Consider the following 56,598-nt stretch of genomic DNA (forward strand, 5'->3'; position numbering starts at 1 on the left):
CGGTTACATTCCGAACCCGGTAGCTAAGCCCTCCAGCGCCGATGGTACTGCACTCGGGAGGGTGTGGGAGAGTAGGACGCCGCCGGACTCAACTTACAGAAAAGGCCCACCCCGGGAACGGGGTGGGCCTTTTCTTTTTATGCTTTTAAGTTCGTTCGCCGGTGATGTAATCGGCGAGGGTGGTGCGTTCGGTCTCCAGCTCGTCGATCCGGTTCTTCACGACGTCGCCGATACTGACGACGCCGACGAGGCGACCATCGACGACGACCGGTACGTGACGGAACCGCCGCTCGGTCATGAGTCGTTCCACGTCTTCCAGTTGCGCGTCCGGCGTGACCGTCCGCACCTGCGTCGTCTGGATGGTGCTCACCGGCTCAGCGAGCACAGCCGGCCCACGCTCGGCCAGCGCCCGGACCACGTCCCGTTCACTGACGATCCCGTCCACCGCGGTCCCGTCCCGGGACACCACCGCGGCGCCGATCCGGTGCCGGGCCAACTCCGCGACCAGCCCCTCCACCGGTGTGTCCGGCGGAACCGTCACCACGCTCTCACCCTTGACCCGAAGAATGTCCCTGATCCGCATCGCCCCTCCTGTGTACCGTCCGGCCCCCGTCTCTCCGCTATCCCTCTGCACCTTCTATGCCGAAAACCACCCGCAAAAGTCAAGCTCCTTCGATGAACGCCAAATCAGGGACGTCTGGTCGCTGCGGGGGACACCCAGTCGGCGATGAAGGTCGTTCGGCCGGACGGGCCGGGTCCGCCGGGTTGGCGGGGCGTCAGTGTGGCCACTGAGGCCGGATGACGACGTTCAGCCGCGGCGCGGCCGGTCGGGCTGGGCCTGAGCGTCATGACGGGCACCGGATCACCACGTCGAGGGCCGGCTCGGCCGGTCGGGCTGGGCCTGAGCGTCGTGACGGGCACCGGATCACCACGTCGAGGGCCGGCTCGGCCGGTCGGGCTGGGCCGCGGGGTAGCGTCGCGTGGGTGGTGGACGGGGCGGGGGGACTTCAGGTGGACGGGGTGGCTGGGCGGCAGCTTGACGCGATCAGGGAAGTGGTTGCGCTGGCGGAACGGCTCCGTGCCGGAGTGTGGTTGCGTGGAGGCTGGGGGATGGACTTCTTCCTCGGGGAGGTGACCCGGTCACACGTCGACGTGGACTGGTTCTGCTGGAGTGAAGACGGGCCACTACTGGTCGCTGCACTGGTCGCTCGTGGGTGGAGGCTGTTGCCCGAGCCGCCCCACGATCGGCAGATGGATCTGATCAAGGGGGATGTCGAGCAGAGTCTGACGCTAGTGGGGCGTGACGAGACGGGGCGACCGGTGGTTCCGGCTGGGCCGTGGGCGGGTGCGCCGTAGCCGGCGGCCATGCTGGACGGTCAGGTCGGCTCTGTGAACGGCGTCGAGTGCCCGATTGTCGCGCCGGAGGCTCAGATCGAGATCAAGCGGATGATGCCGGTCTGGAATCCGGCTCTGTCTCGCCGGCCCAAGGACGCTGACGACCTCGTTCGACTCGAAGCCGCGCTGGGCAGACAGCGACGGTGACGGCGGTGCCGACGCGCGAAAGGGGCGCTGCCGCTTGGAGTTGGCGCCGCCGCGTGGACGAGGCGCTGCCGCGTGGAAGGGGCGCCGCTGTGCGGGAGGGACGCTGCCAGTTGGGGCGCTGCCGCTTCGAGTTGGCGCTGCCGCGTGGACGAGGCGCTGCCGCGTGGAAGGGGCGCCGCTCTGCGGGAGGCGCTGCCAGCTGGGGTGCTGCCGCGTGGAAGGGGCGCTGCCAGTTGGGGGGCTCTGTCGCTTGGAGGCGCGCCGCCGTGTGGAAAGGACGCCGCTGGGCAGGACGGCTCCGCTGGGCGGAAGGGACGCCGCCGCCTGGAGGGGGCGGCGGCGTCGGTTCGGTTGGGGGTGGGGTCAGCGGCGGCGGAGGCGGGCGAAGCGGCTGGGGGCCGGCTTGGTGTTGCGTTTGCGGAGCAGTAACAGGACGGCGGTGGCGGCACCGGTCAGGGCCAGGAGCCCGACGCCGACCGGTTTGCGGTGGGTGGAGACCGCTTGGGCTGGGCGGGACGTACGGACCGTGGTCACGGCCTGCCGCAGCCGGGAGGGCGACTCCAGGTCGGTGGTGCGAACCTTGTCGGGCGCGTTCGTGGTCATCGCTCGGCCTCTCCGATCAGGGGATGGCTCCATTCTTTCTGTGACCGAACATAGTCGGAGAGTTACGTCAGGGTTGTCCCCAAACCGACAAACCCGACACGCTTAGAAAGGGCCTCGTCGGGGAGGGGCCACACCGCGGGGATGCGTTCGAGGACTCCGCCGGCGAAGACGTCACGAAGACCGAGCGGCTTCAGGTGGACGTAGCCGATGTGACAGTCACAGATGCTGTTCACGCAGGGCCGGGGTTGCAGTGCTGCTCGCCACGAACCGTCGTACAGGCTGCCGATCTTTTCTTTGATGAAGTGGCATCGACGGACGGTGCCGTCGCCGTCGACCGAGATCGCGGTCTCGCCGGCATGGCACGGGCGGTCGAGCGAGACGTGCGGGCGCACGCTGTAGCCGAAGAGCGGGTCGAGCGTCGTCCATTCCGATTCCTCCGATGGGGTGTAACGCTTTCCCTCGGCGGCGTTGACCCAGAGGTACACGGACGGGGGAAGGGCGTCGCGCAGGGCGCGGGCCTCGGCCAGGTGCTCGGGGAAGCCGACGACGCCGACCGAGAAGCGCACGCCCGTTCGCAGCAGGGTGTCGCAGCGGGCCAGGAAACGTTCCCGGGTGACCTGGCCGGGGTGATACGTGGCCCAGAGCGCCGCCGACGTGAGGTCCGCCTCGGCGAGCCAGTCGACGCGGGCGGCCAGGTTCGTCTGGATCGCGACGCGGTCGACGTGCGGCAGGTGGGACAGGGTCACGACGGCGTCCCGGTACCAGCCGCGGGTCAGGCCCTCGCCCCACGGGGTGAACAGGATCGACAGGTTCACGTCGGTGGTGTCGGCGGCCCAGGTGGTGAAGCGTTCCAGCGCGGCACGGTCCTCCCGGAGCAGGTCGGGTGGATCGTGGCGCTTGGCGAAAGGGCAGTACGGACAGTCGTAGTTGCAACTGGCGAGCGGCCCGCGATAGAGGACGGAGAGGTTCATCGTGCGCGGTATCCGGCCATTGCCGCGCGGACCGGCTCGGACGTCAGCCACGGGCCGATCGCGTCGGATCGTTCCAGCCCGGCCGGGGTGAGGCGCAGGCCGCCGGGCTCGGCGAGACCGTGCTCGATCAGGGCCGAGAGCTGCGGGAAGTCGGACGCGGCGTCGGTGCCGAAGCGCTTCCGGTACGCCGACGGGTCGAGCCCGTCCGCCCGCAGCAGCGACTTGATCAGCCAGCGCTGGCGTTGCTCGACGTCGTCCAGGCGGAACCCGACCTCGGCGTACGCGAAATCGGTCGAGGGTCGTGAGAGGTAGTCGTCGAGCACCGCCCGGACTTCGCTGACTCCGACGGCATAGTCGAACGAGTAGTGCAGGTCGCGGGTGTACGACCGGGCGCCGCACCCCAGCCCGATCATGCCGTCGTCCTGACACGAGTAGTCGGGGGCCTCGTCCCGTACGTGGGAAAGCTTGAACTGTCGCATCGACTCCTGCCGGTAGCCGGCGGCGAGCAGCGTCTCCCGGCCCTGGCGGTAGAGCGCGAGCCGCTGCGTGTCCCAGTCGTCGCGGCTGACCGCGCGGCGGCCCAGGCCGGTGAGCGGGCGCACGTAGAGCGGGTAGAGAAAGATCTCCTCAGGCTGCCAGGCGAGCGCCGCGTCGAGGCTGAGCTGCCAGGACTCGGCGGTCTGGCCGTCGATGCCGTAGATCAGGTCGAGGTTGAGCACCGGCACGCGCGCGTCCCGGATCGCGCCGAGCGCCCGTTCGACGTCGGCGCGGCGCTGCGGGCGGCCGGCGGCGTGCGCCTCGGTGTCGAGGAAACTCTGCACGCCGATGCTGACCCGGGTCGTCCCGTAGGCCCGGAGCACCTCCAGCCGGTCGGGTGTCGCGGTGGCCGGCGACGTCTCGACCGACAGCGGGATGCCGGGCATGCGGGCGCCCATCACCGTGGTGCCGATGTCGAAGAGTTCCTCCAGCTCAGCGGCCTCCAGATAGGTGGGTGTGCCACCGCCGAAGGCCGCCTGGGCGAAACGGGCATCCGGCTGAGCGACCCGGGAAGCCTGCTCGCGGAGCTGCCGCAGATAGGCCGTGACCTGCTCGGCGGGTGCGTTCGCGCGGGTGAACAGGTTGCAGAAGCCGCAGCGCATCTCGCAGAACGGGATGTGCACGTAGAGGAAGAGCGCGTCCCTCGGCTCGTCGCGCCAGACGTCGGCGAGGGCCGGGCGCGGGTCGAGCGGACGGTACGACGTCTTGTGCGGATACGCATACAGATAGCCCTGGTAGGGCGAGCCGTCGATCATGACGCGACCAGGGTGAACTCGGCGTAGGGCACCGTCCACACCACCTCGTGACCGATGCGGTGACCGGTGTGACCGTCCTCCCCGTAGGCCGTGCCGTGATCCGCGCACATGATCACGAAGACCGGCCGCCCACGGCCGGTGATCAGCTCGAACAGGCGTGGCATCAGCCCGTCGACGTATTCGAGGGCGGCCGCGTGGCTTGCCCGGTCGTCCTCGGCGGCGGACAGGTAGTGCCGGTTCGGCTGGTGCATCGCGGCCACGTTGAGGAACGTGAACACCGGCTGACCGGCCGGGACGGCGGCCAGCGACGTCGCCAACCGGTCGAGCTGGGCGCCGAGACAATCCGGCGCGGTCACCCCGAACGACGGCTCCCAGTGCGCCTCGGTGAACAGGCCGGGCAGCACCTCGCCCAGCGCCGTCCGCCGGTTGAAGAAGCCGACACCACCCAGGCAGAGCGTGTGATAACCCTCCTTGGCCAGCGCGGACGGCAGATCCGGCGCGTCGAACACCCACGTCCGCGGCCCGGAGGTCTCGCTGCCCGGGAACGCCGCGGCGAACAGCCGGTCGTGCGCGCCGGGCCCGTCGGGTGTGGGCAGGAAACCGGCGAAGAACGCGTGATGGGCCGCATAGGTGAAACTGGCCGGCGAGTGCCGCCGCTCCCAGACGCCGCCGGGCAGGACTGCGGCCAGGTGCGGCGTGCGCCCGGCCGCGGCCAGCTCGGCGGCCACGTCGAACCGCAGCGTGTCGAGCGTGACCATGACGATGTCGTGGGTGCCGATCAGCGAACGCATGTCACTCCGCGACCGCGACGTAGCGATCGTCCTCGTCGGCGCCCTGCGGCTCGCTGACATCCACCCGGGTCCCGGGCAGCGCGGCGACCACCGCGGCGGCCGTCTCCTCGGACAGGTAGTGGTGGGCCAGGTGCAGCTCGCGCAGGTGGGTGAGGGGCTGACCGGCCAGCAGCGCGTGCGCGCCGCGGTCGCTGAGCACGCCCATCGACAGGTCGAGCGACTCCAGCCGGGCGACGATCGGGGCGTGCGCGATCGCGGCGGCGAGCTCGTCGGCGATCTCCGCGTTGCGCAGGCCGAGCCGCCGCAGGCCCGGGAAGAGTGTGCCGCCGAGCAGCGGGCTCAGGTCGGCGACGGTCGTGTCGCCACCGTAATCCGGGGTGCCGAGCCACAACTCCAACTCGGTCAGCTGCGGAAACGTCGAGCCGAGGACCGCCGCGGTGAACGACCGGGGCAGGCCGCCGCTCTGCACCACCAGCCGGCGCAGGCTGTCACTGGCGACCGGCGCGAAGCCGAACTGCTCCCCACCGCGCACCTGCAACGTCTCCAGCAGCGGAAACGAGGTGATCAGCGGGCTGACGTCGCCCACCTTCATCCAGGAGATCTCGCACTCGTCGAACGTGATGTCGCCGAGGAACAGTGAGCGCAGCCCGGGCAGGCGCGGCGCCGCCTCCTGCAGCTGGGTCAACGGCGCGTGGTCGAACGCGGCATAACCCCACGGGCCGATGACCAGAGACTCCGTCGTCGCGCCGTGAGCACTCAGGAACGTCTCGAACTTCGCCCGGAAACCGGGTGAGACCGCCTCCTCGGAGGTGTCCTCCTCGTCATACGACACGCGCCAGGCGACCGGGCCGGCCACCGACTCGGCCGGGAACTCGGTCACCGGCAGACCGGCGAAGGTCTCGTCGTGTTGATGGAAGGTCATCGGCTGCCCCTGTCTGGAGTTCGAACCAGCGGCGCGACCGTAGCAGGAGCCGCCGACAAAAATCAGCGGACCAGCGTGAGCCCGGCCCGGCCCGGCCGCTTCAACGCCCGCCCGGCGAGCGCGCCGAGCAGCACCGTGACGGCGTAGACGACGGGCGTGCCCAGAAGGCCGAGCGCCGGGACCCCGGAAGCGACGGCGAACAACACCAGAAACACGATCCCGGAGACGGCCGCGGCCCCGGCGACTCGGCCCAGACGAACCCGCTGTGACCGGAAACGATTGCCGTGTCCCTGCCACCATCCGGGCGCCCACCGCTCCACGAGCACCGCGAACAGCAGCGCCGGGGCGGTGATCACGACGGCCAGGGCGAACCCGCCGAGCATCGACCCGCCGTCCGCGACCGCCGCCGCCACAGTGACTGTGACCAGCGCGATCACGTCGAATCGCCGCAGACCCCAGTAGCCCTGGGCCAGCATCCAGATCGCGGCCACCACCGGCGGGAGGATCAGGTAGACGTCGGCCACCCAGGAGACGAGCAGGTAGACGGCCGCGAACGCGGTGGTCCGGGCGGCGTAGCGGGCGACGGTCATGGCTCGACCATCGGCTGCGGGCAAGCCCGATTTAGATCAAAAGCCTCAGGTCCCCTCTCCGCTGTGGTCCTTCTCCGCCGCTCCCGCGGGGACCCTTCCGGGCCGAGCAGGGCGCGGGGCGCCCAGAACGCTCAACCCTGCAGGGCGACGTCCGCGGGTGGGCACGGTCGGACCGCAAAACCCGGGGATGGTTCCTGAGTCCGCGGACCTCGCGCGCCCGGCGGTGCTGACTGCTCGTGTCAGCGGAGGACGGGGGTGGACGGGTCGGTGTTGTCGAGGACGTGGGTGGCTCGGTGGGCGGGGGAGCAGGCGGCGAAGTACAGGCGCTGGCCCTCGACGTAGCGGCGCATTCGAGGGGCGGCCGGGTCCGCGGGAGTGCCGTCGCGGATGGCCATGCGGCGGGCGGTCTCGGCGAACGGCACGTCCAGGAACAGGGAGAAGTCCCAGCTGTTCACGAGCTCGTCGCGGTGCAGGAAGATGCCGTCGACGATCAGGGTGGCGCCGGGCGGGGCCTGCCGTGGCTCCGGCTCGAGCAGCTCATCGGTGGTCACGTCGTGGGCGACCGGGCGGTAGTGGCCGGATCCGCCCGGGGCGAACGGGTCCAGCACGTCGGCGCGGAAGCGGGCATAGTCGTAGGAGTCGAGCCAGAAACCCTCGGGGGAGTCACGGCCCCGGCGGTGGCGGACCGCCCGCACATGGTGGAAGTCGTCGATCGAGACCCGGATCACCTCACGGCCGCGTTCGCGCAGGATCGTGGCCAGTTCGTCGGCGAGGATCGTCTTTCCCGAGCCGTCCGGGCCGTCCACGCCGACCCGGACGAAGTTTGGCCGGCCCGGGCCGCCGGCAGCGGCGACCGGAGTGGGGACGGCGTCGGCGAGGCGGTGGAGGATCACGGCGCGGGCGGTCGGCAGCACCCGACCAGGATGCCAGCGGGCGGTTTGCGTTCTGCCCTCACCGTCCACGGGTCGGGTTTGTGGTCTGACCCGGCTATCCGAGGGTGGGGAACAGCTAGAACCCGTCGTTGGGTCTTCTGCTCTGACCGTGCCCACCCACGGACGTCGCCCTGGAGGGCTGAGCGTTCTGGGCGCCCCGCGCCCTGCTCGGCCCGGAAGGGTCCCCGCGGGAGCGACGATCCGGACCACAGCGGAGAGGGGCAAGGAAGCCCTTGAATTTGATCTTGATGTTCCGCCGGAGGCCGGGCCGCCGGTGACGGAAACGGTCAGCACTCGGCCTTGCCGAGGCGCCAGTAGCCCATGAAGGCGACCGCGCGCCGGTCGACGCCGCAGGTGCCGACCAGGTGGCGGCGCAGCGTCTTGATCACGGCGGCCTCGCCGGCGAGCCAGGCGTAGAAGCCGTCGGTGGCCTCGGTGCCGTCCGGCACCTCCCAGAGCAGCTCCTCGTCGACGTCGACATCCTCGAGGTCGGCGGTGGTGACGCCGGCCGCGTCGCCGAGCAGGTGGGCGGCGGCGGCCTGGACGGCCGGGGTGAGCTTGACGCCGTGGTCGGCGCCGTCGCGCGGGATGAACGTCACCCGGATGCCCGCGGGCGCGTCGATCAGCAGCTCGTCGCCGCTCTCCGGAACCTCGAGCAGAGCCTCGCCGCACATGTCGGCGGGCAGGCGGGACAGGATCGAGGCGATCGCGGGGGTGGCGGTCTCGTCGCCGACGAGCAGGACGCGGTTGGTGCCGACCGGCGGGTGGAAGTCGACGCCGCCGGAGTTGCCGGTGAACTCCGCGTTCGGCCCGAGCAGGCAGGCGATCGAGCCGGGGCGCGCGGCGACGGCCCAGCGGGAGGCGGGGCCGGAGACGCCGTGCAGCACCATGTCGACGTCGACCTCGCGCAGGTGGGCGCGGACGTTGCGCACCGTGTACGTCCGGATCGGGTTCTGCCGGTCGGCGGGGAGGGCGCGCCACTCGCTGTACCAGTTGTCACCGGTCGGCAGGTGGTCCAGGCCCGATTCGGCGAGCGGCAGGAGCAGCTTGATCCGCTGGTCGAAGCCGTTGTCGGCGAACTTGTCGAGGTCGTCGCCGGTGAACGTGACGCGCACGAAGCTCGGGCTGAGCCGGGTGATCCGGGCCACCTCGACCGGGAAGAAGCGGAACGGGACCGTCTCGGTCGACGGAACAACGGTCGCGGTCACAGCGCCTCCCAGCGGCTCGGGTTTAGGTAACCCTAACCTAAGCCGCCGGGGGCGTGGCAACCCGCTTGCACCGGGAAGATTCCTGCAGACCCACGAGGACCGGACGATCACACGGGTCCCACCGCAGAAGGAGCCGGAGATGCCCCAGTCCTCGACCACCGCCCTGACGTTCAGCGACGCCGGAGCGGGCCTGAGCTGGCCGATGGACGACTGGTCGGCCGCGCTGGAGCCGCCGACCGTGCTGATCGCCGACGACGACGAGGACATCCGGGACCTGGTCGGCACCAGACTGCGGGCGGCCGGGTACCGGACGCTGACCGCCTCCGACGGGCGCACGGCGATGGCGCTCGCGGTGGGGGAACGGCCGTCGCTGGTGCTGCTCGACGTGTGCATGCCGGGGCTGGACGGGCTCGGCTTCTGCTACGAACTGCACTCGTCGCCGGAGACCGCGAACATCCCGGTGATCTTCATCAGCGGGCGGGGCGAACCGGCCGACATGGACCTGGCGCGGGTGGTCGGGGCCGAGGACTACCTGATCAAGCCGCTCGACCCGGCCGAACTGCTGCGCCGCGTGCAACTGCTGCTCGGCCACTGACCGGCTAGACGCGGAAGCGCGCCACCACGTCCCGCAGCTCACCGGCGATCTGGGTCAGCTCGGACATCGAGGCGTCGGCTTCCCCGAGCGCGGACGTGGTGGCATGCGCGGCGCTGGCCACGGCGTTGATGTTGCCGGCGATGTTCGTGCTGCCACTGGCCGCCTCGCCGATGCTGCGACTCATCTCGTTGGTGGTGGCGGTCTGCTCCTCGACCGCCGACGCGATCGTCACCTGGTAGTCGTTGATCTCCGAGATGATCCGGGAGATCTCCTGGATCGCGGTGACCGCGTTCTCGGTGTCGGCCTGGATCGCCTGCACCCGCTGGGAGATGTCCTCGGTGGCCTTCGCGGTCTCCTGTGCCAGGTCCTTGACCTCGGTCGCGACCACGGCGAAGCCCTTGCCGGCCTCGCCCGCGCGGGCCGCCTCGATCGTCGCGTTGAGGGCCAGCAGGTTCGTCTGCTCGGCGATCGAGGTGATCGTCTTGACGACGTCGCCGATCTCCGCCGACGAGGCGCCCAGCTTGGCGACCGTGTCGTTGGTGGCCTGCGCGACCCCGACCGCGCGCGCCGCGACCTGCGCGGCGCTGCTCGCGTTCTCCGAGATCTCCCGGATCGACGCGCCCATCTCGTCGCTGCCCGCCGCGACCGACTGCACGCTCGCGGACACGTCGCCCGCCGTGCCGGCCACCATCCCGGCCTGCTCGGCGGCCTCCCGCGACTGGGTGTCGAGGCGAGTGGTGATGCCGCTGAGCCGTTCGGTGACCGCGCCGAGCGTGCCGGCGTCGTGGGTGAGCTGCCGGACCGTGGTCTGCAGACCCTCGCGGGCGCGGTTCACCGCCTGCGCCATCTGGCCCAGCTCGTCGCGGGAACGGACCTCGGCGGGCACGGTCAGATCGCCGTCGGCGACCGCGCGCAGCGCCGACGAGACGGTCTCCAGCTGCCGCCGGATCAGCCGGGTCACGCCGAACCCGACGAACGCGGCCACCACGAAACCGATCACCAGGCCGGACAGGGTGATCCAGCGGGAATGCTGGTATGCCCGGTTACCCTCCGCGGTCATCGCGTCCGCGTCCGACTCCTCGGCCTTCTGCAGCTCGCTCATCGAGGTGTTGATGCCCGTCTCGGCGTCGGTGAAGGCCGGCAGGATCTTGTCGGTGGCCGGCATCTGGAAGCCGGCGGGTGGCGCCTTGCCGAAGATGATCACGTCGCGCAGCGCCCGGTAGCCGGCCATCGCGGTGGCGAACGAGTCCAGCCGGGCCAGCCGGTCCTGTGCGCCGGACTCGGTGGCGATCGCGCGATAGGCCGCCACCGACTCGTCGACCTCCTTGTCGGCGTCGGCCGCACCGTTCAGTCCCAGCTGGTAGAGCTGATTGGTCTTGTCCCCCTGCGCGGAGGAGACGAGCAGCATGCCGCGGAACATGTTCGTCAGGCCCTCACGCATGTTCGCGACCTGCTCCATGCTGTCCACGTGATGGCGCTTCATGACTCCCAGGTCGTCGCTGAGCTGCGCCATCCGGGTGAGCGACACCACCGTCACCAGCAGGGCGACCACGGCGACGCAGGCCGCGGTGATCGTGCTCTTGACCAGCAGACTACGGTCGCCGAGCACCCGCTCCAGCGCGCCGCGTGAGGCCGTGGTCTCCGGCTGCATCTTGTCCTCCCTGGTGGCAGGACCCACTCTAGAAGCCGTCTCACGTCTTTTCGGCGGTATCGCCCAAGTCGTGCTGGGAGATGGTCCCGCCGGGCCGGTAGGCTGCGGAGATGGCCGACGAGGAGGTGGTCCGCGAGCTGCTCGCCGCCGTGCCCGCCGGGTGCTCCTGGCTGGTTCCGATCACCGGTGACGACGGGCGGATCGCCGACTTCCGGGTCGCCGCGACCAGCGACCAGATCCGGGACATCTACGGCCGGGGCGCGCAACGCGTCGACAGCAGCCTCCGCGAGCTCTATCCGTCCCTGGTGGACGGGCCGCTCTGGCGGCTCTACGTCGAGGTGATGACCACCGGCCGGCCCGGCCGGACCGACGAGTTCCGCTACGACGGCTCGCACTTCGAGATCAGCGTCCACCGTGTGCTCGGCGGCCTGCTCGTCTGGTGGACCCGGGTCGACGAGCACCGCCGCCGGATGGACCGCACCGAGCTTCTCGGCAGCCTCGGCTGGGCGGAATACGAGCTGGTCAGCGGCCAGTCCGAGTGGTCACCGGGAATGTATCGGATCTTCGCGCGCGACCCCGCCGCCGGCCCGCTGTCCCGCGCCGACCAGGCCGCCGGCATCCTGCCCGAGGACCGGGGCATCACCGAGGCCGCCTGGCAGACCCTCGACGTCGGCGCCACCTCCGACGTGACCGTCCGGTTCCTGATCGACGGCCAGGTCAAACATCTGCGGATCCTCTCCGACCTGTCCCGCGACGCGACCGGGCGGCCGGTGAAGATCTACGCCGTGGTGCAGGACGTGACCGCCCGGATCGCCACCCGGTCCGAGATCGAACGGCTCAGCGACCAGGTCCGGCTCGGCGAACTCACCGCACTCGCCGAGCACCGTCTCGCCCGTCAGCTCCAGCAGATGATCCAGCCCGTCCCGGCCGGGTCGTTCGAGTTGGACGGGCTGCAGGCGATGGTCAGTTACCTGCCGGCCGAGAGCGCCCTGCAGGTCGGCGGCGACTGGTATCACGCGCAGACCCTCCCCGACGGCCGCGTCGTCCTCGCCGTCGGCGACGTCGCCGGCCACGGCATGGAAGCCGCCAACGGCATGGCCCACCTCCGGTTCGCCCTGGTCGCCTGGCTCTCCGCCGGCATCCGCGACCCCGGCCTGCTCCTCCAGCACCTCAACCGCCTCTGCGCCCAGCTCGGCATCACGGCGACCGCGGTCGTCGGCGTCTACGACCCCGAAACCCGTCAACTGCCCTGGGCCCGCGCCGGCCACATGGCTCCGATGCTCGGCCGCTCCGGCCGCAGCATCGACCTCGACCGGCCCCCCGGCCTGCTCCTCGGCGCCGAACCCGAAGCCGACTTCCCCGTCGCCCAGGCCCGCCTGCACCGCGGCGACCTGGTCCTCTTCTACACCGACGGCCTGGTCGAACGCCGCGGCGACGTCTCCCGCCGGGCCGCCGAGGTCCGCGACCACCTCAGCGCGATCTCCGCCGCGCCCGGGCCGGACCCGCTGCCGGCCATCCACCGGCTGTTGCACGCGCCCAGCCCGGACGACGACACCTGCACCCTCGCGGTCCACGTCAAAAGCTGAAGATCATTTTTCCGGTCTCCGCCGTGGTCGCCGATCGTCGCTCCCGCGGGGGGCCTTGCGGGCTTCGCAGGCCGTGGCCGGCCAGAACGCAAAGCCCTCCAGGGCGGCCTCCGTGGGGGGTTGCGCTCACCCCGCAAACCCGCTCCGCGCCGACCTTCCTGGCGAGACGACCGCATCCGACGGGTGTCGGCGGTGTGCTGCGCCGGCGAGGGGCCACCTGCGGCGCGGATGGCCGGGCGCGGCGGGTGGTCAGAGGTCGAGGCAGATGCGGACGAGGGTGCCGCCGGGCACCGTGCTCGTGTAGACCGCGTCGCACACCCGCTCCACGATGGCCAGCCCTCGCCCCCGGATCGCTTCCGCCGACGGCATCGCCCGCCCGAACGGTCGCAGCCCCCCGCCGTCGACCACGTCGCAGACGAGTCGGCCGTCCTCGGCCCACACCCGGATGTGCCCGCCGCCACCGGTGTGCTGCAGCGTGTTCGTCGTCAGTTCGCTGACGGCGAGGGTGAGCAGGTCCACCCGGGAGGCCGACAACCCGAGCGCCAGAGCGCGTTCGCTGACGAAGCTGCGGACGGTGCGCAGGTCGTCGGGCTCGGTGTACGACATCCCGTCGGTGTCGGTCGGCTGCTCAGGCATGGCGGCGCTCTTCCGACGGGGCCTGCAGCAACGTGGCCAGCCCGGTCAGGTCGAGGACGGCGGCGACCGGGCCGGTGGCGTTGCGCACGTACAGCCGGCCGCCTCGGCCGCGGGCTGCGTGGTGGGCGGTGACCAGAGCGTGCACGCCGGTGGAGTCGAGGAAGCCGACCGCGGCGACGTCGACGAACACGGCGGTGGAGCGGCTCACCGCGTCGAGCAGGGCTGCGGTCAACCGGTCGCGGACGGTGAGGTCACAGTCACCGCTCAGGAACACGGTGACACGGCCGGGCTCAGCGGCTGTCCTCGCCTCGAAGCTCGCCATCGACCGCCGTACCTTTCCCTGCCGCGGGGAAGTCCGCCCGGCCCATCATGACACCGGACAGCGCGAAACGCGCCTACCGGAGTGATCCCGGACCGCAAAGGAATACGCGCGGGCACCGGACCGGCCGGTGCCCGCGCACAGTTTCCTACAGGACTCAGGCCTGGGCCAGAGCCTCACAGCAGGTGCTGATCAGCAGGCGGGTGACGACGTAGGGGTCGACGTTCGCGTTCGGGCGGCGGTCCTCGATGTAACCCTTGCCGTCCTTCTCGACCTGCCACGGGATGCGCACCGACGCGCCGCGGTCCGACACGCCGTAGCTGTACTCGGTCCACGGGGCGGTCTCGTGCAGCCCGGTGAGACGCTGGTCGATGCCGGCGCCGTAACCGTCGACGTGCTCCTGGCGCTTCTTGCCCAGCGACTCGGCGGCCGTGATGATCGCGTCGTAGCTCTCGCGCATCGCCTTGGTGGAGAAGTTGGTGTGCGCGCCGGCGCCGTTCCAGTCGCCCTTGACCGGCTTCGGGTCGAGGGTGGCGGACACGCCGTAGTCCTCGGCGATGCGGTAGAGCAGCCAGCGGGCCACCCACAGCTCGTCGGCCACCTGCGGTGCGGCGACCGGGCCGATCTGGAACTCCCACTGACCGGGCATGACCTCGGCGTTGATGCCGGACAGGTGCAGACCGGCCTCGAGGCACGCGTCCATGTGGGCCTCGACGATCTCACGGCCGAAGACCTCGTCCGAGCCGACGCCGCAGTAGTAGCCGCCCTGCGGGGCCGGGTATCCGCCACCGACCGGGAAGCCGAGCGGGCGGCCGTCCTTGAAGAACGTGTACTCCTGCTCGATGCCGAAGATCGCCTCCTGGTCGGCGTACTTCTCGGCGACCGCGCGCAGCGGGGCACGGGTGTTGGTGGGGTGCGGGGTACCGTCGATCAGCTCGACCTCGCACAGCACGAGGATGCTGTCGCCGCCGCGGATCGGGTCCGGACAGGTGAAGACCGGCCGCAGCACGCAGTCCGACTTGTCACCGGGCGCCTGGTTGGTGCTGGACCCGTCGAAACCCCAGATCGGCGGCTGCTCGCCGGCGGCCAGGATCTTGGTCTTCGACCGGAGCTTCGCGGTCGGCTGGGTTCCGTCGACCCACAGGTACTCGGCCTTGACAGCCATTCAGATCTCCTCAAACACGATGACGGCGCCGGATGGCGATGCCGGACGTCCCTGGCGCGGCGCGAGGAGGCTAACGGCCGAAGATCAAATCCATGTTTCCGATCCCGAACAGCGGACGAGTGATCCTGGTAACCAATAGGTCACCATTGTTTGCCACTGAGGAGCAGAGCCGCCCGTGCCGCGGCGATGTGCGGGGCGTGTGCCGGCCGCGCGCGTGGCGAGATACAGCGTGTCGATCGGCGGGCCGGCGGCCGGCACGAACTCCTCTTCTAGAAGCAGGGTGGTGTGGTGGCCGCCGTCTGCCATGGGCCGGCCGCGCTGATCGGGCTGACCCGCTCCGGCGGTACGCCGCCGGCCGCCGGCAAGCGGGTCGCCGGGTTCACCGACGGCGAGGAGGCCGCGGCCGGGCTGACCGAGGTGGTGCCGTTCCTGCTGCAGAGCACGCTGGAGAAGCGGGGCGGTGAGCACTCCGGCGCACCCGGCCGGCAGCCCGACGTGGTCGCGGACGGACGCTTGGGGACCGGGCAGAACCCGGCGTCGTCGGCCGGTGTGGCGGAGGAAGTGCTGAAGGTGCTGTCCACATCGAAGCGATAGGCCCATAATGTGACGGGCCCCACACCCTTGCCCGGGGCGGCCCCACCAATGACGATCGGGGGAAGCCGGGCAGAGGAGGCAGCGCCGTGCACACCCAGAAGATCGTCGTCGGATACGACGGCTCGCTCGAAGCACGCAAGGCGGCGCGCTGGGCGCTCGATGAGGCGGAGCGCAGCGGCATGCCGGTCGAGCTGGTCTACGCGTACGAGTGGCCCAGTTACGTCCCGGCCGCCGCGATGATGCCGGCCGCCGCGGTCTACCCCGACCTCGACACCGACCTGGCCGTCGCCGACATGCTCGGCCGGGCCGTGGACACCGCGACGTGCACCCACCCCGGCGTGCGCGTGTCGGCGCGGGTCGAGCACTCCACCGCCGCGGTCGCGCTGATCCAGCGGGCCGCCGACGCCGCCCTGGTGGTGCTCGGCGGCCGCCGCCCGACCGGGGTGCGGGCCTGGCTCGGCTCGACCAGCGGTTCGGTCAGCGCGCACGCGCGCTGCCCGGTCGTGGTCGTCCGGGGCGAGCCGCGGGTCACCGACCCGGTGGTGGCCGGGGTGGACGAGTCGGAGTCGGCCGGGCTGGTGCTGGGTTTCGCGTTCGAGCAGGCCGCGGTCCGGGGCGTCGCGGTCCGGGCGGTGCACGGCTGGTCGCCGCCGGACGGGCGGGACATGCTCTGCGACGCGAACCTGCGCGCGGTCGCCGAGGAGCGCGGCCGGCTCGAGGCGATGGTCGGGTGCTGGCGGCGCCGGTTCCCCGGGGTGGCGGTCAGCGCCGAGGTGGTGGTCGGCTCCCCGGGCGAGGTGCTGGCCCAGGCCGCCGCCGGGTCGCAGCTCGTGGTGGCGGGCGCCCGGTCGCGCCGCGCTCTGCGGGCGGTCCTGCGGCCCTCGGTCGGCCGTCACCTGTTGCACCGGGCGCGCTGCACGGTCGCCCTGGTCACCCGCACCCGTACCGCGATCCGCTTCTGACCCGGCCGGGGTCAGATGCGGCCGGCGTCGAGGTCCTCGAGGATGCGTTCCAGGAACTTCGGGGTCTCGGCCGGCGGCTGCGCCTCGATGAACAGCCGGCCGATCGCCGCCGCGTACTGGTCGACCTCCTCGCGCTTCTCCAGGTAGAGCGCGCTGGTCAGGTGCTCGAGGTAGACCACGTCGGGCAGTTCCTCGTGCGGGAACCGCAGGATGCTGAACGCGCCGCCGGCCGCCGCGTGCCCGCCGGACTCGAACGGGACGACCTGCAGCCTGATGTTGGGCGACTCGCACGCGCGGATCAGCGCGTGGATCTGCTCGCGCAGCACTTCCCGCCCGCCGATCGGCCGGCGCAGCGCCGCCTCGTCGAGCACCGCCCAGAGCCGGGGCGCGTCCGGACCCTGCAGGACTTTCTGCCGTTCCATCCGCAGGCTGGCCCGCCGGTCGACCTGCGCGGCGTCGCCGTTGCCGAGGCGGATGACCGCGCGGGCGTACGCGTCGGTCTGCAGCAGGCCGGGAACGAACTGGACCTCGTACGTCCGGATCAGTTCCGCGGCCTGCTCCAGGTCCAGATAATTCTGGAACCAGCTGCTCAGCACGTCGCCGTAGGAGTGCCACCAGCTCGGCGCGTTCGCCTCCCGGGTGAGCGTGCGCATCCGGTCGACCTCGGCCCGGTCGGTGACGCCGTAGAGCTTGAGCAGGTCGACGATGTCACGTTCCTTGAAGCCGACCCGGCCCAGCTCCATCCGGCTGATCTTGGACTCGGAGGCCCGGATCTCATACCCCGCCTGCTCGCGGGAGAGTCCCTTCGCCCGGCGCAGCGCACGAAGGTGCGCGCCGACCTGGAGCCGGCGAACGGTCGAGCCACCTGTGTCGTGTTCCTCCGCCAAGGAAACCTCCTCGGTGGCAGCCTAGACAGTCGACTAAGGAGATGCGATCAGGGCTTGCGACCCACCGCGCAGAACTGGCTGATCTCGGGCGCGTCCGACTCCGGGCGCCACTGGGTCACCGACACCACGCCGGGCTCGACCAGCTCCAGGCCGTCGAAGAGCGACTCGATCCGGGCCGGGGTACGCAGGTGGTACTTCGGGTTCGCCGAGATGTTCCAGATCCGGGTGGCCTCGCGGACCTCCGGGTCGGTGTCGCTGCCGTCGTACATCGCGAAGTAGCTGCCGGACGGGAGCCGGGACAGGATCGAGTCGATGATCTTCTTGGCCTCGTCGTCGGACTCGATGTGACCGAGAATGCCCATCAGCATCAGCGCGACCGGCTGGTCCAGGTCGAGCGTCTCGGCGGCCTGCTGCAGGATCCGCTCCGGGTCGCGCAGGTCGGCGTCGATGTAGGCCGTCTTGCCCTCCGGGGTGCTGGTCAGCAGCGCACGGGCGTGGGCGAGCACCAGCGGGTCGTTGTCGACATAGACGATTTTCGCGTACGGGTTCGTCGCCTGAGCCACCTCGTGCGTGTTGTCCGCGGTGGGCAGCCCGGTGCCGATGTCCAGGAACTGGGTCACCTTGGCCTCACCGGCCAGGTAGCGCACGGCACGGACCAGGTACTGCCGGGAGAGCCGGGCGTGGGTCGCGAAGTGCGGCAGGGAGGCGACGATCTGGTCACCGACCGCGCGGTCCACCTCGAAGTTGTCCTTGCCGCCGAGCAGATAGTTCCAGATCCGGGCGGTCTGCGGAACGCTGGTGTCGAGCTTGGGGGTGGCGTCCTCGGTCACGCGCGCACGTCCTCGGGGCAGGGCGGACCCGATGTCCTATGTGGATCCGCAGGCGTTCGGTTCGGCGCCAGCATACCCATCGACGGGCGGCAAGTGGTCAGGTGCCGAGGGACTGGGCCACGCGGCGAAGGAATTCCAGGTTGGAACCGGTGGTCCGCAACTGGGTCAGCAGTTGCTGCATGCCCTCGCGCCGGTCCTGGCCACCCAGGGCGCGGCGCACCTGACCGAGCACGGCCAGTTCGGCCGGGCCCAGCAGCAGCTCGTCGTGCCGGGTGCCGCTGGTGCTCAGGTCGATCGCCGGGAAGACTCGCGACTCGGCCAGCGAACGGTCCAGCTTGAGCTCGGCGTTGCCAGTGCTCTTGTACTCCTCGAAGATCAGGGTGTCGAGCGCCGACCCGTTCTCCACCAGGGCGGTCGCGATGATCGTCAGCGAGCCGCCGTGCTCGAGGTTCCGGGCCGCGCCGAGCAGCCGCTTCGGCGGTTGCAGGGCGGTGCTGTCCAGCCCGCCGGAGAGCGTGCGGCCCTTGCCGGCCGGGGCGGTCAAGTTGTACGCGCGGCCCAGGCGCGTGATCGAGTCGAGCAGCACCACCACGTCCTCGCCCAGCTCGGCCAGGCGTTTCGCCCGCTCGACGGCCAGCTCGGCGACCGCGGTGTGCTCGTGCGGCGGACGGTCGAACGTGGCCGCGCAGATCTCCGCCTTCGTGGTGCGCTGCCAGTCGGTGACCTCCTCGGGACGCTCGTCGACCAGCACCGCCATCAGGTGACACTCGGGGTGGTTGCGGGTGATCGCGTCGGCGATCCGGTGCAAAACCGTCGTCTTGCCAGCCTTCGGTGGGGCGACGATCAGGGCGCGCTGGCCCTTCCCGATCGGCATGGCCAGGTCCAGCACGCGGGTGGTCAGCACCTCACGGTCGGTCTCCAGGCGCAGGCGCTCCTGGGGGTAGAGGGCAGTGGCGGCGTAGAAGTCGGGGCGCGGGCCGGGGGCACGGCCGTTGACCGCGGTGACCTCCAGATGCACGGGTCTGCCGGAGCGGGGGACACGGGCGAGACCGGTCACGCGGTCGCCGCGACGCAGAGCCAGGCGGCGCACCTCGCTCATCGTGAGCGCCAGGTCGTCGCGGCCCGGCAAGTAACCGTCGGCGCGCAGCCAGGCGCGGTCGTCGACGACGTCCAGAATCGCGTCGACGGCGACCGTTTCTTCGGGTTGCGGCGGTTTCGACGTACGCAAATCGGGGTTTTTGTCGTGAATGTGAACAGCAGTCATGGAGAACTCTCCTGGAAGGAGGCAGACAGTGATGACAGCGCACGGGAGGCGTGTCGATGAGGAGGTGGAACGGCCCGGGCGGGGAATGCCACCGGCATCCGGGATGAGGCCACCGTAGCACTGTTCGCGGATTCGGCCCAGTAGGGCAGGATGGACGTCACAGCTCGCGGGGAGGGGACGGCATGCCACTGTTGCGCCGGGTCATCGGGTCGGTGCTGCGCCGGGTGCGCCAGCGCCAGGGGCGGACGTTGAAAGAGGTCGCCGGGGCGGCCGGCGTGTCGTTGCCCTACCTGTCAGAGGTGGAGCGCGGGACGAAGGAAGCCTCGTCGGAGGTTCTCGCCGCGATCTGCCGGGCGCTCAAGCTGCCCATGCCCGACCTGCTCGACCTGGTCCGCGAGGAGATGCTGCGGGAGGCCGCGCCGATCGTCGCCGCGCGTCGCCCGGTTCCCGTCGCGCGGATCAGCGCGCCGGTTCCGTCGCGGACACCGGGCGCGACCTGCTCGGTGCTGCGGCTGCGGTCGGCCGCGGGTCGTCCTCGCACGCGCCTGACCTGCGCGCGCCGCCTCGCCCACCTCACCGTGACGGCCTGACCTCTACGCCAGGACGGTCAGCGGCGTCCCGGCTCCCACCTCGGCGACCAGCTTCTCCTGGGCGGGGCCGGGCATCCGCAGGCACCCGTTCGACACGCTCTGCCCGAAAACGCTGCTCTTGTACCAGGCGTGGATGCCGGTGTGCGCGAGCTGGAACGCCTCCGACATCTTCTCCGGCTCCTCCGGGATCGAGCCGAGCACCAGCGCGTCCAGGTTCAGATAGATGTCGCCGTGCATCCGGGTCGTGCCCATCACATAGGTCCGGCCGGTCGGCGTCGGAGTCGCCTTCGAGCCGATCGCGACCGTCCAGCGCTGCTGCTCCTGGCCGTCCCGCAGCCAGATCAGCGTGTGCTTCGACAGCTCGGCGATCAACTGATCGCGCAGCGCCTCGGTCGTGTACCCGCCCGGCGGCACCCAGCCGATCCGCCGATTCACCGACGGCACCAGCACGGCGACCCAGCCGTCGCGCTCCTCGACGATCGGCACGATCGTGCGCAGGCCGCTGATCGTCGACGGCAGGAACGCGCGCGGCTTCCCGCCCGGCGCGTCGTAGAGTGCCACCCTCGTCGTCGGGTGCAGGCCCTGAGCGGCCGCGACGGTCGATGTGGGCTGTGGGTCGGCGGGCAGGCCGCTGGGGCCGGACGCGTACTTGATCACGGGCAGGCCGGCGGGCGGTTTCGCCGCGGGTGGGGTGGTCGCCGCGGCGCTGGGTGACGGCGCGGCGGCCGACGACGCGACCGGGGCGATCCACTCGGCAGCGGCGGGACCGGCGTCGAAGTCGTGGACGAGCGTGACGCCGCTGACGGCGAGCACCGCCACGGAGGCCGCGGCCGTCAGGTAGACACGGGTCCGGGGGCGTGACATCGGCCCAGACTAACCACCCTCGCGAAAAGATGAAGGATCTTGTAAACAGAGAGTGGTTCACATCTCCGGGATAGGGTGCTGGCATGCTGCGCAAGCTGGGATTTCTCACCATCGGCCTGTTCGACGAGGCGGATCCGCGCCGCGGGCACGAGTCCACCCTCGAGATCATCGAGCTGGGTGAACGGCTCGGCTTCGACAGCGCCTGGCTGCGCCACCGGCACCTGCAGTTCGGCATCTCCTCGCCGGTCGCCGTGCTCGCCGCCGCCTCCCAGCGGACCAGCCGCATCGAGCTCGGCACCGCGGTCATCCCGCTCGGCTGGGAGAACCCGCTGCGCCTGGCCGAGGACCTCGCCACCGTCGACCTGCTCAGCGGCGGGCGGCTCAACCCCGGCCTCAGCGTCGGCCCGCCGATGAACTACGACCGCGTCAAAGACGCGATCTATCCCGGCACCGGCGATGCGGAGGACTTCAGCTACGCCCGGGTCGAGCGTCTCCTGGCTTGCGTACGCGGTGAGCCCGTCACCGACTTCGCCGGCGCGATCGGCTTCGAGCAGTTCTCCGACCGGGTCCAGCCGCACTCGCCCGGTCTCGCCTCGCGCCTCTGGTACGGCGGCGGTTCCCTGCGTTCCGCCCAGTGGGCCGGGGAGCACGGGATGAACTTCCTGACCAGCAGTGTCGTGAAAGCCGAGGAGTCGGAGGACTTCGCCGAGATCCAGCTCTCCCACATCCGGGCGTTCCGGGCCGCGCACCCGCTCGGCGACCGTGCCCGCGTCTCCCAGGGTCTCGTCGTGATCCCGACCGACTCGGCGTCCCCGGAACAGCGGGCGAAATATGCGGCGTACGCCGAGCAGCGCACCCCGCGCACGCTGACTCCGCAGGGTCCGGCCCGGATGATGTTCGCCCCGGACATCGTCGGCACGTCCGAGGAGATCGCTGCGCGTCTGTCGGAGCACGTGGCGTTCCGGGAGATCGACGAGGTGGCGTTCGCGCTGCCGTTCACCTTCGACCACGAGGACTACGTCCAGATCCTCACCGACATGGCCACCCACCTGGGACCTGCCCTCGGCTGGAAACCCGCCGTCACGTCCTGACGACGTTCCGGAGGGAATGCCGCCCGACTGTCCGATCCGTGACGGCGGCCGGGCCGTGCGCCGATACGCTGGCGCGCGGAGGTTCCGCGTGCAGATCCGGCTGCTCGGCGAGTTCGGCGTGGACCGGGACGGCACACCCGTCCAGGCCGGACAGTGGCGTCTGCGCAAAGCCCGCACGCTGGTCAAACTGCTGGCCCTGGCACCCGGCCAGCGGATGCACCGGGACGTGCTGCTGGAGACGCTGTGGCCGGGCCGGCCGGTGGCGTCCGCGACCAACAACCTGTACCAGGCGCTGCACGTGGCGCGGCGTGTACTCGGCGCTGCGCCGGGGCTGCTGACGCTGCGCGAGGACGTCGTGCTGCTGCAGGCGGACGCCGTGGTGGACGTGGACGTCGGGCGGTTCGAGCGGCTGGCGCGGACGGCGCGGGCCGGTGGGGATCTGGCCGGGATGCGGGACGCCGTGGCGGCGTACGCGGGGGATCTCCTGCCGGAGGACCGGTTCGAGGACTGGGCCGCGGCGCGGCGTGAGGAGCTGCGCGCGTTGCTCTGTGATCTGCTGGTCGATCTGGCCGCCGGGGCGGCCGCGGCCGGTGGCGACGGGGAGGCGGTCGAGGCGCTGCGGCGGGCGCTGGCCATCGACCCGCTGCACGAGGGGGCGGTCCGCGGTCTGATGCGCTGCCTGGTCACGGCCGGGCGGCGGGCCGAGGCGCTGAGCCGGTACGAGCGGCTGCGCGACGACCTGGGCGCCGAGTACGGCAGCGGCCCCGACCCGGCGACCCGGCAGCTGTACCGGGAGACGCTGGCCGGCGACCAGGTGCCGGCGCGCGGACCCCGGAACAACCTCGCGCCGCCGCTGACCAGCTTCGTCGGGCGGGACCGGGAGATCGCCGACGTGCGCCGCCAGCTGGCCGAGGGCGGGCTGCTCACGCTCACCGGTGTCGGTGGCGCCGGCAAGACCCGGCTGGCGGTGGAGACGGCCCGGCAGCTGCTCGGCACGTACCCGGACGGTGTCTGGTTCGCCGACCTGACCCGCCTCACCGACCCGGGCCGGGTGCCCGACCGGGTGGCCGCCGCGGTCGGCTTCGACCCGGCGGCCGGCTCGGATCCGCTGCGGACCCTGGTCGCCCGGCTCCGGCCGGCCACCCTGCTGCTGATTCTGGACAACTGCGAGCATCTGCTCACCGGGTGCGCCGCCCTGGCCGCGGCACTCCGCCGGTCCTGCCCGGGCGTGACCCTGCTGGCCACGAGCCGACAGCCGCTGCACACACCGGGCGAGATCACCTTCCGGGTGCCGTCGCTGGAGGTTCCCGGACGGGACGGGCCGGTCGATCCGGCGTACCTGGAGCGGCTGCCGTCGGTGCGCCTGTTCCTGGAGCGCTCCCGCGGCGTACGTCCCGGTTTCGTGGTCGACGCCGCCAACGCGACGGCCGTCGCGGAGATCTGCCGCCGCCTCGACGGCATCCCGCTGGCGCTGGAGCTGGCCGCCGCCCGGATGTCGCACCTCGAGCCGGTCGAGGTGGCCGAGCGGCTGCACGAGGCGCTCGCCCTGCTGGGCGGGGCCGGCCGAGTCACCCGCCACGCCACCCTGCGGGCGACTCTGGAGTGGAGTCATGCCCTGCTCCGCGCCGACGAGCAGGTCCTGTTCCGCAGGCTGGCCGTGTTCGCCGGCGGCTTCTCGCTGGCCTCGGCCGAATCGGTCGGCGCGGATCGGCGGCTCGCCCGCGCGGACGTGCTGGACTGCCTCGGCCGGCTGGTGGACAAGTCGCTGGTGCACATCGAGCGCGCCGGCGACCGCTCGCGGTACCGCCTCCTGGAGACCATCCGCCAGCTCGCCCGGGAACGCCTGACCGCCGCGGGGGAGACCGCCGCGTTCGAGGCCGGGCACTGCCGGCACTTCCGGGAGTTGGCCGCCGCTCACGACTTGGACCGCGGGCCGGGCATCGTGCGGGAACGCCCGCAGTTGCTCGACGCCGACCACGACAATCTGCGCGCCGCGCTGGAGTGGGCGGCCCGTCACGACCCGGCGCAGGCGCTGTCGCTGGCCGTGAGCCTGTGGCGGTACTGGCTGGCCCGTGGCCACTTCGTCGAGGGCGCCGGGTGGCTGGAGCGGGTGCTTGCGGCCGCGCCGGACCCGTCGCCGGAGCGGGTACGCGCCCTGTTCGCGCTGGCCGTCCTGGAGGCGCGCCGCGGGGTCAGCGACCAGTTGCCGGCCCGGGCCCGGGCCGCCGTCGAGTGCGCCGAACGCGCCGGTCCGCCGCGGGACGTCGCGCCGGCGCGGCTGATGCGCGGCATCCTGCTGGTCGGTGTCGGCGGGGCCGGTGAGGGTGAGCGCGTGGCCGAGGAGATCCTGGCCGCGGCCGTGCCGCCGCCGGTCCGGGCCACCGCGCACTGGCTGGCCGCGCAGGCCGCGCTGTTCCGGGAGGACACGGGCACGGCCGGGACCCGGTTCGCCCGGTGCCTGCGCCAGCTGGAACGCGTGGACCCGGCCACACCCCCGTTCCTGCCGGTCATGACGTTCTGCATGCCGCTGGTCCCGGCCGCGGGCCGGCTGGTCCCGGTGTTCGAGGAGTCCTGGCTGTTGGGCCGCCGCGTCGGCGCGTTGCAAGCGGGTGCCTACACCCGGTCGGCACGCGGCTACGTGCACCGGCTCGCCGGCGACCTGCCGGCCGCGCTGGACACCACCGGCCGGGCGGCCGACGCCTTCGCCGCCATCGGCGACGACGCCGGGCTGGCCCACGCCCTGCACCATCGCGGCTGCGTGGAACGCGACACCGGCCGGTTCGACGCGGCCGACGGGCACCTGCGCGACGCGATGCGCCTGCGCGAACGCCTGGGCGACCGGCGCGGCGAGAACCTCGGCCTGGCGAATCTGGGCCTGCTGGCGGCCGCGGCCGGCGACCTCGCCGAAGGCCGCCGGTATGCCCGGATCGCGCTCGACCGCAGCCGGGCCGTCGACGACGGACCGGGGGTCGGCGGCGCCCTGCTCGACCTCGCGGTCGTGGAGGTGCACGCGGGCCGCCCCCGCGCCGCGCGCCTGCTCGCCGAGCGGGCCGTCCAGGCGCTGGAGCCGCAGGGCTACCCCCGGATGGAGGCGTGGGTGCGGCTGTTCGCCGCGGAACTGGCCGCTGCCGATCATGACCGGGAGGCCCTCGACCGGCATGCTCGCGCCGCCCGTGACCTGTTCCGCCGCCTGGGCTGCCGCATCGGCCTGCCCCGGGTCGAAGCCCTGTTCACCGTCCCGGTCAGGTTTTGCTAAGGCGTTGCGAAGGTCCCGTTCCTAGCGTCGGGCGGAACTGAAGGAAACGACCAGGGAGCAATCATGACCGACGCACAGCGACCCTCTGGTGGCCTCGGCGAGGCCACCATCGGCGAGTTCGCCGAGAGCCTGCGGGGTGAGCTGGTCCGACCGGGCGACTCCGGGTACGACGAGGCCCGCTCGATCTGGAACGGCGCGCACGACCGCAGACCCGCGCTGATCGCCCGCTGCCACGGTGTGGCCGACGTGCGGCGAACGGTGGAGTTCGCCCGCAGTGAGGGGCTGCCGCTGGCAGTCCGTGGCGGCGGGCACAGCATCCCCGGCTTCTCGACCGTCGACGACGGCATCGTGCTGGATCTGAGCCCGATGCGCGGCATCCGGGTCGACCCGGGCCGGCGCACGGTCACGGCCCAAGCCGGCTGTCTGTGGAGCGACGTCGACGCCGAGACCCAGGCGTTCGGGCTGGCGGTGACCGGCGGACTGATCTCCACCACCGGGATCGGGGGGTTCACGCTCGGCGGGGGCATCGGCCACCTGGTCCGTCGCTGCGGGCTGACCTGCGACAACCTCGTCGGGGCGGACGTCGTCACGGCCGACGGCCGCTATCTGCGGGCCGACGCGGACGAGAACCCGGAGCTGCTGTGGGCGTTGCGCGGCGGGGGCGGCAACTTCGGCGCGGTGACGTCGTTCGACTTCCGTCTGCACGAGGTCGGCCCGACCGTTTTCGCCGGGCTCGTCTTCTACCACGGCGAGGACGCCGCCCAGGTGCTGCGCGGTTTCCGGGAGGCCACCGCGAAGGCCCCGGACGAACTGTCCATGGTGGTCAATCTGACCACCGCGCCGCCCGTGCCCTTCCTGCCCGAGCAGGTGCACGGCCGGCCCATCGCCGTGGTGCTCGGCATGTGGTCGGGGCGCGCCGAGGACGGCGATGCGGCCACCCGGCCGTTCCGCGAGCTGGCGCCGGTGGTGACCGATCTGTTCGGCCGGATGCCGTACACCGGGATGCAGTCCATGCTCGATCCGCTGTACCCGCGGGGGATGAGCAACTACTTCCGGTCGGCGTTCCTCCCCGACCTCGACGAGGCGGCAGCCGGCACGATTCTGGCCGGGTACGCGCGCGTCCCGAATGCCGTCTCGGAAGTGCACGTCCACCACCTCGGTGGGCAGATGGCCCGGATGCCCGCGGACGCCACCGCCTTCGCCGTGCGCGACCAGGACTACCTGCTGAACGTGGTGGCGCGTTCGGCCGGCGGGAACGACTTCCCGGCCGTGGTCGAGTGGGCGCGCACGATCACCGACGGGTTCGGGCCGGGCTCGGCGTCCTACGTGAACTTCACCGGGGAGGCGGCCGAGGACCGGGTGCGGGCCAGCTACCCGAAGGACACCTACGAGCGGCTGGTCGCGGTCAAGGACCAGTACGACCCGACGAACCTGTTCCGGCTCAACCAGAACATCCGCCCGAGCCGCTGACGCCGGTCGCCGGGCGGGGCTCGCCCGGCGACCGTCCCGGGGTCTTCAGGACGATCGCCGGCCGGGCTCCATCCACGCGCGGGTGCCGACCTCCCGGGGTCTTCAGGACGATCGCCGGCCGGGCTCCATCCACGCGCGGGTGCCGAACGACGCACAGGAGCGCGATGCCACGGCGGCGGCTTCGTCGAGCGCTGCGGCGAAGGTGGCGTCGGTGAGCGGCCAGCGACGGCTTACGGCGCTGGTCAGGGCGCCGTGCAGCACGTCGCCGGCGCCGAGGGTGTCGACGACTGTGACCGGTGGGACGGGCTGGGGGACGAGGCCGGCGCCGGTCCAGCGCAGGATCGGGGCGGGGCCCTGGCTGATCGCGATCCAGCGGACGCCGTGCGCGGCCAGGAACGCGGGCACGTCGGTGACGCCGGGCGGCCGGAAGTCGGCGGAGCAGACGACGACGTCGAGCAGTGGGAGCAAGGCCGGCGTGACCGGTTTCCAGCTGCCGGCGTCGAGCAGGGTGGGGATGCCGAGGCGGCGGGCTTCCCGGAGGACGGCGAGGGCCAGCTCCGGGTAGTGGCCGTCGACCTGGACGGCTCGCGCGCGGCGCACCGGCGTGAGGTCAGGAGCGGACAGTGAGCGGCTTGCGCCGTTGGTCGAGACCACCGCGCGGTTGCCGGTGGCGGCGCTGACGACGATGCTGGAGACCGAGGGCGGGCCGTCGTCGTCCGCGGTCAGGTCGATCAGGTCCACGCCCAATGTGGCCAGGTCGGCGTAGATGCCCGTGGCCAGCGGGTGGCGTCCGACGGCGGTCATCAGGACGGCGTGGGAGCCGAGGTGAGCGGCGGTTGCGGCGGCGTTGGTGGCGGGGCCGCCCGCGGCTACGGTTTGATCGAGAGCGGTCACCTTCTCGTTGTCGGCCGGATAGGCGGGGACGAGTTGGAGGATGTCGAGCGTGCACAGCCCCGCGAAAACGATCATGCGGACAGGCGGGCGGCGAGGCCGTCGACGAAGGTGAGCAGGGCGAACTCGAAACTGTCGCGGTCCACCTGATCGGCGTGTTCGCGCAGCCGGTGCGCGTCGCCGAGCGCCGGGTAGCGGTCGTGGTAGACCTGCACGTCGTCGACGAAGCCGCGCGAGAACGAGCCCATCGCCGCGCCGACGACCAGGTATTTCGTGGAGGCGCCGATCATCGTGGCGTCGCGCGGGGACCATCCGGCGGCGACCAGTCCGCCGTGCACGGCGTCGGCGCGGCGTAGCGACGCGTCGCGCTGGCCGGGGCCGCGGGCCAGGAACGGCACGATGTTCGGGTGTTCGGCGAGCGCGGCGCGGTAGGAGCGGGCCCAGCCGAGCAGCCCCGCACGCCAGCCCTGGGCGAACGCGTCGACCTCCACCTTTTCCATGATCTCGCTGGCCACGTCGTCGAGCAGGTGTTCCTTGGTCGGGAAGTGGAAGTAGAGCGCGGGCGCGCTGACCGACAGCGCGGTCGCGAGTTTGCGCATGCTGAGGCCGTCGAGCCCGTCCCGGTCGATGATCTCCAGTGCGGCCGCCCGGATGCCGTCCCGGCTGAGCAGTGGCGTCGTCGGCCGCGGCATTCGTTCGTCTCCTGAGCGTTGTGATGGCTAACGCTGTTAAGTTAACATGGCTGGGGAAACCTGACAGCGTTCAATTTAGGAGCCGGCCGTGGACCTCACCCTCTCGGAGGAGCAGGAACAGCTGCGGGACCTGGCCCGCGACTGGGTGGAGCGCGAGGTCGTCCCGCACGCCACCGAGTGGGACCGTGCCGAGCAGGTCGACACGAAGATCGTCGGGAAACTCGCCGAGCTGGGCTTTCTCGGCCTGGGGATCGACGAGGAGTTCGGCGGTTCGGGCGGCGACTTCCTCGACTACGCGCTGGTCATGGAGGAGCTGGGCCGCGGGGACACGTCGGTGCGCGGCATCGTCTCGGTGACGCTCGGGCTCGTCGCCAAGACCATTTTCGCGTACGGGTCGGAGGATCAGAAACGTCGCTGGCTCCCCGCGATGTGCGCCGGTGAGACGCTGGGCTGCTTCGCGCTGACCGAGCCGGGGACGGGTTCGGACGCCGGCAACCTCACCACCCGGGCCGAGCGGGACGGGGACGACTGGCTGATCAGTGGCGAGAAGATCTTCATCACGAACGGGACGTGGGCCGGGGTGGCGCTGGTTTTCGCCCGTACGGGAAAGCCTGGTCCCAAGGGTGTTTCCGCGTTCCTCGTGCCCACCGACCGCGCAGGGTTCTCCCGGCGGGAGATCAAGGGCAAGCTCGGCCTGCGTGGCCAGGCGACCGCGGAACTGAGTTTCGACGGCGTGCGCGTCTCCGACGACGAGCGGCTCGGTGAGCTCGGCGAGGGCTTCAAGATCGCGATGAGGGCGCTGGACAAGGGACGGATCGCGGTCGCGTCCGGCTCGGTCGGGCTCGCCCGGGCGTGTCTGGAGGCCTCGGTGGCGTATGCGGGGGAGCGCACCCAGTTCGCTAAGCCGATCGCCTCCTACCAGCTGGTGCAGGAGATGATCGCCGAGATGGCGGTCGAGACCGACGCGGCCCGGCTGCTGGTCTGGCGCGCGGCGGATCTGGTCGACCGCGGTCAGCCGTTCGGCACCGCCGCGTCGATGGCGAAACTCTTCGCCAGTGAGGCCGCGGTGAAAGCGGCCAACCAGGCGATCCAGGTGTTCGGCGGGTATGGGTACGTCGACGAGTTCCCGGTCGGCAAGTTCATGCGCGACGCCCGCGTGCAGACGCTCTACGAGGGCACCAGCCAGATCCAGAAACTGCTCATCGGCCGTGCGCTGACCGGGATCAGCGCCTTTTAGGAGGATTTGTGAGTCGGGTAGCGATCATCACCGGCGCGGCGCGCGGCATCGGCGCGGCCACCGCACTGCAATTCGCGTCCGAGGGTGCGGCCGTCGCCGTGCTCGACCTGAACGAGTCCGACTGCGCCGACGTCGTCGCCCGCATCCAGGCCGCCGGTGGCACCGCGATCGCCCTGGGCTGCGACGTCGCCGACGAGTCCCAGGTCGACGCCGCGATCGACAAGGTCGCCGCCGAACTGGGCGGGGTCGACGTGCTGGTCAACAACGCCGGCGTGACCCGCGACAACCTGTTGCACAAGATGCCCGCGTCCGACTGGGACCTGGTGATGAACGTGCACCTGCGTGGCGCGTTCCTGTGCAGCCGGGCGGCACAGCGGCACATGGTGCCGAAGCGGTCGGGCAAGATCGTGAACACGTCGAGCGTCTCCGCGCTGGGCAATCGCGGTCAGGCCAACTACGCCGCGGCCAAGGCCGGCATCCAGGGCCTCACCCGGACCCTCGCGATGGAGCTGGGCCCGTTCAACATCAACGTCAACGCGGTCGCGCCCGGCTTCATCGTCACCGAGATGACCGACGCGACGGCTGCTCGGATCGGCGTCTCCGCTGCCGATATGCAGGCCAAGGCGGCCGAGATCACCCCGCTGCGGCGGGTCGGCCACCCCGAGGACATCGCCAAGGTCGTCGCGTTCCTGGCCGGCGACGCGGCTTCGTTCGTCACCGGCCAGACCGTGTACGTCGACGGCGGACGCCGTCTCTAGAAAGGGTTGTCATGCGCCGCACCATTTTCACTGAGGACCACGAGGCGTTCCGCCAGACGCTGCGGGAGTTCCTGCAGGCCGAGGTCGTGCCGAACTACGACCAGTGGCTGCAGGACGGTCAGCTGCCGCGTGACTTCTACAAGAAGCTCGCCGAACTGGGCATTTTCGGTATCGAGGTGCCCGAGGAGTTCGGTGGCGCCGGCATCGAGTCGTTCAAATTCGCCGCCGTGCAGTACGAGGAGACCGCCCGCGCCGGCGTCTCGTTCGGTGGTTCCGGGGTGCACGTCGCGCTCTGCCTGCCGTACCTGCTGAAACTCGCCACGCAGGAGCAGAAGGAGCGCTGGCTGCCGTCGTTCGTCAGCGGCGACATGATGTTCGCGATCGCGATGACCGAGCCCGGCACCGGGTCCGACCTGGCCGGCATGACCACGAACGCCAAGCTGACCGAGGACGGCAAGCACTACGTGCTCAACGGCGCGAAGACGTTCATCACCGGGGGCGTCCTCGCCGACCGGGTGATCGTCTGCGCGCGCACCTCCCCGCCGAAGCCGGACGACCGCCGTTACGGCATCTCGCTGCTCGTCGTCGACACCAAGCTGCCCGGTTACTCGGTCGGCCGCAAGCTCGACAAGCTCGGCCTGAAGACGTCCGACACCGCCGAGCTGGCGTTCCAGGACGTACTGGTGCCGGTGGAGGACCTGCTCGGCGAGGAGAACAAGGGTTTCTCCTACCTCGGGCAGAACCTCCCGCAGGAGCGTCTCGGCATCGCCTTCGGTGCCTACGCGCAGGCCGCGGCCGCGGTCGAGTTCGCCAAGAAGTACGTGCAGGAGCGCAAGGTCTTCGGCCAGACCGTCGCCTCGTTCCAGAACACCAAGTTCGAGCTGGCCGCGTGCCAGGCCGAGGTGGACGCGGCCCAGGCCGTCGCCGACCGGGCCCTGGAAGCCCTCGACGCCGGTGAGCTGACTCCGGCCGAGGCGGCCTCGGCGAAACTCTTCTGCACCGAGGTGGCCCACCGGGTGATCGACCGCTGTCTGCAGCTGCACGGCGGTTACGGCTTCATCAACGAGTACCCGATCGCGCGCCTCTACGCCGACAACCGCGTCAACCGCATCTACGGCGGCACGTCCGAGGTCATGAAGATGATCATCGCCAAGGACATGGGGCTGTAGTCCGGCCGGTTCCGCGAGGTGGACGGTTCCGCGCGGGGCGCCTCTTCGAAGCCCGTCAGGCTCGATGTCGTCGAAGAGGCGCCCCGCCCGGAACCTTTGCCCGTCGCGGCGGGTGCCGCGGCGCGGGCTCAGCTCCGGAAACGGCGGAGGACCAACGTCGAGATCCCGATTCGGTACGCCGTGAGCAGCGCCTCAGGGAAGATAGTTCTCCAGCAGCACCGGAGTGAGGTTGTCCTTCTTCAGCTGGGTCAGGATCGCCAGGAAATCATCGACGAACGAGTCCCGGAAGTGCATCAGGATGATGTCGCCGCCCGCGATGTGCCGACGCCCGTCCTGGTAGCGGATGATCCCCTTGTCGGTCGTCTCCTTCCACGTGAACGACGCCTTCAGCCCGCACTCCTTGACCGCGCGCAGCGTGTTGCCGTTGAACGAGCCGAACGGCGGGCGGAACAGCTCGGGCCGTCGCCCGTACATCTTGCCGAGCTGATCGGCGGACTCGCAGATCTGGCGCTTCTGACCCTCGTACGACAAGTGGGTCATGTTCGGGTGGGTGAGCGTGTGAGCCTCGATCACCGCGCCGGCCGACTGCAGCTCGGTGAAGTAGGACGGCTTCGGCTTGACCGCGTCCACCTCCAGGAACAGGGTGACCGGCACGTTCGCGGCCTGGAACATCTTCATCGCCAGCGGGTTCTTGACCCAGCCGTCGTCGATCGTGATGAACGCGATCCGCTGCCGCGTCTCGATCCGCTGGAAGTTCACTGCCGCGTCGCCCTCGGGCAGCTTCACCTTGTGCGGGGTCGGCGCCGGCGCGAACTGCGGGATCCGGGCGCGGATGTCGGCGGGCAGGGCGGCCAGCGCGGCCGAGACCGACTCGGGTGTCTGCGAGCCGTTCACCGGGACGCCGGCCGGCGCGCTCGACTCCGGGGTGGCCTGCGCTCGTGCGCCGGTCGTGGTGGGGGCGGGCGAGCCCGAACCGTTACAGCCCGCGACGACCGCCAGCAGCATCCCCGCGGCCGCCACACGTAACAGTTTGCTTCTCATGCCTTCGTCCTCCCCGTCGTTGATCCTCAGACCCTCTGACGCTGGGGACCGCAGGAATGCTGACATGCGCCGTCAACTGTGCGAATCGTCACCCTGCGTGCGGGCCGTAGGGTGATCGGCATGGCGCTGCTGCACAAGACCGACATCCGGCCCACCAAGCTCGAGCTGCTGAACGCCTGGCTGCCCACGCAGAGCTGGTATCCCGGCCCGCCCGCTCCCACGGTCGAACGGGTCGGAGCGGCCCGCTTCGACGACCCGGCCGGCGAGGTCGGCCTGGAAGTCATCCTGGTCCAGGCCGGTGACGGGCCAGTGCTGCACGTGCCGCTGACCTACCGCGGCGCGCCGCTCGACGGGGCCTCGGACTTCCTGGTCGGGACAACCGAACACGGGGTGCTCGGCCGGCGCTGGGTCTACGACGCGGCCGGCGACCCGGTCTTCACCCGGGTGCTCGGCGACGTCATCCGCACCGGCGGCGGACAGGCGGTGGAGGAGGTCCACGGCCCGGGCGGCGAGGTCTTCGTCCGCGAACCCGACCTCCAGTTGCGCGGCACGGGCTCCACCGTGGCGCCGCTCGGCGAGACGGTCGAGGTCACCACCAGCGACGTCACCCGCGTCGCGACCACCGCCGGCGAACTGCACCTGTTCCGCCTCCCGTCCGCCCGGTCGACCACCACGTCCACCCTCACCGCGCAGTGGCCCACCGCCACCAGCCCGGTCACCCTGGCCCACCTCCTCCCGTAGGTCACAGCCCGGCAACCGGCTCACCCGCACGTCCGGCTTCCGCCCCTGCGCCGCCGGCACCTCGGGTGCCCCGGGCGGCTCGGGGCCCGGTTGTGCACACGGCGACCCGCTCGCACCGGCCGGGCGGCTCGCGACGGGCGGTTCCGGGCTTGCGCCGCGAGGTCGGGCGGGTGGCGCGAGGTCGGGCGGGTGGGCGCGGTGGTGGGCGGCGCGAGGTCCCGGCCAGAACCAGCCGGGACCGTGAGCCGCGCTGCGAGCCGGACCAGCGGGTGGCTCGCGGACGATCGGCGGAGGGGTGGCTAGTCGCTGGTCAGGCGTGTGACGGCGGTTGGTGTCAGGTGACGGTTCAGGGTTTCGAGGGCGGCCAGGATCTCCGGCAGGGGAGCGTCGGCGGGCAGAGCCGCGGAGAGGGCCGGGCGGATGTCGGCGGCGGCGACCGCGCGGCGGCGGGCGGTCATCTCCGGATTGCGGTGCAGGAGCCGGCGGCGGCGGTCGGCCGGGTCGGGTGACGTCAGGACCGAGCCGGCGGTGCGCAGCCGGCTCACGGCGACCGACACGGCGCTCTGCGGCAGCCCGGTGCGGCGGGCGACCGCGGTGACCGTCGTGCCGTCGTGTGCGTAGATGTCGCTCATGACGACCACGACGGCGCGTTCACCTCCGGTGGGACCGTCGGGCGGCGCGGGCAGGGACTGCTCGCCGATTTTCCGGAGGGCGCGGGACAGCAGGATCAGCTCGACCGGGGTCACGTCCCCGATGATACATCACTCTTGATACATCAGGACTGATGCATTACGGTCGACGCCATGGAGAACACGGTGGACGTCGACGGCGCACGGATTCACTACCAGGTGATCGGGCGGGGGCCGGTGCTGCTGATCGGGCAGAGCGGGGACGGCGACGCCGATCGCACGGTCGATCTCGCCGACCGGTTGAGCGGGGAGTTCACCGTCGTCACCTGGGACCGGCGCGGGCTGTCCCGCACCGTCTGCGACGACCCCGGGGCGCCGGTGAGCATCCGGCAGCACGCGGCCGACGCCGCCGCCGTCGCGAGGGCCGTCACCGATCGGCCCGCCGCCATGCTCGGGCTCAGCCTGGGCGCGGCGATCGGGATGCACATGCTCACGGCGTACCCGGAAATCGTGGCGGACCTGGTGGCGCACGAGCCGATCGCGCTGGGATTCCTGGCGCCGGCGGATTCTGCTCGCGCCCGGCGCGAGCTCGGTGAGGTGATCGCGACGCATCGCGTCGCGGGGTGGCGCGCGGCGGCCGGGAAGGTCGCGGCGGTGCTCGGGATCGACCCGCGCGGCCAGGAGACCGAGCCGGGGGTGACGGTGTTCCCGTTCGACGACCGGCGGGCGGCGAACTTCGAGTACTTCCTCGGGCATGACCTCGACGCGGCCCTGCGCGACGACCTGACGCTCGACGATCTGCCGCCCGGGGCGCGGATCATCCCGGCCGTGGGGGAGCGGTCCCCGCGCGACGGCTTCGACTACCTGGCCGGGATCGGATTGGCCGAGCACCTGGGCGTGGTGGCCGAGTGCTTCCCCGGTGGGCACAACGGCAATCTGACCCACCCCACGGCATTTGCCGTACGGGTCATCGAGCTCCTCACGCCAGATGACTCAACGCGGTGAGCGTCTCCCAGCCGTCCGCCCGCAGCCGCCCGGCGCGATGCGCGGCGATCGCCTCCTCGGGCGCCATCCGCGCGGCCGCGCACCACGGTGTGGCCTCGACCGGCAACCCGGTGTGCCGCCACAACAGGATCAGCCGCCGCAGCCGGGTCACGCCGTCGTAGGTGAATGCCTGCGTCCCGCCCGGGACCAGCGCGGCCCGCCAGCGCAGGAACTCCGCGGGCGGCAGACAGAGGTGTGGCGGGAGCGACCGCCCGAACCCCGCCCCGGGCCGGGCGCCGAGCTCGGCACCGATCCGTTCGACCGGCCAGCCGGCCCGGAACAGGCGGGCCGTCACCTCGATCGGGAGGTCGTCACCGGTCAGCCAGCCCGGCCAGGCGGGGTCGTCGTCCGGCGGGAGCGGCATCTCGTCGACGTCGTCGCGGCAGTGCAGCCCGAACGTCAGATCCGGCGCCGGGGCGGTGATGCCGAGACAGGCCGCGGCGTGCCGGGCCGCGGAACCGTCCGGGTACAACGCCCGCCAGACGTGCATCGCCGGGTTGCGGGTCAGTTCACGGATGTCGCCCTGGAACGGCCACCGCACCCATTCCTCCACCTCGTCCGGTGTCATGTCGAGGTGGCCGAGCAGGGTGCTGGCGATCATCCGGACCAGGGCGGTGTCGGTGCCGGACGCGCGCCAGAACCGCGACTCGACGGAGAGGAACTCGTGCAGCCGGTCCGGATCCCAGTAGTCCAGGAGCAGCACCATGTCGGCGTGCAGGTCGGCGGCCGGCCAGTAGGGCAGGTCCGGCAGCGACGCGAACTGCTCCACGAAGTCGGCCCGCAGCCCTCGCCAATAGGGCGCAGCGATGTTCATCAACTCGCCGATGTAGGTCTCCAGCCAACCCGCCACGCCGCATTTTATCGTCGGCCGTCGCTTTTGTGGCCGGTGATTACCGTGTGCTCATGAACCAGCGCTACGCGGACACGATCACGGCGCTCGGCACCGCGTTGATCGCGCGCGTCCCGGTGCTGCTGTGGGGCCCGCCGGGCCAGGGCAAGACCAGCGTCATCGAGTCGCTCGGCGACGACCTGCACTTCCATGTGGAGACGGTGATCGCGTCGCTGCACGAGCCGGCCGACTTCGCGGGGCTGCCGATGCTCGACCCGGCGAACTCCTCGACCCGGCTGCTGCCGCCGGCCTGGGCGCGCCGGGTGGCCGCGGCGGACCGGCCGAGCATCGTCTTCTACGACGAGATCAGCACCACGCCGCCGGCGACGCAGGCCGCGCTGCTGCGGCCGATCCTCACCGGCTGGGTCGGCGACCTGCGACTTCCCGAGGGTACGGGCAGTGTGGCGGCAGCGAACCCGCCGGAAATCGCCGCCGACGGGTGGGATCTGGCGCCGCCGCTGGCGAACCGGTTCGTGCATCTGGACTGGACGCTGCCGGCCGACGTGGTCCGCGACGGGTTCACCGTCGGCTGGCCGCGGGTGCCGGTGCCGTCGGTCGCGCCGGATCTCGTCGACAAGGCCACGGTGTCGGCGAAGACGCTGGTCGGCACGTTCCTGCGGGCGCGGCCGGAGCTGGTGACCCGGATGCCGTCCTCGTCCGATCAGGCCGGCCGGGCGTTCCCGACGCCACGCAGCTGGGAGATGAGTGCCCGCCTCTACGGCGCCGCCAAGGCCGCCGGCTTCTCCGACACGGTGGTGTTGTTGCTGCTCAACGGCTCGGTCGGCGCGTCCACGGCGGCCGAGTTCCTGGAGTTCGTGCGGCGGCTGGATCTCCCCGATCCGCAAGAACTGCTGAACGACCCTTCCGCGTACGTCGTCCCGGTGCGACGCGCCGACCAGGTCTTCGCCACGGCGGCCGCGGTCCTCACCGCCACCACCGACGATCCGACTCCGGACCGGTGGCTGGCGTGCGGCACGATCCTCGCGAAGGTCGCCGACGCGGGGATGGCCGACATCGCCTTCCTGTTCGCCCGGCGCTGGAGCGACCCCGCGACCCGCCCGTTCGGCGTGATCCCGACCGCGGACCACCTGCGGGCGCTGGGTCCGATCCTGACCGAGATCCATGGATGAGAACAGCCGGCTGGCGTCGCTGCGGCTCTCCGCCGGTCGGGTGGTGGCCGCCGGCCGGATGCCGTATCTGAGCACCGCCCTGTTCGCGATGGTCCCGGTGCTGACCCGGGAGTTGCCGACGTTCGCGGTGGACACGCGCTGGCGGATGTACGCGAACCCCGACTTCGTCCGCACGCTGTCGGCCGAGGAGGTCGCCGGCGCGTGGCTGCACGAGGCCGGCCATCTGCTGCACGGTCACCGGGAGCGCTGGGAGTCGCTGGCCGAGCCGCGGGCCCGGCACCCGATGTTCAACACGGCGGCCGACGCGGCGATCAACGAGGAGTTGCGGGACGCCGGGGTGACGTTGCCGGCGGTCCGCGCGTCCTACTGGGAGCGCATCCCGGGTGCGCGCCGGGGCATGCTCGCCGAGGAGATGTACCGCTTGCTCCGCGACGTTCCCGAGGCCTCGGCGGCGGTCGCCGCGGACACGCCGGGCGGGTCCGGCGGCCCGGGGATCGACCTGCGTCCGGACCATCTCGCCGGGACGCCCGCGAAGATCACGGTCCGGGGCAGTGGCACCGATTTCGGCCCGGGCAGCACGGTCACCCTGCACAGCGATCGGGGCCACCCGGTCCCGCACACGATCGCCGACGTCCGGGTGGTCACCGGCGAGCTGCTCACCTTCGAGCTCGCGCCGGTCCCGTCCGGGCTCTACCGCGTCGAGGTCGACGGTCTCGCCGCGATCCTCCCGGTCGGGTTGCCGTTCACCGAGGTGGACCCGCAGTCGCTGCCGGCCGGTTACGGTGTGCCCCAGCCGATGGCGGCCAGCAGCGACGGCTTCGACTTCCAGCCGGACACGACGCTGCTGGTGGCGCGTTTCGGGGCGGACGGGCTGGCGGCGGAACCGGACGCGGCCGGCGACCCGGTGATCGTCACCCCGCGGGTGCTGAACTTCGACCTGGCCGCGTCGTTGCCGGCGGGCGGGTACGCGCTGGTGATCGGCTCGGGCGGCAGCACCGCGATCGCGGTGTTCCGGGTGGACGGCCCGCCGTCGGGTCAGGCCGGCTCGCCCGAGGAGGGCGAGTCGCGGGCCGGGCCGGATCCGGGGGACTGCGGCTCCGGCTCCGGCGGTGAGCGCCGGGACTGGGAGCGCCCCGAGTCCGAGGACGACGAGTCCGACGGCAGTGTCAGCGACGGCCGCGCCGAGATGGTCCGCCGGCAGGTCGCCCGCGACATCGAGGCGCACGAACGGGCCGGCGGCGACGTGCCGGCCGGGCTGAGCCGGTTCGCCGGGGAGACGCTGACCACCGAGGTGGACTGGCGGCGGGAGCTGCGCAGCGTGGTGAGCCGGTCCCGGGCGACGGTGGCCGGGATGCGCGACTACACGTATGCCCGGCCGTCCCGCCGCGCCTCGGCCGTCCCGGGCCTCGCGCTGCCGGCGATGCGCGCGCCGCGCCCGCCCCGGCTCGACGTCGTGATCGACACGTCGGGCTCGATGACCGGGACCATGCTCGGGCAGGTCACCGCCGAGCTGCGGGGCATCATCCGGGCCCTGCGCGGGGACACCGTGCGGGTGTTGTGCTGCGACGCGCGGACCGGGGAGGTGCAGCGGATCGCGCGGATCGAGGACGTGGAGTTCACCGGGGGCGGCGGCACCGACATGCGGGTCGGGCTGACCACCGCGGCGGCGCTGCGGCCACGCGCCGACGTGGTGGTGCTGGCCACCGACGGGGACACGCCGTGGCCGCTGGAGCCGCCGGCCGGCAACCCGCGGGCGCGCTACGTGGTGGTGCTGGTGGACGGCGACCGGCCGCACGTCCCGGCGTGGATGCGCAAGATCGTCGTCTCCGGCTGAGCAGCGCGAGTGCGCGTCACTCGGCGCAAGATCGTCCTCTCCGGCTGAGCAGCACGAGTGTGCCCCACCCGGCGCAAGGTCGTCACCGGGTGAGCAGGGCGAGTGCCCGTAGCCCGGCCGGGTCGAGCGTGCCGGCCCGGTGCATCGCCAGGGCCTCGTCCGGTGGCAGTTTCGCGGCCGCGCACCACGGCGCGACGGCGGCCGGGACGCCGGTCAGGCGCCAGGCGAGCGCCGGTGCGCACAGTCGCCGGATCTCGGCGAGTGGCAGCGCCCCCGGCCCGGCTGCGGCCAGCATCGTCTGCCAGCCGTCGATCTCCTCGCGGGTGAGGGCGGCGACCCGGGAGAACGCGGGCAGCGCGACCGTGAGCGGCACCCCGGGTGACTCCGGCAGCGCGGTGAGAACGGCCTCGTCGGAGGGCCAGCCGGCCATCCGGAACCGGGAGAGCGCGGCGAAGACCGGAGCCGGCAGCGACTGCATCGGGTCGAGCAGGTTCACGTCGCCGGGGTCGAGCCCGAAGTCGTCCTGCGCGGCCCGGCGTGCCTCCGACGGGAACGGCAGCTCGGGCGGCGTCGAGCGGGGGTCGTAGCTCAGGTGGTGCCGGCCCTGGGTGACGCCGAGGGCAGCGGCGGCCCGGGCCGCCGCGCTCCCGTCCCGGAACACGTCCCGCCAGAGGTGCATCATCGTGCAGCCGACGAGCTGGTGGACGTCACCCCGGAACGGCCCGCGGGCCCACTCCTCGATCTGCTCCAGGGGCATGTCGGCGTGTTCGATCAGGACCGGAGCGACCCGGTGGTGCCATTCCGGCGTGAAGCAGCCGAGGAACTCGTCGAGGGGGCGCGCTCCCCAGCGGTCGGCCAGGGGCAGGAGTGTCCAGATCAGCCCGGGAACCCGGCTGTCGAGGCGCCGGGCGGTGCTCTCGGGCCGCGGCCCGGCGTCCCAGCGGGCGCGCCAGTAGGGCATCGACGCCTCCATCAGCCCGTCGAGGTACTTCGGGATGTCCATGCGCCCATACTGGCCCGTCCCGGCCACCGCGCGACGAGGTGGCGCGGTGGCCGTGACCGAAATGGTCGGACGGACGGCCGGTCGACCATGGGCCGAGTCCACAATGGTCACGGGAAGGTCACGAACCTTATCGACCGTAGTGACTTCCACCCCGATCGATCGGAGACTCCCGGGAGAAGCGTCCGGACACCCCTCCGGGCGCCGTAACTCCGGAGGACCCGCACGTGAGACAACCATCCCGCTGGGGCCGACGAACCTTCTCCTCCGTCCTGACGATCGGCCTCGCGGCCGGCGTGACGACGATGAGCGGTTCGCTGCCGGCCGCGGCCGCCCCGGCGCCGGTCACCCAGGACGGCGCACCCGCCACCGAGACCGTCGCCCCCAAGGACTCCCCGGCCGACACCCTCGGCGCCCACGACGCGGGACTGCTCGCCGAGGCCCGGGCCGAGCACAAGCCCAGTGTCACCCTCATCATCGCCACCGACCAGGGCAAGTCGGCGGACGTCGGGGCCAGGCTCAAGGCGCTCGGCGGCACCGTCGCCCGCAACTTCGACCAGGTCGGGTACGTGCTCGCCTCGGTTCCCACCGACAAGGTGCTCAACGCCGCGAAGCTGCCCGGCGTCAGCGCCGTCGACCTGGACGAGACCGTCAAGGTCCCCGAGCCGGACCTGACCGCTGACGCCACAGCGGCCAAGCAGGCCCCGGTCAGCGGGCCGGGCGCGACGACACCGGCCGACAACCCGTATCTGCCGGTCGGCGAGACCGGCTCGGTCGACTTCAAGCGCAAGCACCCGACGTACGACGGGCGCGGCGTGACCATCGGCGTCATGGACTCCGGCGTCGACCTGGCCCACCCGGCGCTGCAGAAGACCACGACCGGTGAGCGCAAGATCGTCGACTGGGTCACCGCGACCGACCCGCTGGTCGAGAACGACGGCACCTGGCGCGCGATGCGCACCGCGGTCGCCGGCCCGACCTTCAGCTACGCCGGTGCGACCTGGACCGCCCCGGCCGGCAACTGGCTGATCAACCGCTTCAGCGAGAACATCACCGCCGCCTCCGAGCCGGCCGGTGACGTCAACCGCGACGGCGACACCAGCGACGTGTGGGGCATCCTCTACGACCCGGTCAGCCACGACATCCGGGTCGACGTGAACCAGAACAACAACTTCACCGACGACGCCGTGATGCGGCCGTACAAGGAGAAGTTCGACGTCGGCTGGTTCGGCACCGACAACCCGGCGACCGAGATCGCCGAGCGCATGCCGTTCGTCGTCGAGTACCGCGAGGACGTCGACCTGACCCCGGCCGGACTGCCCGGCCAGGTCGCCGACTTCGTCAACATCGGCATCCCGGAGGGTCTGCACGCCACCCACGTGGCCGGCATCTCCGCCGGCAACGACCTGTTCGGCAACCGCAACTTCGACGGCCAGGCGCCCGGCGCGAAGATCGTCTCCGCGCGGGCCTGCTCGTGGGGCGGTGGCTGCACCGCGGCCGCGCTGACCACCGGCATGGTCGACCTGGTCGTGAACCGTGGCGTCGACGTGGTCAACCTGTCGATCGGCGGCCTGCCCGCGCTCAACGACGGCAGCAGCGCCCAGTCACAGCTCTACCAGCAGCTCATCACCAAGTACGGCGTCCAGCTGTTCATCTCGGCCGGCAACTCCGGCTCCGGCGTGAACACGATCGGCGACCCGTCCGTGGCCACCGACGCGGTCAGCGTCGCGGCCAGCGTCTCCAAGCAGACCTGGCTCGCCAACTACGGCTCGGTGACCCGCCGGCCGGAGCAGCTGTTCCCGTTCTCGTCGCGCGGTCCGCGGGAGGACGGCGGCTTCAAGCCGAACCTCGCCGCACCCGGCTCGGCCATCTCCGCGACCCCCACCTGGGAAGCGGTCGCCGGTCTCGACACGGTCGGCTACACCCTGCCGGTCGGCTACGCCATGGAGAACGGCACGTCGATGGCCGCGCCGCAGGCCACCGGTGGTGCCGCGCTGCTGCTGTCGGCGGCCAAGCAGACCCGCCGCACGGTGACCCCGGCCCAGCTGCGCCGGGCGATCTACTCGACGGCGAACCCGATCGCCGGTGAGCAGGCCTACGAGCAGGGCTACGGCAACCTCGACGTCCCGGCCTCGTGGAACCTGCTCACGAAGATCTCCGAGACGCGCACCTACACGGCGTCGGCCCCGGTCTGCACGCCGCTCGCGCAGTACCTGTCCACGCCCGGCACCGGGACCGGCATCTACAACCGGTGCGCGGCCGCCGACGGCGGTTACCGGGCCGGTCAGTCCAAGGTGGTCAACGTCTCGCTGACCCGTACCAGCGGGCCGAACCGGACCGTCCTGCACCGGCTGTCGTTCCAGGGTGACCGGGGCGCGTTCAAGGCCCAGCCGCTGGTCGGCCTGCCGCTGAACAAGACCGTCACCGTCCCGGTCCGGGTCACCGCCGGCCGTGGCGTGGTCAGCGCACTGCTCAAGGTCGACGACCCGTTCACCCCGGCCGTCGACTTCGAGGTGCTCAACACCGTGGTCACCGGTGTGGAGGCGAAGGCGCCGTCCTACGCCAACACGTTCACCGGCGCCGTCGACCGCAACTCCACCACCTCGTTCTTCGTCACCGTCCCGGCGAACGCCACCTCGCTGCAGGTGGACCTCGGCGGGCTCGCGGCGAACTCGCAGACGCGGTGGATCGCGATCAACCCGTACGGTGTGCCGGTCGAGCCGACCTCCAGCCCGTACTGCTACACCAACTACTCCGACCCGGCCACCTGCAAGCCGGAGGAGCGCTCCTACGACAACCCGCTGCCGGGCGTCTGGGAACTCGAGGTCGAGTCCCGGCGTACGTCGCCGCTGCTCAGCAACCCGTTCGCGCTGACCGCCAAGGTCCAGGGCATCACGGTCGAGCCGGCCACGGTGACCCTGCCCAGCGTCAAGGTCGGCGAAGCCACCCCGGCGACGTGGACCGTCACCAACCGGTTCGGCCCGATCGCGATCACCCCGCAGGGCGGTCCGCTGGGCAGCGCGCTGACCCAACGACCCACGATCGAGCAGGGCGGCGTGCAGGACTACACCGTCGTCGTCCCCGACGGCGCGACCCGCCTCACCGTCGCGATCAGCAACCCGGCCGACCCGGCCGCCGACCTGGACCTGTACCTCTACGACGCGAACGGCGTCGAGAAGGGCCGCTCCGCGGACGGCGACTCGGAGGAGTCGGTCACGCTGAACGCGCCGGCCGGTGGCACGTACACGGTGGAGGTCCAGGGGTACTCGGTGCCTTCCGGCTCGACCGCGTACGACTACCAGGACGCGTACTTCAGCCCGGCCCTCGGCACGCTGAGCGCGCCGAACACGCCGGTCACGCTGGGCGTCGGGGCGACCGCCACGATCACCGGCTCGGTCACCGTCGCCGCGGTCCCGCCGGCCGGGCGGCACCTCTCCGGTGAGGTCCAGTTCGTGACCGACGAGGGCGCGGTCGTCGGCCGCGGCACCGTCCAGATCGGCGCCGTCACCGAGTAACAGCACCGTTCCGGCAGCGCCGAGGGGGCTCTCCTAGAGGGCCTCCTCGGCCTTTCGGGCGGCGATCAGAATCGGATCCCAGACCGGCGCGTACGGCGGGGCGTAGCCCAGATCGAGCGCGGTCATCTCACTGACCGTCATCTTGTTCCAGACCGTGACCGCGAAGGCGTCGATGCGTTTGGCGGCTTCGGCCCGGCCGACGATCTGCGCGCCGAGCAGCACGCCGGTGCCCTGCTCGGCGATCACCTTGACCGTCATCGGGACGGCGCCGGGGAAGTAGCCGGCCCGGTTCGTCGACTCGACGGTGGCGCTGACCGTGGCGAAGCCGGCCTGCTCGGCTTCCCGGGTGCTCAGTCCGGTCCGGGCGACCTCGAGGTCGCACAGTTTGGTCACGGCGGTGCCGATGACGCCGGGGAACGTGGCGTAACCGCCGCCGAGGTTGATGCCGGCGACCCGCCCCTGCTTGTTGGCGTGCGTGCCGAGGGGGACGTGCACCTGGCGTTTGCTGATCCGGTGGTGCACCTCGGTGCAGTCGCCGGCTGCCCACACCCCGTCGACCACGCCGTGTGGCCCGATCACGCGCTGCCTCAGGTCGGTCCGGAGTGCGCCGGTCTCGCCGAGCGGGATACCGGCGGCTTCGGCGAGGGCGGTGTTGGGGCGTACGCCCAATCCGACGATGACGACGCCGGCCGTGATCGGGCCGGCGTCGGTGACCACGGCGGTGACCCGGCCGCCGGCGGTTTCCAGGCCTTCGACCGTGGTGGCGGTGCGCAGGTCGATGCCGAGGTCGCGGATCGAGGACGCGACCAGCGCGCCCATGTCCTCGTCGACGGTGCCCATCGGCTGCTCGGACCTCTCGATCAGGGTGACCCGCAGGCCGCGGTTGATCAGGGCCTCGGCCATCTCGACGCCGATGTAGCCGGCGCCGATCACCACCGCGGACTCCGGTTTCCCGGTGTCCAGCCAGTCACGGAGCGCGGATCCGTCCTCCAGGGTCTGTACGCCGAAGACGCCCTTCTCCGGGATGCGGGCCCAGGGCGGGCGCACCGGGGCGGCGCCGGCCGCGTAGACCAACTCGTCGAAGGCTTCGGTCCGCGACGTGCCGCCGTCGAGGTCACGGACGGTGACCGTGCGCGAGGGCAGATCAATTCCGGTCACCTCGTGCCGGGTGCGCACGTCGATCCCGGCTTTGCGGAACTCGCCCGGGGTGCGGGCGATCAGCGCGTCCGGCCCGTCGACCACCCCGCCGATCCAGTACGGGATGCCGCACGCCGAATAGGACACGAAGCGTCCCATCTCGAACGCCACGATCTCCAGCTCGTCCGGCCCCTGTCGGCGCCGGGCCTGGGCGGCCGCCGACATGCCGGCCGCGTCTCCACCGATCACGATCAGTCGCACTCGCCCATTGTGCCCGGTTCCGCGCCGCTGTTTCCGGCAGATTTCCGCAAGGTTGTTGCTTCTCGCATCGGCCGGAATCTATGGTGACCGCACCGCTGTCGAAGCGCTTCGACGTCGCTCCCCGTCCGAGCTGTCGAAGCGCTTCGACCCCCCTTCACCGAGGGAGAAGCCATGCGCGGAGGACGCGGCCTGGCCCTGCTGGCCGCCGGCCTGCTCACCGTCCCGTTGAGCGCCACCCCGGGGCACGCCGCCGAGACCTTTCCGTTCCGTGACCCGCACCTGCCGCTGTCGGCCCGCATCGACGATCTGGTGGGCCGGCTCACCCTCGCCGAGAAACTCTCGTTGCTGCACCAGTACCAGCCGGCGATCCCGCGCCTCGGCCTGAACGTCTTCAAGGCGGGCACCGAGGCGCTGCACGGGGTCGCCTGGTCCAACGACTACGACGCCGGTGGCGCCAAGGCCGACGCGACCGCGACCGTCTTCCCGCAGGCCGTCGGCCTCGCCAGCACCTGGGATCCGGAGCTGCTGGAGCGGGTCGGCTCGGCGGTCGGCGACGAGGCCCGCGGACTGCACGCGCAGAACCCGGCCGTGTGGGGGCTCAACGTGTGGGCGCCCGTGGTCAACCTGCTGCGCGACCCACGGTGGGGGCGCAACGAGGAGGGGTACTCCGAGGATCCGCTGCTCAGTGGGGCGGTTGCCACGGCGTACGGGAAAGGTCTGGAAGGAAATGATCCCGATCGGCTGAGGACCGCGCCGACGCTGAAGCACTACGCGGCCTACAACAACGAGACCAAACGGGATCAGACCAGCTCGAACGTGCCGCAGCGGGTGCTCAACGAGTACGACCGCCGGCCCTTCAGGATTCCCCTCGAAGCAGGCGCCGCGACCGGCGTGATGGCCTCCTACAACCTGATCAACGGGCGTCCGGCAACCGTGGACCCGGACCTTGCCGGCCTCGTGCGGAGCTGGAGTGACCAGCGGCTCTTCAACGTCACCGACGCGTGGGCGCCGACGAACCTGACCGGCTCGCAGGCCTACTTCGCGACGCAGGCCGAGGCGGACGCGGCCGTGGTCAAGGCCGGGCTGGACAGTTTCACGGTCGACGACACCGACGGGGAGCCGACCAGCACCGCGCTGCGGCAGGCCCTCGACCAGGGACTGCTCACCGAGAAGCAGGTGGACACCGCGGTCGGCGACGCGCTGAGCATCCGGTTCCGCCTCGGCGAGTTCGATCCGGACGGCGGCCCGTACGCGAAGATCGGCGCCTCCGTCGTGGACAGTCCCGCCCATCGGCAGCTGGCCCGGGAGGCCGCCGCCGCCGCGATGGTGCTGCTGAAGAACAAATCCGGCGCCCTGCCGCTCAAGGCCGGCGGTTCCGTCGCGGTCGCCGGCCCGCTCGCCGACACCCTTTACACCGACTGGTACGGCGGTCAGCTTCCCTACCGGGTGACCGCGCTCGACGGGATCGCCGCGCGCGGTGGCGCCACGGTGTCGTCCGAGGGCGCCGACCGGATCGCGTTGAAGGACGTCACCACCGGCCGGTACGTGACCGCGGCCGACCCGCAGGCCGTCGCCGCCACCGCCGTGACCGCGGACACCGCCGCCCAGTTCGACGCGGTGGACTGGGGTGACGGCGTCTCGACGCTGCGCAGTGCCTCGAACGGCAAGTACCTCGGCTACAACTGGGGCCCGTTCGTCACGAGCGAATCCGCACCGACCGGCTGGTTCGTCCAGCAGCAGTTCAAGGTGGAGGATCAGGGCGACGGCACGGTCGTGCTGCACTACGCCGGGTACGAGACGCAGGAGAGCTGGTTCGGCGCGAACACGTACGTGACCGTCGGCGCCGACGGCAGGCTCGGCCTCGGCTCGTCCACCGCGGCCGGCGCGGCGCACTTCGCCAGGGAGGTCGTCGTCGACGGTGTCGCGGCGGCCGCCGCCGCGGCCAAGGGCAAGCAGACCGCGGTGGTCGTGGTCGGGACGAACCCGTTCGTGGCCGGGCGCGAGGCGCACGACCGGACCGGGATCAGCCTCGGCGCGCGGCAGGAGGCACTGATCGAGGCGGTGCGCGCGGCCAACCCGCACACCGTCGTGGTGGTGCAGAGCAGCTATCCGCTCGCGCTGACCTGGGCGCAGCGGCACGTCTCCGGGGTGGTGTGGACCACGCACGCCGGCGCCGAGACCGGGAACGCCCTGGCCGACGTCCTCTTCGGCGACGTCAACCCCGGCGGCAGGCTGACCCAGACCTGGCCCCGGTCCGTTGCTCAACTCCCCGCCGATCTGAACCAGTACGACATCATCAAGACCGGACAGACGTATCAGTACAGTGCGGCCTCGCCGCTCTACCCGTTCGGTTACGGGCTGTCGTACACCTCGTTCCGCTACAGCGGCGTCACGATCGCCGGCAACACGGTGAAGGTGACCGTCACCAACACCGGCAAGCGCGCCGGCGACGAGGTCGTCCAGCTCTACACCCATCAGCGGACGTCCCGCGATGTGACCGCGGTCAAGCAGTTGCGCGGCTTCCGGAAGGTCGCGCTGGCCCCCGGGCAGTCAACGACGGTCACGTTCACGCTGTCGCCACGGGACCTCGCCCACTGGGACGTGACCCGGCAGAAGTGGGTGACCGAGACCTCGGTCTACGACGTCCTGCTCGGCTCGTCCTCGGCCGACATCCGGCAACGGGCGTCACTGAGCGTGCGCGGCGAGACGATCCCGGTGCGTGATCTCGCCAAGACCACGCGGGCCGAGACGTTCGACGACTACACCGGCGCGAAGCTCGTCGACGAGACCAAGGCGAGTGGCACGGCGGTCGCCGGGGGCACCCTGGCCTTCAAGGACGCCGTGCTGCGCGGCGGACGGACGTTGACGGTACGGGCGTCCGGCTCGGGCACGGTCGGGGTGCGTCTCGGCGGGCCGTCCGGGAAGCTGCTCGGCACGGCCACGGTGAGTGACACCGGCGGCATCTACTCGTACTCCACGGTGAGCGCCCCGCTGGCCGCCGTGACCGGACGCCGGGACGTGTGTCTGGTCCTGAGCCCGGGCGTGCGGCTGGCGACGTTCGCCATCCGATGAGACGTCGCGGCGGGGGGTCACCTGGGAGCGGGCCCTCCGCCGCGACCCCCCTGAAATCACAGGTAGTTAGGATCGGCGGAGGGGAGCGCGGTCTTGGGTAGAGACCGGGGTACATGGGGAGGCGCTGTGCCGACGATCAACGACGTCGCGAAGGCGGCCGGTGTGTCGCCCAGCACGGTGTCGTACGTGTTGAGCGGCCGCCGCCCGATCTCCGCCGAGACCCGGGCGCGGGTGCAGGCCGCGATCGCCGAGCTGGGTTTCCACCCGCACGCCGGGGCGCGGGCCCTGGCCAGCAGCAAGACGAACGTGCTGGCGCTGGTGGCGCCGCTGCGCGTGGACGTGAACGTGCCGGTCATCATGCAGTTCGCGACGGCGGTGGTGACGGCCGCCCGGTCGTACAACCACGACGTGCTGCTGCTGACCAAGGACGAGGGCACCGCCGGGCTGGAACGGGTGGCGCACAGCACCATGGTCGACGCGCTGATACTGATGGACATCGAGCGGGACGACGTGCGGCTCCCGGCGATCCGTACGCTCAAGCAGCCTTCGGTGTTGATCGGTCTTCCCGCCGATCATGCCGGGATCGCCTGCGTGGACCTGGACTTCGAGGCCGCCGCCGCTCTGGCACTCAAGCACCTGGCCGGGCACGGTCACCAGCGGATCGGGCTGATCGGCCCGTCGCCCGCGGTCTACCGGCGGCAGACGACGTACGCGGATCGGTTCTTGGCGGGTTTTCTGCAGACCTCGAACGAGCTGGGTCTGCGGACGGTGACCCACCCGTGCGAGCCGGGGGTGGACGGGGTCCGGGCCGCGCTGGCCGACCTCGACACCGAACTGCCCGGGCTGACCGCCCTGGTGGTGCACAATGAGGAAGCGCTGCGGCCGCTGCTGGACCTGCTGCACGCCGCGGGCCGGCGCGTGCCGGAAGACGTCTCCGTCGTCGCCGTCTGCCCGCGGGACGTGGCGATGGCGATGCCGGTCAACCTGACCTCGATCGACATCCCGGCGCACGACGTCGGGACCATCGCGGTGGAGACCGCGATGCGGCTGCTGGACAACCGCCGTGTCGACTTCACCCGGCTGTTGGAGCCGAGTCTGGTCGAACGGGCCAGCTGCCGCGAAATCTCGCCGTCACACCGTTGACATCTGTATCTCGCGTTCCTTAGCGTCTGCGGCAAGGCAGTTGTCGAAGCGCTTCGACAAAACCATTCGATTCGTCGAAGCGCTTCGACGGTTCTCTTCGTGACATTTCGACTCCTGGAACAGTCCCCCTGGGAGGACCCCGCTATGACCCTTTCCCGACGTGGCCTGCTGACCGGCGCCTTCGGCCTGACCGCCGCCGCCGCGCTCGCCGCCTGTGGCGACGACTCGTCCTCGTCCTCCACCGAGGGCGCCGACGCGAAGACCCTGACCCTGTGGCACTACGAGGGCCCGACCAGCGCGATGGGCATCGCCTGGGCCAAGGCGATCGAGATCTTCAAGACCAAGCACCCGGGCGTCGAGGTGAAGTTCGAGGAGAAGTCCTTCGAGCAGATCCAGCAGAACGCCCAGATGATCCTGAACTCGGACAGCGCGCCCGACATCCTCGAGTACAACAAGGGCAACGCGACCGCCGGCCTGCTCTCCAAGCAGGGGCTGCTCACCGACCTGTCCGACGAGGCGACCAAGCGCGGGTGGGACAAGAAGCTGAGCTCCAGCCTGCAGACCACGGCGAAGTACGACGAGTCCGGCATCATGGGCAGCGGCAAGTTCTTCGGCGTGCCCAACTACGGCGAGTACGTCATGGTCTATTACAACAAGGCGATGTTCGACAAGTTCAAGATCGCCGTGCCGACCACGCTCGACGAGTTCACCGCCGTGCTCGACACGTTCGTCAAGAACAAGGTGACCCCGCTCGCCGTCGGCGGCGCCGAGTACCCGGCCCAGCAGATCTTCTACGAGCTGGCGCTCTCCAAGGCCGACCGCGCGTTCGTCGACGACTACCAGCTCTACAAGAACAAGGTCGACTTCCACGGCCCGGTGCTCACCTACGGCGCGACCACGTTCGCCGACTGGGTGTCTAAGGGTTACCTCGCCAAGGACTCGGCCGGGATCAAGGCCGAGGACATGGGCGTCTCCTGGGAGCAGGGCAAGTTCCCGATCCTGATCTCCGGGTCCTGGTGGTACGGGCGGTTCGCCAAGGAGATCAAGGACTTCGAATGGGGCACGTTCCTGTTCCCCGGCAACACACTGCACCCCGGCTCCAGCGGCAACCTCTGGGTCGTCCCGGAGAAGAGCAAGGCCAAGGCATTGGCGTACGACTTCATCGACATCACGATGACGCCGGAGATCCAGAACCTGCTGGGCAACAACGGTGGCGTCCCCGTGGCGGCCGACCCGTCCGCGATCACCGACGCGAAGAACAAGGAACTGATCGAGAACTTCAACAAGCTCACCACCGGTGACGGTCTCGCGTTCTATCCCGACTGGCCGGCCCCGGGCTACTACGACGTGATGGTCGCCGGCGTGCAAGGCCTGATCAACGGCTCGAAGACGCCGCAGGCGTTCCTCGACGAGGTCGCCAAGCCGTACAACGAGAACCTGGCCGACCTCGGTAAGTGATCCGGGTTTGACAACCGGGGCGGGCGGACCACCGCCCGCCCCGCTGGAAAGGACCGGGCGCATGGCCGGCAGTACCAAGAACCGCGGCTACGCGGTCTACCTCATCCCCGGGCTCCTCGCCTCGACCGCGGTGATCATCATCCCGCTGGTGATGACGGTCTACATCAGCTTCACCAAGTGGACCGGGATCGGCAGCCCCAAGTGGGTGGGCTTCGACAACTACACCCGGCTGTTCTCCGACGCCAACTTCTGGGCCTCCTTCGGGCACATCATCCTGCTGATCATCGCGATGGCGGTGGTGCCGACGTTCCTGGGCCTGGTGCTGGCCGCGGTCCTCTTCGACTACGTGGCGAAGAAGTTCAACGACCGCTGGGCGTCCGTGCTGCGCTCCGGCTACTACCTGCCGCAGGTGCTCCCGGTCGCGGTGACCGGCATCATCTGGGGCTGGATCCTGCACCCCAGTTACGGCGCGCTGAACAAGATCCTCGAGTCGGTCGGGCTCGGCTCGCTCGCCCACAACTGGCTCGGCGACCCGAAATACGCGCTGTACAGCGTGATGGCCGTGATGATCTGGTTCCAGCTCGGCTACCCGATCGTCATGTTCATGTCCGGCCTGCAGCGCATCGACCCCGAACTCTACGAGGCGGCCGACCTCGACGGCGCGACCTGGTGGCAGCGGTTCCGCAAGATCACCGTCGCGATGATCCGGCCCGAGCTGTACGTCGTGCTGGTCACCACCACGATCGCGTCGCTGAAGATCTTCGGGCAGATCTTCGTGCTCACCCGTGGCGGCCCGAGCAACGCGACGCTCGTGCCGTCCTACTTCGCCTACAAGAACTTCTTCGAGAAGGCCCAGGTCGGGTACGGATCGGCGATCTCCACGGTGCTGACCGTGCTGATCATCATCCTCGCGATCGTCTTCCTGCGCCTGCAGAACCGTGCCGAGCGGAGCTAACCGATGACTGTCACCGCGACGCGTGCGCCGTCACGACGTACCGAGGAACGGGTCTCTCTCCGCGAGCGACACCCGGCCCGCTTCTTCATCCTGCTCGCCCTGCTGGTCCTGCTGCTGCTCATCGTCGCGCCGCTGCTCGTGGTGGCGGTCAACGCGGTGAAGAGCCCGGCCGACTATGCCGCGCACGGGCCGCTCGCTCTGCCCCACCACCTCTACTTCCAGGGGATCATCGACTTCTGGAACCGGGTCGACTTCGGGCTCAAACTCTGGAACAGCTTCATCACCAGCATCGTGGTGGCGGTGCTGGGCGTGATCCTGTCGGTGTTCAACGCGTACGCGCTGGGCATCGGACGGGTCAAGGGCCGGATCTGGTTCCTGGTGTTCTTCCTGATCGCCAACCTGCTGCCGCAGGAGGTGCTGGTCTACCCGCTCTACTACTTGTCCAAGCAGCTCGGGCTCTACGACAGCCTGTGGTCGGTGATCATCATCTTCACGGTCGTCCAGAGCGCGTTCGGGACCTACCTGCTGACCTCGGTCTACACCGAGTTCCCGAAGGAACTGCTGGAAGCGGCCTCGATCGACGGCGCCGGGAAGTGGCGAGCCCTCTGGCGGGTGGTGGTGCCGGTCAGCCGGCCGACGCTGGCCGTGCTGTTCACGTTCTTCTTCATCTGGACGTGGAACGAGTTCTTCCTGCCGCTGATCTTCCTGATCTCCAACGACAACCAGACCGTGCCGGTGGCCCTCGGCGTGCTCCAGGGCGACCGGATGATGGATGCCACGACCACCAGCGCGTCCGCGCTGATCGGGATCATCCCGGCGATGATCTTCTTCCTGATCTTCCAGCGGACCCTCACCCGCGGCATCGCGGCCGGCGCCATCAAGTGAACTCCTTTCAACGTGGCCAGGGCCCAGCGCGTCGGCGCCGGTCAGCGGCCCGGCGGTCGCGGGCCTGTCGCCAGGTTGAAAAAGGTTCACCGATGCCGCGCGGCGCCGCCGCCCGCCTGACCTCCGCGGGCGGCGGCGCCGATGCCCCCTCGTTCTTCCGCGCGGCATCGCCGCCGCCCTCACGTGATCTTTAGAAAAGGACACACATGAAGTTCACCGACGGCTATTGGCGTAAACGGGACGGCCTGACCGTCGTCCATCCCGCGCACTTCCAGGACAGCAGCCCCGGGCCGGACTCGCTGACCGTGTGGGCCGCCACCAAGCGGATCCAGGACCGGGGCGACACCCTGGACGCGCCGCTGATCACGGTCACGTTGTCGGCACCCATGGACGACGTCATCCGGGTCACGATCGAGCACTTCCAGGGAACCGCGCCGAAAGGTCCGGACTTCTCGATCAATTCCGGGTCGGCCGAGGTGACGGTCACCGACGCCACGCTCACGTCGGGCGCGCTGACCGCCTCGGTGCGCACCGGTGACAACTGGGGGCTGGACTTCCTCGCCGGCGGCAAACGGATCACCGGCAGCGGCTGGAAGGGCATGGGCGTCGTCAGCTCGCCCGACGGCGCGTACGTCCATGAGCAGTTGGATCTCGGGGTCGGCGAGGTCGTCTACGGTCTCGGTGAGCGGTTCGGGCCGCTGATCAAGAACGGCCAGAGCATCGACATCTGGAACGAGGACGGCGGCACCAGCAGCGAACAGTCCTACAAGAACGTCCCGTTCTACCTCACCAACGCCGGGTACGGCGTGCTCGTCGACAACCCGGGCAAGGTGTCGTTCGAGGTGGCCTCCGAGATGGTCACCCGCACCCAGTTCAGCGTGGCCGGGCAGTCCCTGTCCTACCTGATCATTCACGGACCCACGCCGGCCGACGTGATCCGCAAGTACACCGCGCTGACCGGTCGCCCGGCGCTGCCCCCGGCCTGGTCGTTCGGCCTGTGGCTGACCACGTCGTTCACCACCTCCTACGACGAGGAGACGGTCAACAAGTTCGTCGACGGGATGGCCGACCGCGACCTGCCGCTGAGCGTCTTCCACTTCGACACGTTCTGGATGCGCGAGTTCAACTGGTGCGACTTCGAATGGGACACCCGGATCTTCCCGGACCCGGCCGGCATGCTGAAACGCCTCGCCGGCAAAGGCCTCAAGGTCTGCCTGTGGATCAACCCCTACATCGCGCAGCGGTCCCCGCTGTTCGCCGAAGGAAAAGCCAACGGCTATCTGGTCCGGACGGTCGGCGGCGACGTCTGGCAGTGGGACCGCTGGCAGGCCGGCATGGGCCTGGTCGACTTCACCAATCCCGACGCCCGTGAGTGGTACGCGTCGAAGCTGCGCGCACTGGTCGACATGGGTGTCGACGCGTTCAAATCCGACTTCGGCGAGCGCATCCCCGTCGACGGCATCGTGTGGCACGACGGGTCCGACCCCGAGCGGATGCACAACTACTACACGCAGATCTACAACCAGGTCGTCTTCGACGTGCTGCGCGAGTCGAAGGGCGAAGGCGAAGCCGTTCTCTTCGCCCGCTCGGCGACCGTCGGCGGGCAGCAGTTCCCGGTCCACTGGGGTGGCGACAACACCGGCACCTTCGAATCCATGGCGGAAAGCCTGCGCGGCGGCCTGTCCCTCATGTCGTCCGGCTTCGGCTTCTGGAGCCACGACATCGGCGGCTTCGAAGGACTGCCCGACCCGGCCGTGTTCAAGCGGTGGGTGGCGTTCGGGCTGCTGTCGTCGCACAGCCGGTTGCACGGCTCCAAGTCGTACCGGGTGCCGTGGAACTTCGACGAGGAATCGGTGGACGTGCTGCGCTCGTTCACGCACCTCAAGTACCGGCTGATGCCGTACCTGTTCGGCGCGGCCCGCGAAGCCCACCTGACCGGTGTGCCGGTGATGCGCCCCATGGTCGTCGGCTTCCCGTCCGACCCGGCCGTGGCCTACCTCGACCGGCAGTACCTGCTCGGCGGTGACCTGCTCGTCGCCCCGGTCTTCAGCGCCGCCGGCGAGGTGTCCTACTACGTGCCGGCCGGCCGCTGGACCCACTACCTGACCGGCGAGGTCGTCACCGGGCCCGGCTGGGTGCACGAGACCCACGACTTCTTCAGCGCGCCCTTGCTCGTCCGCCCGGGCGCGGTCATCCCGGTCGGCGCCCGCCAGGACCGGCCCGACTACGACTACCGCGACGGTGTGACCCTGAGGCTGTTCGAGCCGGCGGACGGCCGGACCGCCGTGGTCGTGCCCGGCCCGTCCGGCGCCGACACGGTCTTCACCGTCCTCCGGGACGGGGACGAGATCCGGGTCGGCCGCTCCGGGGAGGCCCTGCCGTGGCGCGTCCAGGTGGGCGCGCGGGTCATCGAGTTGTCCGCCGATCAGGACAGCTGCGCCCTCACCCCGGAGCAGTCCCGCTGACCAGTGGGTCCTGGATGATCGAGTCGTGGATCGGCTGCGCCGACATCGGGTTGTGCCCGAGCACCGCGGCGCGAGCGAGCAACCGCTGACCGGCCGGGCGCACAGCCCGGCCGGTCAGGAGGGCCGGTTCTGCTGATCCGCGCACCGCCCGGTGCCGATCGTGCGACAGCATGTCCGCGACCGACCGAAGGACCCCCGACGCGGGTTCGGGCGCCACCCGTCGGCGAAGCCGGGAGCGGGGGCCGCGCGGCCGGCCGGACCACAGCCCGCGCCGCGCGCCCGCGATGCTGCCGGCATCGCCAGGAGTGCCTTGACCGGCTGCGCGGCGGCAAGTTACCGTTCGGTAACTTGATGACTGGGGGCAATGATGCCGACGCTTGACCGGCAGGACGACGTTTTCGTGCTCGACCTGGGAGGCGACGAGAACCGCTTCCACCCCGACTGGCTGGCGGCCGTCGACGATGCGCTCGATCAGGTCGAGAAGGCGGACGGGACCAAGGCTCTCGTGACCACCGCGACCGGGAAGTTCTTCTCGAACGGGCTCGACCTCGCCTGGCTGGGGACGAGCGGGGCGGACTTCCAGGGCTACGCCGATGACGTCGAGGAGCTGTTCGCCCGATTCCTCGCCCTGCCGTTGCCGACGGTGGCCGCGATGCAGGGGCATGCGTTCGCGGCCGGGGCGATGCTGTCGCTGGCGCATGACTTTCGGGTGATGCGGGCGGACCGGGGTTACTGGTGCCTGCCCGAGGTCAACATCAACATTCCGTTCACGCCGGGGATGTCGGCGCTGATCCAGGGGCGCCTGGCTCCGCAGGTCGCGCACGAGGCGATGACGACCGGGCGGCGGTACGGCGGGGAGGAAGCTCTCGCCGCGCGGATCGTGGATCACGCGGTGGCCGAGGACGCGGTCCGCGCGACGGCGGTGAAGATCGCGTCCACGCTGGCGCCGAACGCGGGGGACACCCTGGGCACGATCAAGAGCCGGATGTACGGGCCGGCCCTCACCCTGCTGCGCGATCGCGTGGCGCCGCGAGCCTGACCGCCGGCCCGCATGGTCTCCGTGGACCGGGTTCGGCAGCGGAGCGTGCGGGGGCGGGCGGCTCACCGTCGTACCGCCGAATTGTTCTGGAAGTCGAAGAACGGTCACGCATGGCGCATGTCCCCGCGGGTAACGTCCCGATCGGAAGGGCCGAAGGACCCTGCCGAGCGGGGTCCCGGCGGAGGAACGTGAAGATCGACGAAGCCTTCAGGGAAGGAAAGATCGTGACCGTTGTGCTCGACCACGAGGACCTGGTCCGCAAGCTCGCCCAGCCAGACGACACCGAGGTGGCGAGCCTCGACGCATGGTGGCGGGCCAACAATTATCTGACCGTCGGCCAGATCTACCTGCAGGGGAACCCGCTGCTGCGGGAGCCGCTGAAGCCGGAGCACATCAAACCGCGCCTGCTCGGCCACTGGGGGACCAGCCCCGGCCTGTCGTTCGTCTACGCGCACGTGTCCCGGCTGATCAAGACGACCGGGCAGCAGGCCATCTACCTGGCCGGGCCGGGGCACGGTGGCCCGGCGCTGGTCGCCGCCGGCTACCTCGAGGGGACGTATTCCGAGGTCTACCCGAAGGTCGGCCAGGACGAGGAGGGCATGCTGCGGTTGTTCCGGCAGTTCTCCAGCCCCGGTGGCATTCCCAGTCACGTCTCGGTGACCACGCCCGGCTCGATCCACGAGGGCGGCGAGCTGGGGTACGTGCTGGTGCACGCGTTCGGCTCGGTGATGGACAACCCGGATCTGCTGACCATCGCGGTGGTCGGTGACGGCGAGGCCGAGACCGGCCCGCTGGAGGGGTCGTGGAAGGGCATCTCCTTCATCAACCCCGAGCACGACGGTGCCGTCCTGCCGATCCTGCACCTCAACGGCGCGAAGATCGCCGGGCCGACCGTGCTGGCCCGCAAGGATCCGGCCGAGGTCCGCAAGCTGCTCGAAGGCCACGGCTACGAGATCATCGAGGTCAGCGGCGACGACCTGCCCGGCATGCACCACCGGTTCG

The 56,598-nt window shown here is 71.0% G+C and carries 51 protein-coding genes and 1 rRNA gene (1 of these 52 only partly in view); 27 read left to right on the forward strand and 25 right to left on the reverse strand.

All coding sequences use genetic code 11. From position 1 onward, the window contains the following. Positions 1-88: ribosomal RNA gene (gene rrf, locus ACH442_RS43050) — 5S ribosomal RNA — on the forward strand; the annotation flags it as partial. Between the two features lie 57 nt (positions 89-145). Here the strand turns inward: rrf and ACH442_RS43055 are convergent. Continuing rightward, positions 146-583, reverse strand: coding sequence for a CBS domain-containing protein (locus ACH442_RS43055; protein WP_396343944.1), 438 nt, complete (start codon positions 581-583; stop codon positions 146-148). 215 nt (positions 584-798) lie between these two features. Between ACH442_RS43055 and ACH442_RS43060 the strand changes: the two genes are divergently transcribed. Continuing rightward, positions 799-1,356 (forward strand): nucleotidyltransferase domain-containing protein, encoded by a 558-nt coding sequence (locus ACH442_RS43060; protein ID WP_396343945.1) that lies wholly within the window; start codon positions 799-801, stop codon positions 1,354-1,356. Positions 1,357-1,365: 9 nt separating this feature from the next. Then, positions 1,366-1,542, forward strand: coding sequence for a hypothetical protein (locus ACH442_RS43065; RefSeq protein WP_396343946.1), 177 nt, complete (start codon positions 1,366-1,368; stop codon positions 1,540-1,542). Between the two features lie 363 nt (positions 1,543-1,905). Here the strand turns inward: ACH442_RS43065 and ACH442_RS43070 are convergent, their stop codons facing one another. From ACH442_RS43070 to ACH442_RS43105, 8 genes are all read right to left on the reverse strand, one after another. Then, positions 1,906-2,145, reverse strand: coding sequence for a hypothetical protein (locus tag ACH442_RS43070; RefSeq protein ID WP_396343947.1), 240 nt, complete (start codon positions 2,143-2,145; stop codon positions 1,906-1,908). A gap of 62 nt (positions 2,146-2,207) precedes the next feature. Next, a complete protein-coding gene (locus tag ACH442_RS43075; protein WP_396343948.1) occupies positions 2,208-3,116 on the reverse strand; it encodes an STM4011 family radical SAM protein in 909 nt (302 codons plus the stop codon). After that, positions 3,113-4,408: an STM4012 family radical SAM protein gene (locus ACH442_RS43080; RefSeq protein ID WP_396343949.1), complete on the reverse strand. Its 1,296-nt coding sequence runs from the start codon at positions 4,406-4,408 to the stop codon at positions 3,113-3,115. The genes ACH442_RS43075 and ACH442_RS43080 overlap by 4 nt, the downstream gene beginning before the upstream one ends. Beyond that, entirely contained in the window at positions 4,405-5,199 is a 795-nt protein-coding gene (locus ACH442_RS43085) for an STM4013/SEN3800 family hydrolase (RefSeq protein ID WP_396343950.1), read from the reverse strand. The genes ACH442_RS43080 and ACH442_RS43085 overlap by 4 nt, the downstream gene beginning before the upstream one ends. A gap of 1 nt (position 5,200) precedes the next feature. Continuing rightward, positions 5,201-6,121, reverse strand: coding sequence for an STM4015 family protein (locus ACH442_RS43090; protein WP_396343951.1), 921 nt, complete (start codon positions 6,119-6,121; stop codon positions 5,201-5,203). Between the two features lie 62 nt (positions 6,122-6,183). Then, positions 6,184-6,711, reverse strand: coding sequence for a hypothetical protein (locus ACH442_RS43095; RefSeq protein ID WP_396343952.1), 528 nt, complete (start codon positions 6,709-6,711; stop codon positions 6,184-6,186). A 239-nt stretch (positions 6,712-6,950) separates the two neighbouring features. Further along, on the reverse strand, positions 6,951-7,625 hold the full coding sequence (locus ACH442_RS43100) for a uridine kinase (protein WP_396343953.1): 675 nt from the start codon (positions 7,623-7,625) through the stop codon (positions 6,951-6,953). 305 nt (positions 7,626-7,930) lie between these two features. Beyond that, positions 7,931-8,851: a siderophore-interacting protein gene (locus tag ACH442_RS43105; RefSeq protein WP_396343954.1), complete on the reverse strand. Its 921-nt coding sequence runs from the start codon at positions 8,849-8,851 to the stop codon at positions 7,931-7,933. Positions 8,852-8,990: 139 nt separating this feature from the next. On the opposite strand from ACH442_RS43105, the gene ACH442_RS43110 reads away from it, so the two are divergent. Then, complete coding sequence (locus tag ACH442_RS43110) at positions 8,991-9,446, forward strand: PleD family two-component system response regulator (RefSeq protein WP_396343955.1); 456 nt, start codon at positions 8,991-8,993, stop codon at positions 9,444-9,446. A 4-nt stretch (positions 9,447-9,450) separates the two neighbouring features. Here the strand turns inward: ACH442_RS43110 and ACH442_RS43115 are convergent, their stop codons facing one another. Then, a complete protein-coding gene (locus tag ACH442_RS43115; protein WP_396343956.1) occupies positions 9,451-11,097 on the reverse strand; it encodes a methyl-accepting chemotaxis protein in 1,647 nt (548 codons plus the stop codon). A gap of 110 nt (positions 11,098-11,207) precedes the next feature. Between ACH442_RS43115 and ACH442_RS43120 the strand changes: the two genes are divergently transcribed. Further along, a complete protein-coding gene (locus tag ACH442_RS43120; RefSeq protein WP_396343957.1) occupies positions 11,208-12,683 on the forward strand; it encodes a PP2C family protein-serine/threonine phosphatase in 1,476 nt (491 codons plus the stop codon). A gap of 249 nt (positions 12,684-12,932) precedes the next feature. Here ACH442_RS43120 and ACH442_RS43125 read toward each other — a convergent pair whose 3' ends face one another. The 3 genes from ACH442_RS43125 to glnII form a co-directional block, all read right to left on the reverse strand. Then, a complete protein-coding gene (locus ACH442_RS43125; RefSeq protein WP_396343958.1) occupies positions 12,933-13,319 on the reverse strand; it encodes an ATP-binding protein in 387 nt (128 codons plus the stop codon). Next, on the reverse strand, positions 13,312-13,641 hold the full coding sequence (locus tag ACH442_RS43130; protein WP_396343959.1) for an STAS domain-containing protein: 330 nt from the start codon (positions 13,639-13,641) through the stop codon (positions 13,312-13,314). Before ACH442_RS43130 ends, ACH442_RS43125 begins: the two co-directional genes overlap by 8 nt. A 154-nt stretch (positions 13,642-13,795) precedes the next feature. Further along, positions 13,796-14,803 (reverse strand): glutamine synthetase, encoded by a 1,008-nt coding sequence (gene glnII, locus ACH442_RS43135; protein ID WP_396343960.1) that lies wholly within the window; start codon positions 14,801-14,803, stop codon positions 13,796-13,798. Between the two features lie 288 nt (positions 14,804-15,091). Between glnII and ACH442_RS43140 the strand changes: the two genes are divergently transcribed. After that, on the forward strand, positions 15,092-15,397 hold the full coding sequence (locus tag ACH442_RS43140) for a hypothetical protein (protein ID WP_396343961.1): 306 nt from the start codon (positions 15,092-15,094) through the stop codon (positions 15,395-15,397). An 86-nt stretch (positions 15,398-15,483) separates the two neighbouring features. After that, positions 15,484-16,359 carry a universal stress protein gene (locus tag ACH442_RS43145; RefSeq protein ID WP_396343962.1) on the forward strand — a complete coding sequence of 292 codons (876 nt, stop codon included), beginning with the start codon at positions 15,484-15,486 and terminating at the stop codon, positions 16,357-16,359. 11 nt (positions 16,360-16,370) lie between these two features. On the opposite strand, the gene ACH442_RS43150 is transcribed toward ACH442_RS43145, so the two are convergent. The 3 genes from ACH442_RS43150 to rho all read right to left on the reverse strand — a co-directional run bounded on the left by ACH442_RS43150 (position 16,371) and on the right by rho (position 19,340). Then, complete coding sequence (locus tag ACH442_RS43150) at positions 16,371-17,246, reverse strand: helix-turn-helix domain-containing protein (RefSeq protein WP_396343963.1); 876 nt, start codon at positions 17,244-17,246, stop codon at positions 16,371-16,373. 47 nt (positions 17,247-17,293) lie between these two features. Then, entirely contained in the window at positions 17,294-18,076 is a 783-nt protein-coding gene (locus tag ACH442_RS43155) for an SAM-dependent methyltransferase (RefSeq protein ID WP_396343964.1), read from the reverse strand. A 97-nt stretch (positions 18,077-18,173) separates the two neighbouring features. Further along, the gene (rho, locus tag ACH442_RS43160) at positions 18,174-19,340 is read right to left on the reverse strand and encodes a transcription termination factor Rho (RefSeq protein ID WP_396343966.1); all 1,167 of its coding nucleotides are present in this window, start codon (positions 19,338-19,340) and stop codon (positions 18,174-18,176) included. Between the two features lie 182 nt (positions 19,341-19,522). Here rho and ACH442_RS43165 point away from each other — a divergent pair, with 182 nt between their 5' ends. Beyond that, complete coding sequence (locus ACH442_RS43165) at positions 19,523-19,930, forward strand: helix-turn-helix domain-containing protein (RefSeq protein ID WP_396343967.1); 408 nt, start codon at positions 19,523-19,525, stop codon at positions 19,928-19,930. 3 nt (positions 19,931-19,933) lie between these two features. Here ACH442_RS43165 and ACH442_RS43170 read toward each other — a convergent pair whose 3' ends face one another. Continuing rightward, a complete protein-coding gene (locus ACH442_RS43170) occupies positions 19,934-20,794 on the reverse strand; it encodes a L,D-transpeptidase (RefSeq protein ID WP_396343968.1) in 861 nt (286 codons plus the stop codon). Between the two features lie 83 nt (positions 20,795-20,877). On the opposite strand from ACH442_RS43170, the gene ACH442_RS43175 reads away from it, so the two are divergent. The 3 genes from ACH442_RS43175 to ACH442_RS43185 all read left to right on the forward strand — a co-directional run bounded on the left by ACH442_RS43175 (position 20,878) and on the right by ACH442_RS43185 (position 26,611). Continuing rightward, complete coding sequence (locus ACH442_RS43175; protein ID WP_396343969.1) at positions 20,878-21,885, forward strand: LLM class flavin-dependent oxidoreductase; 1,008 nt, start codon at positions 20,878-20,880, stop codon at positions 21,883-21,885. Between the two features lie 88 nt (positions 21,886-21,973). After that, positions 21,974-25,141 (forward strand): BTAD domain-containing putative transcriptional regulator, encoded by a 3,168-nt coding sequence (locus ACH442_RS43180; protein ID WP_396343970.1) that lies wholly within the window; start codon positions 21,974-21,976, stop codon positions 25,139-25,141. 63 nt (positions 25,142-25,204) lie between these two features. Next, a complete protein-coding gene (locus tag ACH442_RS43185; RefSeq protein WP_396343971.1) occupies positions 25,205-26,611 on the forward strand; it encodes an FAD-binding oxidoreductase in 1,407 nt (468 codons plus the stop codon). 102 nt (positions 26,612-26,713) lie between these two features. Here the strand turns inward: ACH442_RS43185 and ACH442_RS43190 are convergent, their stop codons facing one another. Together ACH442_RS43190 and ACH442_RS43195 are read right to left on the reverse strand one after the other, a co-directional pair. Beyond that, positions 26,714-27,580 carry a PfkB family carbohydrate kinase gene (locus ACH442_RS43190; RefSeq protein ID WP_396343972.1) on the reverse strand — a complete coding sequence of 289 codons (867 nt, stop codon included), beginning with the start codon at positions 27,578-27,580 and terminating at the stop codon, positions 26,714-26,716. Beyond that, positions 27,577-28,194 carry a TetR/AcrR family transcriptional regulator gene (locus tag ACH442_RS43195; RefSeq protein ID WP_396343973.1) on the reverse strand — a complete coding sequence of 206 codons (618 nt, stop codon included), beginning with the start codon at positions 28,192-28,194 and terminating at the stop codon, positions 27,577-27,579. The genes ACH442_RS43190 and ACH442_RS43195 overlap by 4 nt, the downstream gene beginning before the upstream one ends. 88 nt (positions 28,195-28,282) lie before the next feature. Here ACH442_RS43195 and ACH442_RS43200 point away from each other — a divergent pair, with 88 nt between their 5' ends. From ACH442_RS43200 to ACH442_RS43210, 3 genes are read left to right on the forward strand one after another with little or no spacing between them, the layout of a single operon-like run. Continuing rightward, entirely contained in the window at positions 28,283-29,431 is a 1,149-nt protein-coding gene (locus tag ACH442_RS43200) for an acyl-CoA dehydrogenase family protein (RefSeq protein WP_396343974.1), read from the forward strand. Positions 29,432-29,439: 8 nt separating this feature from the next. Beyond that, positions 29,440-30,189 carry a 3-oxoacyl-ACP reductase FabG gene (fabG, locus tag ACH442_RS43205; RefSeq protein ID WP_396343975.1) on the forward strand — a complete coding sequence of 250 codons (750 nt, stop codon included), beginning with the start codon at positions 29,440-29,442 and terminating at the stop codon, positions 30,187-30,189. Positions 30,190-30,200: 11 nt separating this feature from the next. After that, a complete protein-coding gene (locus tag ACH442_RS43210) occupies positions 30,201-31,358 on the forward strand; it encodes an acyl-CoA dehydrogenase family protein (RefSeq protein ID WP_396343976.1) in 1,158 nt (385 codons plus the stop codon). A 192-nt stretch (positions 31,359-31,550) separates the two neighbouring features. Here the strand turns inward: ACH442_RS43210 and ACH442_RS43215 are convergent, their stop codons facing one another. Next, complete coding sequence (locus tag ACH442_RS43215; protein ID WP_396343977.1) at positions 31,551-32,399, reverse strand: polysaccharide deacetylase family protein; 849 nt, start codon at positions 32,397-32,399, stop codon at positions 31,551-31,553. 120 nt (positions 32,400-32,519) lie between these two features. Here ACH442_RS43215 and ACH442_RS43220 point away from each other — a divergent pair, with 120 nt between their 5' ends. After that, positions 32,520-33,140, forward strand: a complete 621-nt coding sequence (locus tag ACH442_RS43220) for a hypothetical protein (protein ID WP_396343978.1) — start codon at positions 32,520-32,522, stop codon at positions 33,138-33,140. 299 nt (positions 33,141-33,439) lie between these two features. Here the strand turns inward: ACH442_RS43220 and ACH442_RS43225 are convergent, their stop codons facing one another. Beyond that, the gene (locus tag ACH442_RS43225) at positions 33,440-33,886 is read right to left on the reverse strand and encodes a MarR family transcriptional regulator (protein WP_396343979.1); all 447 of its coding nucleotides are present in this window, start codon (positions 33,884-33,886) and stop codon (positions 33,440-33,442) included. 57 nt (positions 33,887-33,943) lie between these two features. Between ACH442_RS43225 and ACH442_RS43230 the strand changes: the two genes are divergently transcribed. Then, positions 33,944-34,774 carry an alpha/beta fold hydrolase gene (locus ACH442_RS43230; protein WP_396343980.1) on the forward strand — a complete coding sequence of 277 codons (831 nt, stop codon included), beginning with the start codon at positions 33,944-33,946 and terminating at the stop codon, positions 34,772-34,774. Here ACH442_RS43230 and ACH442_RS43235 read toward each other — a convergent pair. After that, complete coding sequence (locus ACH442_RS43235; protein WP_396343981.1) at positions 34,749-35,663, reverse strand: hypothetical protein; 915 nt, start codon at positions 35,661-35,663, stop codon at positions 34,749-34,751. The two genes, ACH442_RS43230 and ACH442_RS43235, sit on opposite strands and share 26 nt — an antisense overlap. A gap of 53 nt (positions 35,664-35,716) precedes the next feature. Between ACH442_RS43235 and ACH442_RS43240 the strand changes: the two genes are divergently transcribed. Both ACH442_RS43240 and ACH442_RS43245 read left to right on the forward strand, forming a co-directional pair. Then, positions 35,717-36,832 (forward strand): AAA family ATPase, encoded by a 1,116-nt coding sequence (locus ACH442_RS43240; RefSeq protein WP_396343982.1) that lies wholly within the window; start codon positions 35,717-35,719, stop codon positions 36,830-36,832. Continuing rightward, positions 36,825-38,666 (forward strand): VWA-like domain-containing protein, encoded by a 1,842-nt coding sequence (locus tag ACH442_RS43245; RefSeq protein ID WP_396343983.1) that lies wholly within the window; start codon positions 36,825-36,827, stop codon positions 38,664-38,666. Before ACH442_RS43240 ends, ACH442_RS43245 begins: the two co-directional genes overlap by 8 nt. Positions 38,667-38,748: 82 nt before the next feature. Here ACH442_RS43245 and ACH442_RS43250 read toward each other — a convergent pair whose 3' ends face one another. After that, positions 38,749-39,669, reverse strand: coding sequence for a hypothetical protein (locus ACH442_RS43250; RefSeq protein WP_396343984.1), 921 nt, complete (start codon positions 39,667-39,669; stop codon positions 38,749-38,751). A 224-nt stretch (positions 39,670-39,893) separates the two neighbouring features. Between ACH442_RS43250 and ACH442_RS43255 the strand changes: the two genes are divergently transcribed. Continuing rightward, entirely contained in the window at positions 39,894-43,181 is a 3,288-nt protein-coding gene (locus tag ACH442_RS43255) for a S8 family serine peptidase (protein ID WP_396343986.1), read from the forward strand. Between the two features lie 33 nt (positions 43,182-43,214). On the opposite strand, the gene ACH442_RS43260 is transcribed toward ACH442_RS43255, so the two are convergent. Next, positions 43,215-44,579 carry an FAD-dependent oxidoreductase gene (locus ACH442_RS43260; RefSeq protein WP_396343987.1) on the reverse strand — a complete coding sequence of 455 codons (1,365 nt, stop codon included), beginning with the start codon at positions 44,577-44,579 and terminating at the stop codon, positions 43,215-43,217. Between the two features lie 171 nt (positions 44,580-44,750). Between ACH442_RS43260 and ACH442_RS43265 the strand changes: the two genes are divergently transcribed. The 6 genes from ACH442_RS43265 (at position 44,751) to yicI (ending at position 54,557) form a co-directional block, all read left to right on the forward strand. Beyond that, the gene (locus ACH442_RS43265; protein WP_396343988.1) at positions 44,751-47,651 is read left to right on the forward strand and encodes a glycoside hydrolase family 3 C-terminal domain-containing protein; all 2,901 of its coding nucleotides are present in this window, start codon (positions 44,751-44,753) and stop codon (positions 47,649-47,651) included. Positions 47,652-47,777: 126 nt separating this feature from the next. Beyond that, complete coding sequence (locus ACH442_RS43270; RefSeq protein ID WP_396343989.1) at positions 47,778-48,794, forward strand: LacI family DNA-binding transcriptional regulator; 1,017 nt, start codon at positions 47,778-47,780, stop codon at positions 48,792-48,794. 144 nt (positions 48,795-48,938) lie between these two features. After that, positions 48,939-50,252: an extracellular solute-binding protein gene (locus ACH442_RS43275; protein ID WP_396343990.1), complete on the forward strand. Its 1,314-nt coding sequence runs from the start codon at positions 48,939-48,941 to the stop codon at positions 50,250-50,252. 61 nt (positions 50,253-50,313) lie between these two features. Continuing rightward, the gene (locus ACH442_RS43280) at positions 50,314-51,207 is read left to right on the forward strand and encodes a carbohydrate ABC transporter permease (protein WP_396343991.1); all 894 of its coding nucleotides are present in this window, start codon (positions 50,314-50,316) and stop codon (positions 51,205-51,207) included. Positions 51,208-51,210: 3 nt separating this feature from the next. Beyond that, positions 51,211-52,092 carry a carbohydrate ABC transporter permease gene (locus tag ACH442_RS43285; RefSeq protein ID WP_396343992.1) on the forward strand — a complete coding sequence of 294 codons (882 nt, stop codon included), beginning with the start codon at positions 51,211-51,213 and terminating at the stop codon, positions 52,090-52,092. A 206-nt stretch (positions 52,093-52,298) separates the two neighbouring features. Beyond that, on the forward strand, positions 52,299-54,557 hold the full coding sequence (gene yicI, locus ACH442_RS43290) for an alpha-xylosidase (protein WP_396343993.1): 2,259 nt from the start codon (positions 52,299-52,301) through the stop codon (positions 54,555-54,557). Here yicI and ACH442_RS43295 read toward each other — a convergent pair. Then, positions 54,535-54,729 carry a hypothetical protein gene (locus ACH442_RS43295; protein WP_396343994.1) on the reverse strand — a complete coding sequence of 65 codons (195 nt, stop codon included), beginning with the start codon at positions 54,727-54,729 and terminating at the stop codon, positions 54,535-54,537. The two genes, yicI and ACH442_RS43295, sit on opposite strands and share 23 nt — an antisense overlap. 192 nt (positions 54,730-54,921) lie before the next feature. On the opposite strand from ACH442_RS43295, the gene ACH442_RS43300 reads away from it, so the two are divergent. After that, positions 54,922-55,596: an enoyl-CoA hydratase-related protein gene (locus ACH442_RS43300; RefSeq protein ID WP_396343995.1), complete on the forward strand. Its 675-nt coding sequence runs from the start codon at positions 54,922-54,924 to the stop codon at positions 55,594-55,596. A gap of 224 nt (positions 55,597-55,820) precedes the next feature. Further along, positions 55,821-56,598, forward strand: the start of a protein-coding gene (locus ACH442_RS43305) for a phosphoketolase (RefSeq protein WP_396343996.1). 1,631 nt of this gene lie beyond the right edge of the window; 778 of the gene's 2,409 nt are visible here — the first part of the coding sequence; the start codon lies at positions 55,821-55,823; its stop codon lies off the right edge, out of view.

This window comes from Actinoplanes sp. NPDC020271 (genome assembly GCF_044388125.1).
Lineage (GTDB): Bacteria > Actinomycetota > Actinomycetes > Mycobacteriales > Micromonosporaceae > Actinoplanes.

Excerpts from the sequence above, each read along its gene's own strand:
- yicI (WP_396343993.1), top strand. The coding sequence starts at position 52,299 with ATGAAGTTCACCGACGGCTATTGGCGTAAACGGGACGGCCTGACCGTC.
- ACH442_RS43165 (WP_396343967.1), top strand. The coding sequence starts at position 19,523 with ATGCCACTGTTGCGCCGGGTCATCGGGTCGGTGCTGCGCCGGGTGCGC.
- ACH442_RS43240 (WP_396343982.1), top strand. The coding sequence starts at position 35,717 with ATGAACCAGCGCTACGCGGACACGATCACGGCGCTCGGCACCGCGTTG.
- ACH442_RS43220 (WP_396343978.1), top strand. The coding sequence starts at position 32,520 with ATGGCGCTGCTGCACAAGACCGACATCCGGCCCACCAAGCTCGAGCTG.
- ACH442_RS43215 (WP_396343977.1), bottom strand. The coding sequence starts at position 32,399 with ATGAGAAGCAAACTGTTACGTGTGGCGGCCGCGGGGATGCTGCTGGCG.
- rho (WP_396343966.1), bottom strand. The coding sequence starts at position 19,340 with ATGACTGCTGTTCACATTCACGACAAAAACCCCGATTTGCGTACGTCG.
- ACH442_RS43265 (WP_396343988.1), top strand. The coding sequence starts at position 44,751 with ATGCGCGGAGGACGCGGCCTGGCCCTGCTGGCCGCCGGCCTGCTCACC.
- ACH442_RS43275 (WP_396343990.1), top strand. The coding sequence starts at position 48,939 with ATGACCCTTTCCCGACGTGGCCTGCTGACCGGCGCCTTCGGCCTGACC.
- ACH442_RS43110 (WP_396343955.1), top strand. The coding sequence starts at position 8,991 with ATGCCCCAGTCCTCGACCACCGCCCTGACGTTCAGCGACGCCGGAGCG.
- ACH442_RS43285 (WP_396343992.1), top strand. The coding sequence starts at position 51,211 with ATGACTGTCACCGCGACGCGTGCGCCGTCACGACGTACCGAGGAACGG.
- ACH442_RS43245 (WP_396343983.1), top strand. The coding sequence starts at position 36,825 with ATGGATGAGAACAGCCGGCTGGCGTCGCTGCGGCTCTCCGCCGGTCGG.
- ACH442_RS43130 (WP_396343959.1), bottom strand. The coding sequence starts at position 13,641 with ATGGCGAGCTTCGAGGCGAGGACAGCCGCTGAGCCCGGCCGTGTCACC.
- ACH442_RS43070 (WP_396343947.1), bottom strand. The coding sequence starts at position 2,145 with ATGACCACGAACGCGCCCGACAAGGTTCGCACCACCGACCTGGAGTCG.
- ACH442_RS43230 (WP_396343980.1), top strand. The coding sequence starts at position 33,944 with ATGGAGAACACGGTGGACGTCGACGGCGCACGGATTCACTACCAGGTG.
- glnII (WP_396343960.1), bottom strand. The coding sequence starts at position 14,803 with ATGGCTGTCAAGGCCGAGTACCTGTGGGTCGACGGAACCCAGCCGACC.
- ACH442_RS43075 (WP_396343948.1), bottom strand. The coding sequence starts at position 3,116 with ATGAACCTCTCCGTCCTCTATCGCGGGCCGCTCGCCAGTTGCAACTAC.
- ACH442_RS43090 (WP_396343951.1), bottom strand. The coding sequence starts at position 6,121 with ATGACCTTCCATCAACACGACGAGACCTTCGCCGGTCTGCCGGTGACC.
- ACH442_RS43190 (WP_396343972.1), bottom strand. The coding sequence starts at position 27,580 with ATGATCGTTTTCGCGGGGCTGTGCACGCTCGACATCCTCCAACTCGTC.
- ACH442_RS43210 (WP_396343976.1), top strand. The coding sequence starts at position 30,201 with ATGCGCCGCACCATTTTCACTGAGGACCACGAGGCGTTCCGCCAGACG.
- ACH442_RS43085 (WP_396343950.1), bottom strand. The coding sequence starts at position 5,199 with ATGCGTTCGCTGATCGGCACCCACGACATCGTCATGGTCACGCTCGAC.
- ACH442_RS43065 (WP_396343946.1), top strand. The coding sequence starts at position 1,366 with ATGCTGGACGGTCAGGTCGGCTCTGTGAACGGCGTCGAGTGCCCGATT.
- ACH442_RS43055 (WP_396343944.1), bottom strand. The coding sequence starts at position 583 with ATGCGGATCAGGGACATTCTTCGGGTCAAGGGTGAGAGCGTGGTGACG.
- ACH442_RS43175 (WP_396343969.1), top strand. The coding sequence starts at position 20,878 with ATGCTGCGCAAGCTGGGATTTCTCACCATCGGCCTGTTCGACGAGGCG.
- ACH442_RS43095 (WP_396343952.1), bottom strand. The coding sequence starts at position 6,711 with ATGACCGTCGCCCGCTACGCCGCCCGGACCACCGCGTTCGCGGCCGTC.
- ACH442_RS43185 (WP_396343971.1), top strand. The coding sequence starts at position 25,205 with ATGACCGACGCACAGCGACCCTCTGGTGGCCTCGGCGAGGCCACCATC.
- ACH442_RS43295 (WP_396343994.1), bottom strand. The coding sequence starts at position 54,729 with ATGCTGTCGCACGATCGGCACCGGGCGGTGCGCGGATCAGCAGAACCG.
- ACH442_RS43125 (WP_396343958.1), bottom strand. The coding sequence starts at position 13,319 with ATGCCTGAGCAGCCGACCGACACCGACGGGATGTCGTACACCGAGCCC.
- ACH442_RS43060 (WP_396343945.1), top strand. The coding sequence starts at position 799 with ATGACGACGTTCAGCCGCGGCGCGGCCGGTCGGGCTGGGCCTGAGCGT.
- ACH442_RS43120 (WP_396343957.1), top strand. The coding sequence starts at position 11,208 with ATGGCCGACGAGGAGGTGGTCCGCGAGCTGCTCGCCGCCGTGCCCGCC.
- ACH442_RS43080 (WP_396343949.1), bottom strand. The coding sequence starts at position 4,408 with ATGATCGACGGCTCGCCCTACCAGGGCTATCTGTATGCGTATCCGCAC.
- ACH442_RS43170 (WP_396343968.1), bottom strand. The coding sequence starts at position 20,794 with ATGTCACGCCCCCGGACCCGTGTCTACCTGACGGCCGCGGCCTCCGTG.
- ACH442_RS43115 (WP_396343956.1), bottom strand. The coding sequence starts at position 11,097 with ATGCAGCCGGAGACCACGGCCTCACGCGGCGCGCTGGAGCGGGTGCTC.
- ACH442_RS43300 (WP_396343995.1), top strand. The coding sequence starts at position 54,922 with ATGATGCCGACGCTTGACCGGCAGGACGACGTTTTCGTGCTCGACCTG.
- ACH442_RS43280 (WP_396343991.1), top strand. The coding sequence starts at position 50,314 with ATGGCCGGCAGTACCAAGAACCGCGGCTACGCGGTCTACCTCATCCCC.
- ACH442_RS43250 (WP_396343984.1), bottom strand. The coding sequence starts at position 39,669 with ATGGACATCCCGAAGTACCTCGACGGGCTGATGGAGGCGTCGATGCCC.
- ACH442_RS43195 (WP_396343973.1), bottom strand. The coding sequence starts at position 28,194 with ATGCCGCGGCCGACGACGCCACTGCTCAGCCGGGACGGCATCCGGGCG.